Raw genomic sequence first — 57,089 nt, forward strand, 5'->3', positions numbered from 1 at the left:
CGCTTGCACCGTTATCATCTCTTGCAGCCACTCTGGCGTATCGTTATCGCCGACATTGAGCATGTCGAGGAAGTCGGAATCGTTCAGCATCGAACGGGTACCGACCAATTGGTTATGGTCGCCTTCGACGGCGCCAAAGCCTTGAACCGTTTTTTGATTACTTTGAAAATCAGTGGGCCAATTATTTCCCATGTTGATGCAGGATGCACTTTCCACAGATCCAATCCGGATCGAACCGATGATAAAGGTTGGAGACATGAATGATGACACAGTCAATCACCTCATCTTTATACTTTTGACGATTGGGGAGGGGTGTAGCGGTATCCGGTTGAGGTTCGCTCAGGACCGGAACCCTCTTGCATAGGCGATGAATGCGAGTGACCGTCTGACGCACGCTCCTGTCGAGGTTCTTTGGTGACCTGAGAACGCTGGAATGCCTTATCCACGGCCTCATCCTGCGCTTTCCCATTCGGTTTAGCACCGAAATTGTTGCCCAAGTTCAACGAACCGCTAAGCTCCTTAATGTCGAGATGATCGAGTCGAAACGTTAAGTTTTCGAGAACTGGCTGATGGACGTGCAGATTATCGATATGAATGCGCGGATGCTTGGCAGAGAGGTCGGCTAACTGTTCCTCTAATTTTCGCAGTCGCTGTTCCAATAAGTGAACGGTTTGCGTTTGTGGGCTTGGAATAGTCTCGTTTCTCATCAAAGGTTTGGGAGTGGCGTTAGAGGGTCCAGTTGGAGGCGGCGACGTTTTCTTTTTTTGAAACCACATAGGTTAGGTCAGCTCTTTCGTGTATTCGGTTTAACATCAAATGTATCATTATCCAGGACTGTGTGCTTCCCGCCCAACACCACATTGTGATCGCCTGTCAATTCACCGATCCCTTGATTCGTCTTGGCTGAATGCCGCCTTCCACTGATCCGATTGCTGCCCTTGTTAACGCTAGAATTTTCCGTTATGTCATCAATATGAATGGATTGAAATTGGATCCGAACCATGGTCATTCCCTCCAAATCCTCTAATTCAGCGTCTCCTTTCCATGTATATGGGGACAAACGCAGAATCATTTCTTTTTTTGCAAAACAAAAAGATCACCGTGGCTCCTTCATGAAAGGAAGTCGGCAATCTTTGTTCAACCGTTGTCTCAAGTAAACTGTATGGGAATAACCTTCTCGCCATCGGGTGGAGCAAGCGGAATACGGATGATAAGCAGCCCATTATGATACTGTGCTCTCATCTGATCGGTCAAAGCCCTGCCAGGTAAGCGGATCGCTCGCTCAAATGTGCCAAAATAGCGCTCAGACAGCCGCATTTGCTCATCACTTACCTGATAAGGACGAACGAGCATCCCTCTGATTAAGAGGGACTGGTCGCGGAAGGATAGCTGGATGTTCTCTTGGGATGACAACCCTGGAACCTCAGCGACCACAACGAGTTCCTGCGGCGTTTCATACATATCAACTCGGGGTCCGGTTAGCGGAATAATACTGGCAATGTCCTGCCAGAACTCGGGGCCTAGCACATCGCCGGCTTGCGCCGACAGTCCCTTCCAATCGGGTTTTGACGAACGATTGCCTGGAGGATTCATCTGCCATCATCACCTGACTTCACCATTAAAAGTAGAGCTGCAAAGCAGCTTGCTACTAGTTTATGTGGGGATGCGTCGGATTATGGCTGGCATCTAAATGCGGGACATGCTTATTGCCCAGGAGGACGTTGATTCGCCATCTGCTGCTGTGCCATGCGAACGAGTTCTCGCACCATCGCGCCGCCGATTGGACCACCTACTCTGCCGGCATCTTCTGAGCTGAGGTTCCCATTATAGCCTTGTTGCAAGGGAACACCAAGTGTACGGGCAACCTCGTATTTGACAAGATCAGGTCGTTCAGGATTTACGGCATATCCTTGATTTTGCATAACGTGGGCTTTGAGCAGCCCTAAGCCATGTTCGGATCCGGGCACCATAGCCCGGTTTCTTCTTCGTGACATCGTCAATCACCTCTTAGGTGTTAGGATGCCCTGCCTTTTTTCGAATCATGAGTACGGAAGGTGAAATATTTATGCCCGATATAATTGCCAATCGTGTACAAGCCATTCCCTATAAGTATCGCACCGTTATGGAGCCAGTTCGTGCTGGCATTAGGGAGATAGGAACTGATCGCTTCGGCAAGCAGCCAGCTGATCCCATACGAAAATCCGTAGCATATGAGTATGACAAGTGCAAATTTCCACCAACTGCTGCCAATGCTGGCTTTGGAGCGAAAGGTAAACGTACGGTTAAGCAGATAACTCACTACCGCACCGATCGTATTGCCGCCAAAGGTCGATAACCAATAATTCAGATCTAATAGGTTAAAAAGAGCAAAGCTGGCGGATAAACCCACCAACGTATTCAACACACCAACGAGTAAGAAACGTGCAAAGCTGCCTGTTAGTAAGGATTTGAGTGAAGTGGAGGTCATCCAATTACCGCCTTGCAGATGCAGGTTGGCTCGCCTGCGAAGTGACGGTTGCCTGCTCCTGAGCTTGCTCGGTTAATTCCTTTTCGATAACGAAAAGCGGGCGCTGCTTCACTTCTTTATAAATTTTACCTATGTATTCGCCGATCAAACCAATCGCAAGAAGCTGCACACCGCCGATGAACCAGACAGAGAGAATAAGTGAAGTCCACCCCGTAACGTTCTCGCCAAGTAATTTGCCTACAATCGCATAAATAGCAGCAACTACACTAAGTGCGAAGAGCAGAAAGCCCATCACCGTAACCAAACGAATGGGAGTTACACTGAAGGATGTGATGCCATCGAAGGCAAAAGCGAGCATTTTGCGCAGCGGATATTTGGATTCACCAGCAAATCGTTCCTTCCGGTCATAATAGACCTGTGTAGAGGGAAATCCTAGCAGAGGGACTAAGCCGCGGAGGAATAAATTAACCTCTTGAAACTTCTCCAAATTATCGAGAGTACGCTTGCTCATTAAGCGGAAATCCGCATGATTGTATTGAATTTTAACACCAAGTGAGGTCATGAGTTTATAAAAGCCTTGCGCAGTAGCTCGCTTGAAAAAGGTATCAGATGAACGATCCTGACGGATCCCGTAGACAATATCGTAGCCTTCATGGAATTTCACTAGAAATTCACGAATGACAGAAGTATCATCCTGCAGGTCCGCATCGATGGAAACGACACAGTCGGAATACGCTTTCGCTTTCAGGAGTCCGGCGAGTAAAGCGCTTTGATGACCGGCATTTTTGGCCAGCTTAAGCCCAGTAATGAATGGATTGGAAAGGTGGAATCGCTCGATTAGCGACCATGTTGCATCTTTACTGCCATCATCTACAAATAATACCGTACTACCCAGGGCAATCAATTGCTCTGTAATGAGAGAATCTAATACTTCACTGAGTTGAAAGACAGTTTCGGGGAGGACTTCTTCTTCGTTATAACAAGGGACCACAATGGTCAAAATCGGTTTAGACACAGTACCTCGACTCCGTCCTAAGTAGGGAATAGATGAAATTCATGCTTAAGTTTTTATTATAGCTAAAAGGACTAGAAAAAGTAAGCGGCTGGAACGGAATCACCGTCCCAGCCGCTGTCTTACAATTTATATTACCAGCCAAACCCGAACGTACTAAGAACGATAACCAAGAGGACGTATAGAACGAGGACTACTGCAGTGCTTGAATAACCTACGCCGCCAGTTCCGCAACCACAACTCATGTCAATCCCTCCCTTCACAAAATTACTATATGTCATCTGACTAGAAGGTGTATGGATGAATGACCCGCATGCGGAATAAATAATTGGGCAACGTGTCCATTTTGTGGGACTGGTAGGGGATGAGTACTCAAAGTTGGAAGAAGAGATACAAGGACAGTTGAGCAGGAATAGGGAAGGGAATAACGAATGAAGGTGAGGCAACGAACAGTAAAGGGATGAGGGGACATATAGGAGAAAGGAGGTAAGGAGACAGATGCGTTATGAGGAACGTCAGCCAGATGAGACATTGCAGCGATATATTAAATGTTATTGGTATTTGGAGCGGGATTACAGCGCGGCGGAAGAGTGGGAAACCCTGTGGCCAGATGGCTGCCAAGAGTTGATTTTTCATTATGGAGCCGATTATTCAATCGGTGGGCAAGTTCTGCCAAGGGCATTTTTTATCGGAACACTTTCACGCTATTATCCACTTACCGCAGAAGGTCCTATTCGTTTATTCGGCGTGCGATTGCTGCCATGGGGGTTGCGTGCCTTCAAAGAGATGGACCATCGTGCATTGATTGATAAGTTTCTTCCGCTCGCTGATTTATTTCCCGAGCATGAACTTGCCGAGCTCGTTCCGCAGCTAGCAGAGGCAGATTTGGAAGAAGGGATCGCTTTGCTGACGGATTATCTCTATCGTCATTTTCAACCAGAAACCAAGCATGCCGCGATGATTAATATATTATCCAAACTATATCGCACACCGATGGAGCAGGATGTTCCTATCAGCGTCGTCGAGAGTGGATACTCTCAGCGGCATTTTGAACGGATTTGTTCAGAGCTCGCAGGGATGTCACCTAAGCGATTAAATTCTGTGTCTCGTTTTAACTTGGCTCGACTCCAGATTTTCTTCAACCCAACGATGGATATCACGAGCTGTATGGGCCAGTTCGGCTATCATGATTATGCGCACTTTTCCAAGGAATTTAAGAGATGTCTTGGAATTACACCGACGGCATATAAGAAGTGGTTGTTGGGGCTTGGGGTGGTGCGTTGATGGTTAACTAGTTGATCAACAGATACCGACACAGCGGACACTAGCGAAACAGCTTCGGAACAACTGTACAAATGGCCGCAACCGCCAGAATTGAGCAAACCGAAACCCCGCCCCCCTCGATCTATCTGACTTTGCAGAAACACTTGCCTACAGGTAGCTCTTTAGGAAAACAGCTGGATTTTCTCCATTTAATTGAGGAGCATTTGGGCAAATTTGTGAAATAACTGTATTTTCTCCAGTTAATATTGGCCATTTCCTTCTTCAGGAGAGAAATAGGCAAAATTAACTGGAGTTTTTCCATTTAAATACCAAATACGTGGAATAGTGTCAAAAATAGCTGGAGTTTTTACAGTTAAAGTTGCAGGGGGGTGAGTGGAGGGGGAACAGTATGTTACGAATTAAGATAAAGTTTCCCACTTCGCCCACATTTCCCTAGGGTTCAACTCGTAAACCTCATTTTCCCGAAACATAAACTGGTGCATAATCAACTCGCGGCGCAAGGTTGCGAAATCAGGATGATAGTTTTTGAGGTAGAGGTTAAGCTCTTTTTCGGCGTAGGATCGGCCTTTTTCTAGTTCAGCAACTAGATGCTCCAGGACAATCAGCTTTTTCTTGAGCTGGGCTGGAATATGTTTGAGCTTACCATCAAACGTGAAAAAGTTCCGTAAAACAGACTTCTGAAGATTAGAATTTTTGTCTTCCGTTTCCATGGATGCGGGAGCCTCCTTTTTGTTTTTGAAAATCAAGTCAGCTGTCGTCTGACCGTAGCTGCGAATGGAAGCGTCATTCAAGGTGAAATAAATGGTGTTTTTGTCTCGACGCTCATGAATTAAGTTGGCTTCGCGAAGTTTTGAGGCATGGTGGGTAACGGTCGCGGGAGTTACGCTCAGCTTCTCAGCGAGAGTTTGCCCATTGGATTCCCCGTTCGCTAACAAAATAAGCATACGAATACGCGTAGCATCCGACATGGCTTTGTGATAGGTGATGATTTTATCTAATTGCATAGACGCGAACAACTCCTAACAATCTAATTAGACATTAATCTAATTAGATGATAATTAAATTAGTTTGGCATGTCAAGCGTGAAAGTTTCCTTCTGGACAGGTGTCATGTAAAATACGAGTATAGAAGTCAAAGCTTAAAGGGGAAGAACGATGCGAATACTCGTCATGACAGCAGTCGCTCCTGAACGAGATGCCATACAACGTGGGCTAGGTCAGGATAGCAGATTTGAATATGCTTTAGCAGGTGTAGGGCTTGCTGCTGCTGCAGTGAATGGAGCCCTTGAGCTTGCCAAAGCCGATTATGACCTATTGCTTATCGCCGGTATTGCAGGCGGTTTCGTGGGTCAAGCGGAAATTGGCTCGCTTGTTATTGCGAGCGAAATCATCGCCGCCGATCTTGGCGTTGAGCTGCTGGACGGCTTCAGCAGCTTGGATGAGCTGGGCTTCGGCACTACGCGCATCAGCGCGAATGCCGAACTGGCCCAGCGTGTGACGGCGGCGCTGCAAGCCGCAGGCCTACAAGCGCAAGTGGCGCCGGTGTTGACGGTGGCAACAGCCACCGGAACAGCGGCAACCGCCGCTGCGTTGGCTGCGCGCGTGCCTGGCGCTGCCGCCGAAGCCATGGAAGGCTTCGGCATAGCGACGGCTGCGCAGCAGCGCGGGGTGCCCATGCTGGAGATCCGCGCGATCTCCAACGCGGTCGGACCGCGAGACCGAGATGCCTGGCGGATCGGTGATGCCTTGAAAGCTTTAGAAGCAGCAGGTTCAGTCTTAGCGGAGGTGCTTTAATTATGAAAATAGCGTTCTCACCTTGTCCAAACGATACTTTTGTTTTCCACGCTTGGGCGCATGGCTTAATCCCAGGCGCACCAGAGCTCGATGTCCTCTACGCGGACATCGATATTACGAACCGTCTGGCCGCCGAAGGCACCGGCCCAGACGTGCTTAAAATCTCTTACGCAGCACTCCCGTGGGTGCTGCAGGATTACGCCCTGCTGCCCTGCGGCGGCGCCTTGGGCAGAGGCTGCGGCCCGCTTGTGCTGACGCAGCCAAGCGAAGGAGCGGCTGACCCGGCTGCCCTTAGCGGCCGCCGAGTTGCCGTGCCAAGCGAGCGCTCGACGGCTTACTTACTGTTCCGCCTATGGGCGGAACAGAACGTGCCTGGCGGCGTTGGCGAAATCGTGGTCATGCCGTTTCACGAGATCATGCCCGCCGTGCGGGACGGCCTTATCGATGCCGGCCTCGTCATTCATGAAGCGCGGTTCACTTACCCGTCGTACGGGTTAGCGCTTCTAACAGATTTGGGCAGCTGGTGGGAGTCCGACACCGGGCTGCCAATCCCTCTGGGCGCCATCATCGCTCGGCGCACCATGGATTTGCAGGCGCTCGCGGGTTGGGCTCGCGCCTCCGTTGAGTACGCGTGGGCGCATCCGGAAGCTTCGCGCGACTACGTCATGCAGCACGCGCAGGAGATGGATCCGCAGGTCGCGCAGCAGCATATCGACCTGTACGTCAACGAATTCACCGCTGATCTCGGCGATAGCGGCTATGGCGCTGTCTTAACCTTGCTCCAGCGTGCAGCGGAGACAGGTCTTGTGCCGCAGATGGATTATGCGGCTTTACTGAAATAGCACTGGAGTGTAATCCCCAATAATTACAAAAAAGGCTGTCTTCCCGTAGACCAAATCTACTTGGAAAGACAGCCTTTTTGTGATCTTTTATTTATCATCTGTGAGCGTCCCCGCTTTAGTGATGAAAAACATCACTATGGAGCCAGAAAATCTTAAAATCATTGAGTTCGCCGTCTTTAGTGATGAAAAACATCACTACGGAGCCGGAAAATCTTAAAATCATTGAGCTTCCCCGCTTTAGTGATGAAAAACATCACTATGGAGCCGGAAAATCTTAAAATCATTGAGTTCGCCGTCTTTAGTGATGAAAAACATCACTACGGAGCTGGAAAATCTTAAAATCATTGAGTTCTCTGTCTTTAGTGATGAAAAACATCATTATTTCGGGTTGGGTGAGAGGTTTGATTATCAAGCTAGCCCAACCCTACCCCAACCCTACCCGATCACATTTACCGGCCGACCCGCTACAAAACTCCGCGCATTACTGCTCGCAACAGCCATCAACCTAGCTCTAGCTTCCTTCGTTGCCCATGCGATATGCGGTGTAATAATTACATTCTGAGCATGCAGCAAGGGGTTATCTGGCTTTGGCGGTTCGACCGTCAGAACGTCAAGCCCTGCACCAGCGAGGCGACCATCATTCAAAGCTTGCGCGACATCCGTCTCGTTAAGCAATCCACCTCTGGCGGTATTAATCAGAATTGCTGTCGGTTTCATCCTAGCAATCCGTTCTGCATTGATCAGTCCATTCGTTGCAGGTGTCAGCGGACAATGCAGACTAATCACATCGGCACGCTGCAGCAACTCCTCAAGTGAGACCCATTCAATGCCTTCCACGGGTTGCGGCACAGTGCGGCCACTACCTGTCGCAATGACCTTCATGCCCATCGCCCCAGCAATGAGCGCCGTTTGTTTGCCAATTTGGCCAAGACCGATCAGTCCCATCGTTTGGCCACTTAACTCTATGAGAGGGGAGACACTGTAGAAGAAATCAGCCGATCCAGCCCAATCCCCCTGAAGCACGCTGTCGCTATGGCGCTGCACCCGGTGGCAGAACTCCAATACGAGTGCAAAAACCAACTGAGCAACCGAATGCGTGCTGTACGCTGGCACATTTGTAACAATAATCCCCTGAACCTTGGCTGCTTGGACATCCACAATATTGTAACCAGTCGCCAAAACACCGACATATCTCAGTTTCGGCAGCTGCTTCAGTGTTTGTGCGGTGAGTGGCGTTTTGTTCGTCAGCACCATGTCTGCCTGAGCGGCGCGTTCTACAATCTCGGACTCAGATGTACGTTCATAGACCGTCAACTCGCCTAGCGTTTGTAAACCACTCCAGTCCAGATCGCCTGGATTTAACGTATAACCATCAAGTACAACAATGTTCATCAAGCTACTCCTTTAATTGGTTTACTAATCGTTCGAACAATTTACTTCTTCACACCAGGCTCTTTAAAAGGGTTCAAAAACACCTTCGGTATATGCGTCTCGAAACGCATTAACTTACCTGTCGTCGGGTGCAAAAAGGCGAGCACACGCGCATGCAGACCAAGTCGATTGATCTCCTTCGATTTGGACCCATACTTTTTATCCCCAGCAACGGGGTGCCCGATATCCTGCATATGAACGCGAATCTGGTTTTTGCGGCCGGTCTCCAAGTTCACCTCAAGCAGGGAGAAGCTCTTGTTCGCTTGCAGCGTTTTGTAATGCGTGACCGCATGCTGTCCGTCGTTCGGGTACGGTGTGGAGAACATCTTGAGCGATTTCGCGTGTTCCTTGAGCCAGGAAGAAATCGTTCCTTCAGGCTTGCGCACCATACCTTCCACTAACGCCACATACGTCCGCTCTTTGACGCTCTCTTGCCACGTGTTCTGTAGGTGCTGCTGCGCCTGTTCGTTTTTGGCAAACATCATCACACCCGATGTATCCCGATCTAGGCGATGAACGACAAAAATCCGCGCCTTCGGATCATGATTCCGCACATGCGCCGTAAGTTGGCGGTAGGCTGTAATTTGATTTTCCTGTGTATCCGTTGCGATGGATAGAAGGCCAGCATCCTTTTGAATGACAATAACATCGTGATCTTCATGTAAAATCGTCATGCCGGCTAGCGGGATATCTTCCACAACTTTATCTTTGTTGATCGTGACCGTCATTTCCGGCTGCAAGGGGTGATTATATGCCGTTACTGCTTTGCCATTCACTGCGACTTGTCCACGAGCGAGGATAGCTTTGACCGCATTTCGACCTAGGCTCGATAGCTTTTCCAACAAAAAGGGTAGAAGCTCAGTAGGTTCCTTCACTGTATACTGGCGAGTACTCGACTCCTGACCACCTTTGGCTGCTCCTGCTTGCAATGACTGGATTTGTGCTTTATTCGTTCCGAATTTAGGTTTATGGCTGACACTTCCTTTTGGACGTGAACCTTGTTTCTTTTGCATGTTAAAATACCTCCTATTACGATGGCTTACCTTCCGGTCAGATCATTCGACCTCCAATATACCACGTTCATAAAAGCAAATGAAATGATCGTCTCGTTAAAATTAACCCTGCAACTTCTGTATCGTACTCCCTGTGAAAAAATCCCCCTGCAGCCGCACATGCTCAAAAGGTAAATGCGGATTCGCAATCCGCCATAGCATGCGATCCGCTGCGCGGTAGCCGGCCTCTCGAATCGGCAGCTGAGGGCGAGAGCAGAGCGGCAGCGTATCGCTTTGCTCATTCAAAAGCGCAACCAGCGAGCATTGCTGAGGCACTTTAACCCCTAATCGACGAAGGGTGTGATACACAGGTGCAGCTTCTTCATCAATGCCGCAAATGACTGCTGTTGGCTGGCGTAGCTGATATTTCTGCTGGAAATCCACCAACCACCCCTCTGAACCATCTCGCTCTATCGCGTGCTCACCAGGATCAACCGCCACCCCAGCCTCTTTCATCGCCTCGGCAAAAGCCTGCCACCGGATAACGAATCCGCGTTGATCCTTCGTATCGCCTACATAAAGGATATTCCTGTGGCCCATACGCACGAGCCTTCGCACCGCCTGATAAACAGCCTCGTACACATCCCAAATGACACTATCGACCTTGGACTCCGGTGGCGGAAAATTCAACAGAATCCGCGGGAGCTGCAGCTCTAATAGTTTTTGCTCCAAGAGATCCCAATTCATCCTTGGTGCGATAAACACCCCCTCCGCATATAACAAACCTTCTTCCTCGGCCCAGTCGTCAAATTGTGAGGGCTTTAAATTAGGCGGAATGAGAAGTGGCTGAACCGTGTGGCCAAACTCCATAAAGCGTTCATGTAAGCCTTGCAGCAACAAGCGGTTAAAGTTCAAGGATTGCTTGTTCTGGACGAGTACGAACCTGCGTTGTACAACGGGATACGGTGAGATGAGATCTTGCTGAAGTGTTTGTTTCTGATCTTTGGTCATGTAGCCAAGCTCGCGCGCGAGCTTGAAAATTTCACTTCGTGTCTGCTCTGACATACCAGGCAGTCCGCGCAGCGCTTTGGATACCGTTTGTATCGTTAAGCCGAGCTGAGCGGCTAAATCGTGGAGTGTAATTCTTTTTCGCATAGGTCTGAGATGCCCCTTTTCTGACTGCCTTCTGTACCTATAATTTTAAACTAAATTTAAACTAAAAAGAAGGTTAATTTTAAACTACACTAAGAGAGAAGCAAGCAACTGAGAGGCAAGTGACTTACCAACAATTAAGCTAAGGGAGCGAAGTCAGATGATCAAACAGATAGAAGCAGATGTGGTTGTAGTAGGGGGAGGACCAGCGGGTGTCAATGCGGCGATTGCAGCAGGGAGAAGTGGGGCCAAAACCGTTTTGATAGAGAAATACGGCTTTATTGGAGGGATGTCGACGGCTGCGTTGGTCTATCCTTGGATGACGTTTCATACAACGGATGGCAAACAAGTTATTGCAGGGCTCGCGCAAGAAATTATCGACCGCCTTATGGCGATGAACGCATCCCCGGGACATCTTCGGGATACGGTTGGTTTCGTGAATACAATCACACCTTATCACCCAGAAATATATAAAGTTCTTGCCGTCGATATGCTCAAAGAAGCGGGTGTTAAGCTGCTTTTCCATAGCTTTGTCGATCATGTGGAGACCGTGGACAATCGCATACAATCGGTGCAGTTGACGTCCAAATCCGGCCGAATTGATGTAAGTGGCAAAGTGTTTATCGATACAACAGGTGACGCTGATCTTGCGTATCTGTCTGGGGCGCCGTGCCTCAAAGGGCGTGATGGGGATAAAGCAACACAGCCAATGACGATGAAATTCAGAATGCGCGGTGTGAATCTGCCTGCCGTGAAACAATACATGATTGACCATCCAGATGAGTTTTATAAAAAGACGCCTTTCTCCGAGCTCGCTGATCTCCCTCTTTCTGGTGTACTCGGCTATTTCAAGCACTGGAAGGAAGCGAATCTTCCGATTAATCGCGATCAAGTGCTGTTCTTCACAGGTCCTGAAGATGACGAAGTACTGGTCAATACTACGCGTGTGCAGGGGCTGGATGGCACCAATGTAGAGGACTTGACAGAGGCCGAGGAGCTTGGGCGCAAACAGGTGTTGATGGTTGCTGAATTTATGCGCAATAACTTGCCTGGCTTCGAAAAAGCCTCCATTTCCAACGTTGGCGCGCAAATTGGTATCCGTGAAACGCGTCGGATCGATGGTCAATATGCGCTGCAAGTGGAGGATGTCGTGCAGGGGCGTCATTTTGACGATGTTATCGCACGCAGTGGCTACCCGATCGACATCCACGATCCGTCTGGCAAAGGCGTAACCGCAGCTTGGGTCAAAGGGGATGGCGCCTACGACATCCCGTACCGCTGCCTGCTGCCGCAAAAAATAGAAAACCTGCTCACCGCAGGTCGCTGCATCTCGACCACGCATGAAGCGCTGGCTACAACGCGACTCACGCCAAGCTGTATGGCCACGGGCCAAGCCGCAGGCTCCGCAGCTGGACTCGCTGTGAAGCACGGCGTGCTGCCAGCGGAGATTGACGTCGCCGAGCTGCAAGCTGTCCTTGAGCAGGACGGGGCTTTGTTGAAGTAAAAGCAAGCGTTGCGGGAGTGCCTCCCACCCAATTCAAATTAACGTGAAAACATACAGGTAAATTCCTGCATATTTGGCTCCATAACCACTTTAAATGGAAAACCTCCAGCTATTTTTCGGGTTCCTAGCGCATTTGCGTAAAATCCCCGAAATTAACGGGAGGTTTTCCATTTATTTCCCTTTTTCCGCTCGAAATCCCGAAATTAGCTGTAGATTTTCCAGTTAATCCTGTGTCAGGATGGGATGGAGGTTGGGCACCCGAATACGCCTCCGCAAATCAGGGAACACTAGCACGTACATATCTTACGTGTGAGAGGTGGTTTCCTATGCTTTTATACCAATTAACGCAATGGTTCGAAGAACGCAGTACTCTACAACAAGCGCTGCAACGTGAACCGGTGGAATCGGCCGGCGAAATCAGTCAGAGAATCCAAGAAGTCGAGCAGCAGCTTTACACCCACGCCGAACGCTGGAAAAACGCCATCGAAGAAGCCTCCTACCTGCAGTTTCCCTATGAAGTCCCCCATTTGGACGATGACATGGTTCTTTAATGTTTTTCGTTTTACTGTCCCGTATGGGAGGGCTTACCTTTGTATTTCCGCGGTTTTCGTGTAGAATTAGAAGGCACGATAACCCAGAATAGAACGAGGTTTTTTTCATATGAAAGTACTTGTATCCACACTGAACGCCAAATTCATTCATACTTCCTTGGCTTTGCGCTATCTGAAAGCGTTCTGCGAGAAGGATTTTGATGTTGAGATATCTGAATATACGATTAAAGATCCCGTCATGAATGTCGTCTCCGACATTTATCAGAAGGCACCGGATGTACTGGGCTTCTCCTGTTACATATGGAATATCGAAGAGACAATTCACATTATCAAAATGATCAAAAAAATCAGACCCGAAATCCTCATCGTCCTTGGTGGACCCGAGGTTTCTTACGACACGGACTACTGGATGGAGCGCATTCCAGAGGTTGATTTCATCGTCATGGGCGAAGGGGAAGAGACATTCCACCAACTGCTTACCGAGATCTCAACAACCCGCAAATACCACTTCGTCTATGGCGTTGCCTACCGCAAAGAGCAAGAAGTAATTCTGATGCCGGGCAGACCGAAGCTGAAGCTGGATGATATCCCTTCGCCGCATCGCTTCAAGGAAGATCTTCCGAGCCTAGCGAACCGTGTTGTCTACTTCGAGACGAGCCGTGGATGTCCGTTCTCCTGCCAGTTCTGCCTATCGAGTATCGAGGTGGGTGTGCGGTATTTTGACATGGAGCGGACTAAGGCAGATCTGCTGTACCTCATCGACTCTGGCGCAAAGCTGATCAAATTCGTGGATCGTACGTTTAATATTAAACGGGACTACGCAATGGAAATTTTTGAATTCCTTATCCAAAATCACCGTGGAACCGTGTTCCAATTCGAGATTACGGCGGACATTATGCGACCTGAGGTGCTTGATTATCTGGCTGAAAATGCCCCTCCAGGTACGTTCCGTTTCGAGATCGGTGTGCAATCAACGAATGACACGACGAATGACCTCGTGCAGCGGAGACAGAACTTCTTCAAGCTGAGCCGTACCGTGTCTAAAGTGAAAAACAGTCTCAAAATCGATCAGCATCTCGATCTCATCGCTGGTCTGCCAGAAGAGGATTATAACTCGTTCCGTAAGACGTTTAACGATGTTTTCGAGCTAGGACCGGAAGAACTGCAACTTGGCTTTCTCAAAATGCTGCGCGGCACAGGCATGCGTAACGATGCTCATAAATATGGCTATATTTATATGGATCACGCGCCTTATGAGATTCTCGGCAACGACATCCTGCCATTCACCGACTTGATTCGCATCAAGCGCGTGGAGGATGTGCTCGAGAAATATTGGAACGCTCACCGCATGGATCACACGGTTAAGCACTTGATCGCCAACGAATTCGCATCGGCGTTCGATTTCTTCCAAGAGTTCGGCGACTTCTGGGAAGGGCGCGGCTGGCAGAAGATCGGGCATCAACTTGAGGATCTGTTCACTCGCTTGCGCGAGTTCCTGCTTCATCGCGGAACTACTAACATGCACATCATCGAAGGCTTGATGAAGCTCGATTACTTCCTCGGCCACAAATATAAGCCGCGCAAAATCTGGTGGGACTTCACCTTGGAGAAGTCCGAACAGAATGCATACCTCAAGCTGGTTGCGGAGCAGCCTGAGCTCGTTAGCGGAGACTTCCAGAGCCTCCGCATCAACGAGAAAGACCTGCACAAGCATGCTATGCTTGAGGTGTTGCCGTTCGCTTTGCAGACGTATCTGCAAAGTGGCTACATCGACGAAAGCAGCAAGGAGCTGCTTGTCGTGCACTTCCCGCCTGACGCGCAGAAGCCGGCGTCCTACTACACGATGCCGCTGCAGCAGCTGGCAACGATTTAACCCTTCCATGCCCCTTCACGCCTAGCGTGAGGGGGATTTTTTTCGCATAAAACGATTGAACACGCGCCCATATGGGTAATCTAGGGTAGTTAAAGCAGTTTGAGACTGAGAGGAGAGCTAACTATGATCGAAACGAAAAAAACACAACTCGAAGAGCAAATCATTCAAGTGCTGAACGCTAATCAGGTATGCTCCTTTGCAACGATTGACGGTAACAAGCCGAAGGTGCGTTATATGGCTTTGTTTCACGAAGGGCTGGAGATTTATTTAACGACAAGTAAGAAGACAGATAAAGTTGAGGAACTCCAAGAAAATCCCCACGTGCATATTCTCGTGGGATATGACGGAAAGTCTACGCCGAACATTTTGCAAATCCAAGCTACGGCAAAGATCTCTGCGGATAATGCACTTCGCGAGAAGCTATGGACCGATGAAATGAAAGAATGGTTTGACGGGCCGCACGATCCTAACTATGTTGTGATGGACATTTCACCGTCGTATATTGAATATTCGAGTAAGGGTTCTGAACCCCAAATTTGGAAGAAATAACACCGTCTCGTAGCCTACTGAACATTTCCCTAAAAAATCCATTGACCACAGGCAAGGTTCAGTGATAAGATTATAAAAATTTACCTATGGATCAATCAAAGGAGAGACTTTGAGCTGCGCTCAAAGATCCCTATTTTAGGAGGAAATTGTAAAGTGGCTACGTATTATATGGAACCATCGCGTACGTTTAGTGAGTTTCTGTTGATTCCTAATCTAACGACGAAGGCTTGCACACCTGCAAATGTAAAGTTGAAGACACCTTTAGTTAAATTTAATAAGGGTGAGGAGCCAGCAATCTCACTGAATATCCCGTTTTCCTCCGCTGTTATGCAAGCCGTATCCGATGATGGAATGGCTATTGCACTGGCGCGTAGTGGCGGGATTTCGTTTATTTTCGGCTCTCAGTCGATTGAAGAGCAAGCACAGATGGTGCGTAAGGTAAAAGGGTACAAGGCTGGTTTCGTCGTAAGCCGCTCCAACCTAAAACCTGAGCAGTCACTTAGTGATGTGCTAGCTTTGAAAGAAGAGACAGGGCACTCAACCGTTGCGATCACTGATGATGGCACAGCGAACGGAAAATTGCTAGGGATCGTAACAGGCCGTGACTACCGCAAGAGCCGCGATCCGTTAGATCGTGCAATTTCGGAGTTCATGACACCTTTTGAGAAATTAATTTATGGTAAATCCGGTATTTCGCTCTCGGAAGCTAACAACCTAATCTGGGATCATAAGCTGAACTGCTTGCCGATTGTGGATGACAACGGGAATCTAGATACGCTTGTTTTCCGCAAAGATTATGATGAGCACAAAGAGAACCCGATGGAACTACTTGATAAGAATAAGAGTTACATTGTCGGAGCTGGGATCAACACGAAGGATTATACGGAGAGAGTTCCTGCGCTTGTTGAAGCGGGCGTAGACATTCTCGTAATCGATTCTTCTGACGGTTACAGCGAATGGCAGCATGAGACTGTGCAGTATGTGAAACAGAATTTTGATGTGAAAATTGGTGCGGGTAACGTTGTTGATCGCGAAGGTTTCCGCTACCTGGTTGAGTCAGGTGCTGACTTTATTAAAGTAGGGATCGGCGGCGGTTCCATCTGTATTACACGGGAACAAAAGGGTATTGGCCGCGGCCAAGCTTCCTCTGTGATGGAGGTTGTTGAAGCGAGAGATGAGTACTTCAGAGAAACGGGTACGTATATTCCGATTTGCTCCGATGGTGGTATCGTACACGACTACCACGTGACCCTTGCTTTGGCGATGGGTGCTGACTTCGTTATGTTGGGCAGATATTTTGCACGTTTCGATGAGAGCCCAACTAGAAAACTTAAAGTGGGTAACAACTTCGTGAAAGAATACTGGGGCGAAGGCTCCAATCGTGCCCGTAACTGGCAGCGTTATGACACTGGTGGCAAGAGCAAGCTCTTGTTCGAAGAAGGTGTGGATTCCTACGTTCCTTATGCGGGAAGTCTGCAAGAAAACTTGGACAAGACGCTGGGTAAAATTAAATCAACCATGTGCAACTGTGGTTCCTTGACGCTGGACGAGCTGAAAGCAAATGCGAGAATTGCTCTCGTATCCGCAACAAGCCTAGTTGAGGGCGGAGCACATGACGTAATCCTTAAAGAAAGCAGCCTTTCGGAAGAAGGTTAGCATAAATATAAAAGCTCTCTGACAGTGCCCGACAACCGCGGCTGCTATCAGAGAGCTTTTTTTATTTTTTAGATAACGAATATCTACTAAGGCAAATAACTGCGAATCACCGTCATGCTGCCCTCAAGGGAGTAGCTGCCCAAATCTGCTGGAAGCAAGAAACAGTCACCAGGCTTTGTCGCAATTTGACCGTCTGCCCATTGCAACGTCCCGTTGCCATCTGCAATCACAAGGATCACGAAGCTATCTGGTGTTGTCGTGAGTTTCCATTGCGGTCCTACCAGACCTTTTTCCACGGTGAAAAAAGGAGAGGTTGCTAGCGTCAACCATGTGCTTGCTTCCGCTAAATCTGTCTTCATACGCGTGGAGCCTGATCCTTCATACGCGATGACATTGAGGGAATCCTCGATGTGAAGCTCACGCATTTTTCCATCTAAGCCTGGACGGTTGTAATCATACAACCGGTACGTTGTATCCGAATTTTGTTGAATTTCGGCTACTAGTACACCCGCGCCAAGCGCGTGAACCGTACCAGCCGGTATGTAGAAGGAATCTCCAGCTTCAACAGGTACTTCTTGCAAACAATCCATAATGCGGTTCTCCGCAATAGCTTCTGCAAGGCTTTCCCGTGTTACGCCGTCTTTCATGCCATATATAATTTTAGCGCCTGGCTTAGCATCGAGAATATACCACATTTCTGTTTTGCCAAGTTCACCAGCCGCGAGGTTCTCGTAGTGATCATTGGGATGAACCTGAACAGATAGATCGTCTTCACAATCTAGCAATTTAATTAATAGTGGAAAACGGCCATTTTTCTCGGAAAAACCTTTGGTCCCGAATAATGTTTTGCCGTACTTTTCACGAATTTCGTCTAGACCTAAGCCAGCTAATTCGCCGTTGATGACTTTCGTTGTTCCGTTCGGGTGATCGCCGATCATCCAGCCTTCGCCAATGGCGCCTTCCGGCAGCTTAAAGCCAAATCGTTCGAGGGTTCTGCCTCCCCAAACACGTTCTTTCATTTCAGGTTGAAATTGTAACGGGTATGATTTCAAAACAATCCCTACTTTCCCCTAGTCTATTCTATCATTCTGTCATTTATACCACTCTAGCATTATATCATGTGACTATCTTTTTTCTAGAGCCAAGAGATACGGCGCAGAGGCGCTGCGATTGGCAAATTGATACCGCAGCACTTGAAACGCTGCGAGAGGCAAGCTTTCCGCCCAGCGCTCAACCGCTGCGGCTTCTTCAGACCCGCCATCGTGGCCGCTGTACAGCACGATGGTCACGATTCCGCCTTTGCGCAGCAGGCGGAGGGCAGCTTCAAGAGCAGGAATCGTCGATGCCTGCTCCGTGATTATGGCTGTATCGGCTCCTGGTAGGTAGCCGAGATTGAAAGTGACCGCGGCGACCTTGCCGTGGCGGTCTTGCGGCACTGCCGCTTCCATGAGCGCATGGCTGCATAAGCTCATGTGCACTTGGGCGTCTGGCAGCTCTTTCGCCAGACGCTGCTGCGTTTGATCTAGCGCGGCCTGCTGGACATCAAAGCCATAGACGCCGCCGCGAGCGCCTACGAGCTTCGCCATGAACAAGGCGTCCACGCCAGTGCCGAGCGTGGCATCAATAACAGTATCACCAGGCCCGACGCGCTGCCCGATTAGCTGGTGTACATAACTTAGAACTGAAACAAATCCCATGTGTTGAGTGCCTCCAATGATTGCTTGCTAACGCATTTCTCGACAATTTCCCAGGAAATATGGAACGAGAAGGACGTTATTTGTACAGAATTTGGCTTTAGCGCCAAGTTGTGGAACAGGGTTCTTCTATTCGGTTTCACGATCAATAAGATTCTTACGCTGGTTTTCACGCATGGCTAGTGGGCAGTGAAGCCTCAACGTTTTCTTTTCCCATCCAATACTTTCCTTGCCATGTATTCCGCTCCGTGAGCAATTTATCAAAAGCGTTCAACACTTCCCACTTCTTAAGACTCCACATCGGTCCAATTAGTAGATCCCGCGGGGCATCTCCCGTGAGTCGATGAACGATCATCTCTGGCGGCAATATTTCCAATGTATCCACGATCAGCTTCACATACTCATCTTTCTCCAAGAACTGTAACAAACCAGCTTCATATTGCTTCACCATTGGTGTTTTGCGCATGAGATGAAGCAAATGAATCTTGATGCCTTGCACATCCATCTGAGCGACAGCTTTCCCTGTATCCAGCATCATCTCATGGGTTTCTCCAGGTAACCCATAAATAATGTGCGCACACACACGAATATTATGTTTGCGCAATTTAGCTACAGCATCCAGATAACATTGCGTATCATGGGCACGATTGATGAGCGCGGAAGTGGATTCATGGACGGTTTGTAGACCCATTTCCACCCATAAATAAGTGCGCTGATTCAATTCAGCTAGATATTCAATGACATCATCTGGCAAGCAATCTGGCCGCGTGGCGATAGACAATCCGACAACACCAGGCTGCTTCAAAATCTCTTCATAATACTCCCGTAGCTCCTCAACCGGCGCGTAAGTATTCGTATAGGCTTGGAAATAGCCGATATAGTTGGCTTCGGGCCATTTTTGATGCTGAAGATCGCGGATCTTATTAAATTGTGTGACAAGATCGTCGCGGCGACTTCCTGCGAAATCTCCTGATCCACGTGCACTGCAGAAGGTGCATCCGCCTGTTGCAATTTTGCCATCGCGGTTCGGGCAGGTGAAGCCAGCATCAAGCATGACTTTGAAAACTTTCCCTCCGAACGCATCGCGCATTTCATAATTCCATGTATGGAAACGTTTATCGCCCCAAAGCTGAGGTGATTCCTGGATCATTGTAGACATAAGACATGTATCCTTTCTTTCTGTTGCTTCGCTTTCAAATATAGAATATATACGTTTCACCAAATAGTATCGCTATCTTTCTCCATAAACACTGTGAGAAGTCCTTGGAGGACGGCGGTTTCGTTTATTTTGTTTCAATCTATATTGTAGCGAAATCTACGCATGAAAGCGACCCCTGCCTTTCCAACAAGTTCCCCGATAAAACCCCTCAACTACGAGCATGATAACTTTGCACCACAATTACGAGCTGAGAGGGGAAATGGACTACATGAAAAAGTTTCGTACGATAACTTTAGCGGTAGCATTGACAACAGCTTTAAGTATGGGGGCAGCAGGTGTTCAGGCAACTCACATGGATACTGGAAATGCGGTCGGAACGGGATCACCAATTGGGACATTGGGGACAGGGGCAACGGGGACTACGACATCAACGGGCTATACAGGAAGTAACTACGATGCCACTTCACCAGGAGTGGGGCTTGGGACAGGCGTCAGCAATTTTAGCGGAAATGGAACGAACGGCGTCTATAATGGGAATCTAACGACCCCAAACACGTATTCTGGCTATGGAACAGCTGGGAGAGGCACTGGCGTTATGGACCATATGAATGGATATGGAACGAATCCAGTTGAAAAAGGGGCTAACGCGATTGAGCGAGGTGTCCAACGCGGAGCCAATGCGGTTGAGCGAGGTGTCGATCGCAGCGCAAACATGGTTGATAGAATGAGTACGAAAAGCCTAGCTACTGCAACACCAAGCACTAATGGTAATTCTTATCGAGCTTATGCAACAACGGATAATGACAATGATATGAACTGGGGATGGCTAGGTCTCGTTGGGCTATTGGGCCTAGCTGGTCTACGAAGCAATAATAGAAGAAAAGACGAAAGCTATAAATAAATATCTTCTAAGAGCGAAGCACCTTCCATTCCGGAGGGTGTTTTCTTTCATTCTTCCATTCATCTACTAGAGGAAAGTTTTGATTTTTTTTATAGAATCGTCTATGATTTGTATTCGAAAGCATGTACGTGTAGGAGGCAAATGAAGAATGCGTTTACGGGGCAGAAAAGGTATCAGAGAAGATATAGAACGTCAAAAAGAACTCGTTGTATTAAATGCCAAGGATTATAAGGGCAAATGGTCCGAGTTGTTCGGAAACAATAACCCGATTCATGCCGAGCTAGGAATGGGCAAAGGGCGCTTTATTAGTGAAATGAGTAGGAAATATCCGAATATCAATTTCATTGGTGTGGATATGTATGATGAATTGATCCGTAAGGCAAGTGAGAAAGCTAAGGTTGCCCATGAAATTACCGTGGAGAATGAAGAAGATGCGGTGCTTAGCATTCCAAACTTAAGGCTGATGTTGTTCAATATCGAGCATATTGAAGAAGCATTTGCTGAAGGTGAGCTAGAGCGCGTTTACTTGAATTTTAGTGATCCGTGGCCGAAGAAGAAGCATGCGCGCAGACGTCTAACTCATCCAGGTTTTGTTGCCAAATATCAACAAATTCTGAACGATAAGGGCGAAATTCATTTAAAAACCGATTCACAATCCTTATTTGAATTTTCATTGAATTCCTTTGCGGATATGGGTCTAAGAATGCGCAATATTTCGCTGAATCTTCACGTGGATGGCATTCATCCGGATCATGTGATGACGGAGTACGAAACGAAATTCGCAGGACAAGGTATGAATATTCACCGCCTTGAAGTTGTGATCGGACAAGAAGCATTGTCAACACATCAAGAACAGTTGAAGCAAGCCGCTGCATCCGCACTAGCCGCTGAATCGAAAGAATCAGCTGAATAAGCTTCTAAATAAAACAGACTAATCCGTATTGCCAACGAGCAGCCATGGATAGTCTGTTTTTTCATTTTTATCCTAACAGTTGGAGAATGACTTCTGAACCATCACCCGCAGGCAGGTGACTCTTCCTATGTTGATTAGAAACGCGCTTGGCCTGAACATCCGCATAGCGGCTAGCCAGCATGGACAACCAATGAGAGATCGTATCCGCTGACTGGATCGATTCTCCGAAGCCATGTCTAGTAAAATAATGTACGTTTTCTTCCTCTTGGCCTGGAATGGGATCATAGAATAACATGGGAATCGATTTGGCCAGTCCTTCTGAACACGTCATTCCCCCTGGCTTCGTAACGAGCAGGTCTGAAACTTCCATTAACTTGCCAATCTCTTGTGTAAATCCGAGCAGGTGAATATGGGGATGCTGATATCGCGGGTCTGCCGCTAGCTTCGAAATCGCCTTATGGTTATGTCCTAAGCAGAAAATAAACTGAATTTGGTCTCTCCATGTCAGTAAATGCTCGCTCAATGAATCGCCGCCGATAAGTCCCCAACCTCCACCCATAACCAATACAGTTGGCCTCGATGAGAGATTGAATTGCTGTCGAATTAAAGTTCGATCATGGACTTCTCTGAAACTAGGATGCACCGGGATTCCCGTAATTTCGACATGCGCGGCGGCGATGCCATGTACGATAAGTTTATGTTTCACGTCTTCGGAAGACACCATGTACTTATTCACCTCACGGCTGACCCATGTTCCATGAACATCGTAGTCAGTGATAACGGTGCATAGGGGGATATGCAGTCCTGCTCTTTTCAGCCGAGAAACAACCACGCTGGGAAAAGGATGGGTACATACGATGGCTTGTGGTGCCCAATGTCTGATCATAGCTGCCGTTTGTGCATAGAAAATGCGGTGAAGGGCGAGCTGCGTCAATGGATTAAGTGACTTTTGATATTGAGCGCGGTACAAGCGACCATACAATTTGGGTTGCACAGCAATTGTTTTCTTATAAGCACCGAGAATCCAAGGTGCCAACGTAGGATGGAGGAAGGAACCGAGCTCCACAACACGGGTTTCAATCGTTGAGCAGCGCTGTTCTAAGCTGCTGGCGAGTGCGTAAGCAGCTTGCGTATGGCCGGCACCAAAGCCTTCTGATAAGATAAGCACTCTTCTTTTTCGCGATACTTGTTCCATGTTCTACCCCCAGAATGCGATTGTCACTACGGATATCGTCGTTCCAATCAAGCAACCTACGATACAATCGGACGGATAATGAAGTCCCAAGTAAATCCGCGACATACCGACAACGAAGGCAAGAGGGATTAGTAGCAGTCCTAGCATGGGTAAAGCATATACGATAGGGACGATAACCGAGAAAATAGCCGTGGTATGTCCAGAGGGGAAGGAGTGATCCGTCAGAGGGTTTTTATGTGTAATCGTTTGAGGATGAACAAGATAAGGTCGAAGTCTAGGGTATCTCTTTTTCATAATGGCAACAGGAATATGGCTGATGGCTAAAGCCAGCAGTGCTTGAAATCCAGCTATACGCAGTGAGCCTTGCCCAAAACAGGCCAAGCATAAAGTGATCATAATGGATGCTGTGGCACCGCCCAAATGGGTGAACTTCGTAAAGAATTGATCGAGGAAATGATGCTGGATCCGTTGATTGACGAAGTGGAATAGACGTGTTTCATGATCTTGAAGCCAATGGACAACTTTGCTGCTCATGAGTAACCGCCTCCTTCTAACTTGGAATTGCTCTATCCTTATTGTACGAAGGGTTTATTAGTGGAGGATTAACTGGATGATAAATATTCATAAATTCAATTTAATGTTGCACTAATCTGGCGTTAACATTTGTATGGTAGGATGGCAATTAAACTTCGACCTGATTCAGGCAAGTTCGTAGCATCTCTTGCTAGTGTTTCCGAAATTTGGAGTAGATATCCCGCCACAGCTTAGGTTGATATGTCCTAATTGTGAACGACGGACTCTTAAGGACTTTGTTATGCGAATGTTGTTATGGTGGTTAGAGCTATCCATTAACAGGGTATTTAAGCAAAAGTTGTCAGCGAATAGCTGAGTAATTTATAATAAGGACGTCACCACATAGAAAAGCTAGTGTTCGTCTAAATGGTGAACTTTTGGTACACAATATATGAAAAACGATGAAAACAAGACATTTTCGACCCGATTTCAAGCGCATGCTCTATTCGGCGTGTGCGAACCTCCCAAATATCAAAGAACTGACGCTTTTTCGAAGTTTGCAGACTTTGACAAACAGGGAGAAAGAGAGGAAAATCAGAAACGATTGTTTCACCGTTAGTCTGTTAACATGAATGACCTGTACATAAAAGCACTAGGCATACAAAAAGAGATAGCTGACGTGCACAAAAAAAGGGGGACTTTGCTTCATGCTAGACAAGATTATGCTTGCCGTTCAAGTATTCTTGGCTTTGATCGGCGCGTATCAGTTGTTTTTAACGTTTTTTGGTTGGTATCGTCCCAAAAACAAAAAGATGTTTGCTCCACAGAAATCGTTTGCTGTATTGGTTGCCGCTCATAATGAGGAACAAGTTGTCGGTGCTTTGATTGAGAACCTGAAGACCTTAGATTATCCGAAAGAGCTCTATGACATCTTCGTGATTTGTGACAACTGTACGGATAACACGGCTGACATTGCCCGTCACCACGGGGTGTACGCGATGGAACGCCATAACCCGAACCTTAGAGGAAAAGGGTATGCGATTGAATGGATGCTCAAAGAGTTATGGAAACGTGAGCGTCAGTACGACGGTATCGTGATGTTCGATGCGGATAACCTGGTTAGCCCAGATTATTTGATTCACATGAATAACGATCTGTGTTCAGGCTCACGCGTGATTCAAGCTTACCTAGATACGAAAAATCCGAATGATTCATGGATTACTGGGTCTTTCGCTATCTCTTACTTCTACGCGAATCGTTTTGTTCAAACCCCAAGATCCAACCTGGGACTAGCCAATTACCTTGGCGGTACGGGCATGTGCTTCGATTCCAATCTGTTAAAGCAAATTGGCTGGCGCGCAACGAGCTTAGTTGAGGATCTTGAGTTCTCGATGAGATGTATTCAAATGGGGATCAAGCCTACGTTCAACTACGATACAAGGGTTTACGATGAAAAACCGCTATCCTTCAACGCTTCTGCTAAGCAGCGGCTACGTTGGATGCAAGGTCACTTTGAAGTCGCCAAACGTTTCTTCTTCCCATTGCTATGGCAAGGGATTAAGACGGGAAGCTGGATGAAAATTGACGCGGCGATCTATTCCGCGAATGTATACAATTTCTTCTTTGGTGCCATTCTAACAGTTATGCTATGGATTCAATCCATGACATCACACGGGACAGCTGATTCGGCTTTGGTTCATGTCAATCCGGCTGTTATCAATTCACTCAGCTTGGCCATCTACGTGTTGCTTCCGATGTCTATGCTAATTGAGAAGGCTCATAAGAAGACGTACAAATATTTATTGCTTTACCCGATTTTCATGCTGTCTTGGTGGCCAATTACGTTCTATGCGTTCTTCACGCAAAACAACAAACAATGGAGTCACACAGAGCATACGCGTGTAATCCGGTTGGATGAAATGAAAAGTAAACAAGTGAGTTGACTTTTCTAGAATGAGATGATAATATGTTTCAAGTAAAGCAGAAGCGCCCGCTTCTCACCTGACTAACACAACGTTGGCTGGTTTGAATGAATCATCATGTACATTCAATAGGTTTGTCTTAAACCTGTTATTGATGAAGATGTGGGCCCACTGTGCCCGCATCTTTTTTATATTTGGAAGAGAGTTACATACTTTATGGAGGTGGAACACGATTAGCAAAGACCATATGATTAATGACGAGATTCGTGTGAAGGAAGTACGCCTTATTGGGGCGGACGGAGAACAACTTGGTATAACACCAATTCGCGAAGCTCTTCAAATTGCACTTGACGCGAACCTTGATTTAGTAAACGTTGCACCGACGGCGAAGCCGCCTGTCTGCCGCATTATGGATTACGGCAAGTTCCGTTATGAAACACAGAAGAAAGAAAAAGAAGCACGTAAGAATCAGAAGATTGTGGATATCAAAGAAATTCGCCTGAGTGCGACGATCGATGAACATGACTTCCAAACGAAGCTTCGCAACGCAGTTAAGTTTCTTGGTGAAGGCGATAAAGTCAAAGCTAGCGTTCGTTTCCGTGGTCGTGAAATTGCGCACTCGGAGATTGGTCGCAAAGTGCTTGAGCGCCTTGCTACAGAAACTGCTGAAATCTCCTCACAGGAGCGTGCTCCTAAGCTTGAAGGAAGAAGCATGATCATGATCTTAACGCCAAAAGCGACAACTTAGGCGAGTATACTAAATTAGGAGGAACAACAACATGCCGAAAATGAAAACACACAGCAGCCTGAAAGGCCGTTTCAAAATCACTGGCACAGGCAAAGTGATGAGATACAAACAAGGTAAGAACCACTTGCTTTCTGGTAAATCATCCAAGCAAAAACGCGTATTGTCCACGAACCCAACAATGGCTCCTGGCGATGTACGTCGTTTGCAACAACAACTGTCCCTTATCAAAGGTTAATTGTAACGTAGCATAAAATTCGAACATCATTTATATATCCCAGGAGGTAGTTCACAATGGCAAGAGTCAAGGGCGGATTTATTCGCGCTCACCGTCGTAAGAAAATTTTGAAATTAGCAAAAGGTTATTTCGGTTCCAAACACCGTTTATTTAAAACAGCTAAAGAGCAAGTAATGAAGTCATTGGTATATGCATACCGTGACCGTCGTCAAACAAAACGTAACTTCCGTAGACTTTGGATTACTCGTATCAATGCAGGCGCTCGTCAAAACGGCTTGAGCTACAGCAAATTGATGCACGGCCTTAAATTGGCTGGTATCGAAGTTAACCGTAAAATCTTGGCTGACCTAGCTGTGAATGATTCCAAAGCGTTCAACGATTTGGCAACAGCTGCAAAAGCGAAAGTAAACGCGTAAGCTTAGCTTCGCGCCTAAGAGCTTGTCCCATCAGGGGGCAGGCTCTTTTTTCATCTTATGGAGAGTTACGGCAGAACTCAGATGTCTGATGTGGCCTGTGGAGCTGGAAGCTTCCGAAAGCGGATGACGATAAACATGAGTAGGGGAATGATCACCTGAAATAGCGGGTAAAGCTTCACACTAAACTTAAGTCCTAGCCAAACGTGTACCGTATAGTTGGGTTCAAGAAATGAAGTGATGAAGATAAGGCTGCCGACGATAACAAGCCAAGTAGCTTTCCGTAAGGAAGGAAAGATGTGCGCGAAGGCATAAACAGCTCCCCAGAAGAAGGTTGTCATTTTGACAAACAGGCCAAGAAAGAGCAGTAACGTGACGAGAACATCGAGGCGTTCAAATATATCGCCAACCTCAATGAGCTGGACAGCTTGCAGGAAGGGTAAGGTGCTGTTGGCAGCCAATGTAGTGCCGAGTACGGCGATGTTTATGCTATTCATCAAGATCAAGAAGAGGGAGACGATGGTATAAGCCGTAAGACTTAGCTTCTTCACCTTCTTTTGTTCGGGCAGCATATGCCAAACCATGAAGAAGATGATGGTTTGCCCGAAAGGGAAGGAGACCATGTCCGGGAAGGCTGCTCGAAGGACGGGTTTAAAGCCATCTTCTAGGGTGGGCAATAAATTATCGAAATGAATTAAACGAGCGATGCTAATGAGAAAAATAAGCAAGCCGTAACTGATTGCGACGATAGGAAGCAGAGTTTCTGTTACCCGAAATAGGGTATCTACCCCCATCATAATGGCGTATGAGGCTAACAATAGGATAATGAACATGGTGATATATTTGGGTGTAGTGTTCAGTAACGTTAAATTCGAGATTTCTCCGAAGTCACGGACATTTCTCATGGACTCATAAGCAAAATAGATCGCAAAGGAAACTCCGAGGACACTGCCGGCGACTTTGCCGAAACAGATTCGAAGGAGTCCGATAATATCCTGCTCAGGAGCTCGTCGTTGAATGGATACAAACATTAACAATAAGAAGAATCCGGCTGCTGCAGCAGCCAACATGGCAAGCCAAGAGTCCTGCTTCGCACTGCTCCCTAGTGCGAATAACGGAGTGCTCCCGATTTCGAATAGGATGATCATAACAACGAGTTGATAGTTCGTAATGCGTTCTTCCAAGACCCTCTACCTCATCCCACTGTGAACTAGAACAGATCACTCACCTGTTTCTTTGGACATTTCCATAAAAGCTTTACCGCTCATACCGATTCTTGTAATCTTCACTTTTACGTTAGTTGCTAATTCAAGTTTGGCGAAATGCTCATCCCAATCGGGTTTAACCTGTTTCCAAATATTAGGGTGGTGCTTATGTATCACATCCGCGAAATGAAAGATATCTAGATTGTTCTTAACAGCGACTTGAAAGGCATTGGTCATGAGTCGTGTGATTTCGGCACTTGCGATTCGTTCCATGGTATGCAAATCCTTAGGCTGCGTAGGGTCATTTGGACAGCCATTCTCATTCAGGGTACCACTTGTATCCACGTCAACATGCATAACCAAATGGCCATCTTCGGAGAAGATAGGCTTCAATTTGCTGTTGCTCTGATCGATACGCAGTGCTGCTTTAATATCTTTGCTTCCTTCTGTACAACCAAAGAACAAAGTCGTGTGATGAATGGTATTCCGAATCCAACTGATACCATATTCTTGTTCTGCTGTAAACCAGTCAATTAGTTTATCCTTTTTGAACACAGCCATTCTACCAAGCTTAAGCTTATTGGTGAAGGATGTTTTCTTCAGAGTGGCAATTGTCGTATTCTCACCTTCACCAGAGATCACAATTTCGGGGACAAGTGTGAAAGGGGCGTCGCTAGCAATTCCCATCATCATTTGATAAATGGAAACTTGTTGGAAATTAGATCCATTCTTAGCCTCGTTGTGAATCATGTTTTTAATGGCAGCTCCAGGCACTTTCTCCAGTGGAACAATTTGTTCCAGAATCTTGCGCCCTTCGCCACTTGTCACTAAAATGCCTACCGTTTCGCGTGAATCTGAATTGCGCAGGTAGACGTCCAGTAACTGGGAAATGCCCTCTTTAGCTGCTTTTTCACCGATGACAATCACACGATTATGTGCAAAAAAAAGAGATCTTGGCATCTCTAAACTCGATTGCTGTACAGCCCCTCGGATTGAACCGCCGCTTGTAGAGAAAACCATGACAGGTGCTTGCTGCCCAGGGCTTCCCCCTGTATTCGGGTTGGCGATAGATTGTGGAATAACCACCTGATAAGATACGGTCCACACTTTCCCGTCCCAATCGACGGCGGTCGCTGAGGTGATAGCAAGTTGGTTCAGTTCTTTGCGATCCCAACAGCCTGTTAGCAGTAAACAGCATAAACTGAGGATCATCAGACACACGTAACGGTTGAGCTTCTGATTCATGTCGATATCCTCCCAGAGCATGTCTTAGAAGCGATTTTTTCTAGGTGGAGAAGGCTTATCATAGGGCTTATTTCTTGTTGTGTTAGACCGGTTAAAGGGACGTAAACCTAATAACCAACGTGGCACTCGTAACAATGTGTCCTTGAATGAACTCACAGTGAGTGGTGCGACAGGCGTTAAATAGGGAACACCGAAAGAACGCAGCGAAGCCAGATGAATTAAGATAGCCATACAACCTGTCAAAATGCCGAATAAACCAAATGAGCCTGCCAACAACATCAGCCCGAAGCGAATTAGTCTGGCGGCAACAGCCATATTCAGTGCGGGTGTCACGAAGTTCGAAATCGCTGTAAAGGAAACGATGATAACCATGGCGGCAGAAACTAATCCTGCTTGAACAGATGCCTGCCCAAGGACAAGCGCTCCTACGATCGAAATAGCGGATCCGATGACGCGTGGCATACGTACACCAGCTTCGCGAAGTACCTCGAAGGTGACTTCCATGAGAAGCGCTTCGAGTAAGGCTGGGAAGGGAACGCCTTCGCGTTGTGCAGCCAAGGAGATGAGCAAGGTCGTTGGCAGCATTTCCTGATGAAACGTCGTAATAGCGATATAGAGGGACGGAAGCAGCATGGAGACGAAAAAGGAAATGTAGCGAATAGCTCGTATGAACGTTGCAATGTCGAAACGCTGATAGTAATCCTCACTCGATTTCAAGAAGCTGAAAAAGGTAACGGGTGCTTGTAAAACGAAAGGCGTGCCATCGACAAGGATCGCAATCTGACCTTCGAGAATACCTGCGGCTATCGCATCAGGTCGTTCAGAATTCATGATTGTAGGAAACGGGGAGTAAGTGACATCCTCGATATATTCCTCAATAAATCCGCTTTCTAGAATACTGTCCGTATCAATTCTCTCTAATCGTGATGTGGCTTCTGTGACTACCCGTTCATCGGCAATACCCTCTAAGTAGCAAATGATAACCTCGGTTTGGGTATACCGACCAATCCGCAAGGAGATAAATCGAAGATCAGGAGATCTAATTTTTCTCCGTATTAAAGAGGTGTTCGTGCGAATATCCTCCGTAAAGCTTTCCTTTGGGCCACGGACTACAGTTTGCGTTTGCGGTTCTTCAATAGCTCTCTTGTCCCACCCTGAGGTACCAGCGATGATAACCTCGTCATAGCCATCCGCAATAAGGATGGTATTTCCACCTAGGAGGGCAGCGAGGACAGCGGTTCCTTCCTTACTCAAGGTTAGTTCGCTGATCGTGATCGCCTGGCACAACAAATCGTGGAAGCAAATATCCTGCTGCCAATAGGATACATTCTCATGAGCGGTGAGGAGAGGCTTTGACACGTGTTCATTCAAAATATCATTTTGGACAAGTCCATCGATGTAAAATAAAGCCACACTATTCGTTTCTGGATATACGCCAATTTCTAATTGTCGATAGTACACGTCGGAGCTCTTGCCTAATTGAGCTTGAAGCCATTTGACGTTGTCTTGCAGCGATGTGGTCATGGGGAAAGGGACTTGCAGAGACGTTTTCATTGTAGGCCTCCTCAGAACTTTCCATAGAATTGGTATTATCTTCTCTCACTTTCCAATGTTTTATTCGATCTACCTATTGACTATTGGCTTTCAGATGCATATAATAATCTTTAATCATATTTGATATGGTGAAGCATACGAATGAATCGCTATGAAGAGGAAGAAGTAATAAGGGCACTTATGCGCAGAGAGCGTTGGACTTGCTGAAACCATCGCCTTAATCCCTTAAGTACGAAGTCACCTCGGAGCTGTTTTCCTGAAACATGTGGATTACCCGCACGTAGTAGGGAGAACCGGAAGAGCACACGTTATCGTGCTGAAGGTAATGTTCGTTCATGAACATTCCTGCTAAGGTTATGTGCTGTGAGGCATATAGCAAATTTGGGTGGTACCACGGAAGCTTAAACCCCTTTCGTCCCGTTGAACACGTTTTGTGCGTGTCCGGGATGATAGGGGTTTTTCTTATTTTCATGGCATGGTAGACGATAACACGAATTGACTTTTCGAGAGGAGGATCACAATGAATGTTCAAACTGAACCAAAACGCTCTAAAGAAGAACTAATTGAGAAGCTGACGCAGCCAGACCTGATTACAGGCTCCGAGATTTTGCTAAGAAGCTTATTGCTGGAGGGTGTGGACTGCGTCTTTGGATATCCAGGCGGCGCTGTATTGTACATCTATGATGCGATGCATGGTTTTGATGATTTCAATCACTTGTTGACTAGACATGAGCAAGGCGCGATTCACGCAGCTGACGGCTACGCTCGTTCAACTGGCAAAGTTGGCGTATGTATCGCAACTTCCGGACCGGGGGCTACGAATCTAGTCACAGGTATTGCTACAGCATATATGGATTCTGTTCCTCTAGTTGTTATCACAGGTAACGTGGCAACGAACTTCATCGGTACGGATGCTTTCCAAGAGGCTGACATTACAGGTATTACAATGCCGATTACGAAGCACAGCTACTTGGTAAGAGACGTTAATGACCTGCCGCGTATCATTCACGAAGCATTCCATATTGCGAACTCAGGACGTAAGGGCCCGGTTCTCATTGACATACCAAAGGATGTCTCCGCTCATAAAACGATATTTAAGCCTGCAAAGGATGTAAGCATTCGTGGTTACAACCCTACGGTGCAACCGAATAAGCTGCAAGTTGATAAGCTGATCAAAGCCATCGAAGAGGCTGAACGTCCGGTCATCATTGCAGGGGGCGGCGTTGTTTATGCGGATGCTTCCAATGAATTGATCGAGTTTGTTAATAAAACACAGATCCCAGTAGCCACGACTTTGCTTGGATTAAGCGGCTTCCCAAGTGCACACGAGCTATGGCTCGGTATGCCAGGGATGCACGGAACGTATACAGCGAATACAGCGATCCAGAATGCAGATCTATTGATTTCTATCGGTTCCCGTTTCGATGATCGGGTGACGATGAATTTGAATGGTTTCGCACCAAAGGTAAAAGTGATCGCTCATATCGACGTAGATCCAGCTGAAATCGGCAAGAACGTGAAAACGGATATCCCATGCGTTGGTGATGTGAAGGCCGTTCTGGAGTATGCGAATACGAAAGCGAAGCCTGCGAATAACGCAGCATGGATCGCTGAGCTGCAAGAAAGCAAAGAGAAGTTCCCGTTGAAATACGGTGAAACTGAAACTGAGCTTAAACCGCAGTACGTTATTGAAATGATCAGCGAAACAACGAAAGGTGAAGCGATCATTACAACGGACGTTGGTCAGCATCAAATGTGGGCTGCGCAGTTCTATAAATTCAAAAACCCTCGTTCCCTAGTAACATCAGGTGGACTTGGAACGATGGGCTTCGGATTCCCTTCGGCGATCGGCGCTCAAATGGGGAACCCGGATAAACTAGTTGTTTCCATCAATGGAGACGGCGGCGTTCAGATGTGTGCGCAAGAGCTTGCGATCTGTGCGATCAACAACATTCCGGTTAAAGTTGTTATTATCAACAACCAAGTGCTTGGAATGGTTCGCCAATGGCAAGAGATCATTTATGAAAATCGCTATAGTCACATTGACTTGGCAGGAAGCCCTGATTTCGTGAAGCTTGCAGAAGCTTACGGCGTAAAAGGCTTGCGCGCAACGACGAAAGAAGAAGCAAGAAGAGCATGGCAGGAAGCCCTCGATACACCGGGGCCTGTCGTTATTGATTTCGTCGTACCGAAGGGTGAGAACGTGTTCCCAATGGTCAAAGCCGGCGATACAATTAGTGACATGTTAATGGGGGATTCGGAATGACAACTAAACATACAGTTTCCGTACTCGTAAACAATCAGCCTGGTGTCCTGCAACGTGTTTCTGGTTTGTTCGGACGCCGCGGCTTTAATATCGAAAGCATCACCGTAGGAGAGTCCGAGGAAAACGGACTTTCCCGGATGGTTATCGTAACCACAGGTGACGACAACACGTTGGAGCAAATTTCCAAACAATTGTACAAGTTGATTGACGTTATCAAAGTTATTGATTTGAGCTCCAATCCAATGGTAGCTAGAGAACTCGCACTTATTAAAGTAAATGCTGAACCGATTATGCGTCCTGAAATTCTAGGAATTGTTGAAACGTTCCGCGCGGCAGTTGTCGATATCGGTCCTGCTTCATTGATCGTGCAAGTTGTTGGAGATTCAGATAAAATAGATGCTATGGTCGAATTGCTTCGTCCTTATGGCATTCGTGAGCTTTCCCGTACGGGCGTTACTGCGATGATTCGCGGTTCGGTTAAATAAATTTTTACTAAGAAAAACCAAGTGTTCTACCAGCAAGAACTTCTCCTTGAGTGGGGGTTTCAGCGAAGTACCACGGTAAATCGTTGAAACACCCACTCAAGGGGTAGACAAAACGGATTCATTATATCAAAGGAGGATTTATTCGAATGGCAGTTACTACTTACTATGAAAAAGATGCAGACTTAGCGGTACTTAAAGGTAAAACGATTGCGGTTGTTGGTTATGGTTCCCAAGGGCACGCACAAGCACAAAACTTGCGTGACAGTGGGTTGAACGTTATTATCGGACTTCGTGAAGGCCGTTCATGGAACGCAGCTAAAAACGATGGTTTCGAAGTTGTATCTGTAGAAGAAGCAGCACGTCGCGCTGATGTTATCCAAATTCTTATGCCGGATGAAACACAAGCTCGCGTTTACCGTGAGTCCATTCAACCGAACATGAAAAAAGGCGCAGCTATCATGTTCTCCCACGGATTTAACATCCATTTCGGACAAATCGTTGCTCCTGAAGGTACAGATGTATTCTTGGTAGCTCCTAAATCCCCTGGTCACATGGTACGTCGTACGTACGTTGAAGGCTTTGGTGTACCTGGCTTGATCGCAATCGAGAAAGATGCGACTGGCAATGCAAAAGCAATCGGTCTTGCTTATGCAAAAGGTATCGGCTGTACGCGTGCAGGCGTTATCGAAACTTCTTTCCGTGAAGAAACAGAAACTGATTTGTTCGGTGAGCAAGCTGTTCTATGTGGCGGTGCTTCTGAGCTAGTTAAAGCTGGTTTCGAAACATTGGTTGAAGCTGGTTATGCACCAGAAATGGCTTACTTCGAGTGCTTACACGAATTGAAATTGATTGTTGATATGATGTACGAAGGTGGACTTGCTTCCATGCGTAGTTCCATCTCCAACACAGCTGAGTACGGTGACTATGTAACAGGTCCTCGTATCATCACAGCTGAAACGAAAAAAGCGATGAAAGAAGTTCTTTCCGACATCCAACAAGGTAAATTCGCTCGCGACTTCATCTTGGAAAACCAATCCAACTTCGCATTCATGAACGCAACGCGTCGTAACGAAGCTCAACACCCAATCGAGGTTGTTGGCGGACAATTGCGCGAAATGATGCACTGGATCAAAAAATAATCTTTGGTATTATTGAATCTTATAGGCTGTACATTCCACAGGGAGTGATTGAGGAGAATTTCCCAATTGCTCCCTGTGAATACTATAACGACTTGAAAAAAATAGCTTAACAAATGCTTACGAAGCAAGTTTTCTGTCGAAAACTTTTAGGAGGTGACATGGTGCGTAAAATTTACATTTTTGATACAACCCTTCGTGATGGTGAGCAGTCACCAGGTGTGAACTTGAACACTCAGGAGAAGGTTGAGATCGCCTTGCAGCTAGAGAAGCTTGGTGTGGATCGTATGGAGGCTGGTTTTCCTGCGGCATCCCCAGGGGACTTGGCTGGTGTGAATGCGGTCGCTAGAGCGATTAAGAACGCTTCTGTTATCGGCTTGTCCCGTGCAAGAGAGAATGATATCGAGGCTGTGCGTGAAGCCCTTCAAGGTGCACAAGATCCATGCATTCATCTATTCCTTGCTACGTCTCCAATTCACCGTCAGCATAAGCTGCGGATGGAGAAGCACCAAGTGCTGGAAACAGCTGAAGCAGCGATTAAATATGCGAAGAAGTATTTCAGCAAAATCGAGTTCTCACTCGAAGATGCTGGACGTACGGAGCTGGACTTTATCGCTGAAGTAACAAGTATGGCGATTCGCGCTGGCGCTTCTGTCGTGAATATTCCAGATACAGTCGGTTATATGACACCGTATGACTACGGGAATATTTTCAAAATGCTGAAAGAGACAGTCCCAGGCATTGAAAAAATTCAATTGAGCGCGCATTGCCATGACGACTTAGGCATGGCAACTGCGAACGCGCTCGCTGCTGTTCTGAATGGTGCCGATCAAATCGAAGGCACCATCAATGGCATTGGCGAGCGCGCAGGGAACACCTCGATCGAAGAGGTCGTCATGGCGCTGGAAACACGCCAAGACTTCTACCAAGCGAAGACTTCGCTTGTGCTGAACGAGATCTACCGCACCAGCCGTCTAGTTAGCAAGCTGACTGGCATGGTGGTTCCTGGCAACAAGGCGATCGTTGGCGCTAACGCCTTCGCGCATGAGTCAGGCATCCATCAAGATGGCATGCTCAAAGAGAAAACAACGTACGAGATTATGTCTCCGGAAACGATCGGCGTGAAGGAAAGTAAGCTCGTGATGGGCAAACACTCCGGACGTCACGCGTTCCGTGAGAAGCTTATTGACCTTGGCTACGAGCTCAGCGACGAGCAAGTGAATGTGGCTTTTGCCAAGTTTAAGGATTTGGCAGATCGCAAGAAACAGGTAGAAGATGAAGATATTCGTGCTTTGATCGAAGAAAAATTGATCGAGACACCGGAAATTTTCGCACTTGGCACGCTTCAAGTTGCCTACGGCAACCAAATGACGCCAACGGCTACGGTTCATGTTCGCTTCCAAGATGGCAGCGAAGTGGCTGAAAGCGCGGTAGGAAACGGTTCGGTTGACGCGATTTATAACGCAATTGATAAAGCAACGAAGGAAAACGTTGAGCTTGACGACTATTCCATCAAATCCGTTTCCCACGGGAAAGATGCGCTTGGTGAAGTTCATGTTGTTCTGAAACAGGACACAATTTCCGTTCAAGGGCGCGGTATTTCTACGGACATTCTGGAAGCAAGCGCGAAGGCATACCTAGACGCTGTGAATAGACTGATTGAGAAACGCAAAAACCCAACAAGTAACAGAAGCAATGTTACGTTAATATAATAATCTCTTAGCTTTCATGGCAACCCGGATAAGCACCTCACCTCCAAGATTCGAGGAGGGGTGCTTTCTACAAATGCGAAAGGATGCGTCCCTGTATGAAATATCGATTTTCTAAATCGTTGGAAGGCTTCTCATCGTCAGCAGTAAGAGAAATTCTTAAGTTGACTCAAGGGAGCTCGATTATTTCCTTTGCTGGCGGATTGCCTGCTGAAGAGTTTTTCCCATTAGACGCGGTTAGCGAAGCGTTCACAAGAGTTGTTGGCGGCGGTAAGTCTGCGCTGCAGTACGGGTTAACAGAGGGCTACAAGCCTTTGCGCGAATCCTTATGTAAGCGGATGGCAGCGAAGAACATGCTGGTTACACCAGACGAGATGCTGTTGACGACAGGTTCGCAGCAAGCGATTGACCTTTTGACACGCGTATATATTGATGAAGGCGATGTCATTCTCGTTGAAAGTCCAACGTATTTGGCCGCGATCCAAGTGTTCCAAGCCAAAGGCGCAAAGATCTACTCCGTTGACAGCGATAGCGATGGCATGATTCTTGATGATTTGGCAGCCAAAATTGCGAAGCATAATCCCAAAATGGTCTACGTCATTCCAACCTTCTCGAACCCTGCGGGTCGTGCATGGAGCTTGGAACGTCGTCAAGGCTTGCTGGATATTTGCCGCGGCGCGGATGTACTCATTCTGGAAGATGACCCATACGGGGAAATCCAGTTTGACGAGAGCGAAAGTTATCCGACTGTCTACTCATTAGGTGGAAAAGCTGAGGGTGGAAACGTTGTTTATACGAGCACCTTCTCCAAAACCGTTGCTCCTGCTTTCCGTACAGGTTGGGTGATGGGCGACGAGTCGCTAATTCGTCAAGTTGCACGCTTCAAGCAATCCGCAGATCTGCACTCCAGTACAATTGATCAACAAACGCTGTATCACTTGCTTGAGCATTTTGATCTGGACGCGCACATTTCCTTAATCCGTGAACAGTATCTGGATCGGATGAAGTTCATGTCAGGACTTCTCAAGGAGCTGAACTGGCCTGGTCTGAAATGGGAAGAGCCAAAGGGCGGCATGTTCATTTGGGTGGAGCTTCCTGAGCAAATTAACGCAGCGGATTTGTTGAAAATCGCCGTCAAAGAAGGCGTTGCCTTTGTACCCGGTGCTACGTTCTACGCGGAGAATCCACAGTACAATACGATGCGCCTGAACTACACGCATACAGATAAAGAAACTACCGTTCTGGGCATGAAAAAGCTCGCAAAAGCGATGGAATCGTATTTGCAAAACGCATAAAAGAGATGCAGCACCCAAGGCCGTTGGCTTTGGGTGCTTTTTTGTGGCGCAGCGTGGCGGCTGCGCCGGGAGTGAAAGGAGGCAATAGCGGCCCTTTTGGGCGCTATTGCAGTGATCGCGGCGCCGGAGGGCGCAGATAAGGCCCGAAAAGGGCCTTAAAGCGCAGCGCGGAGGCTGCGCCAGGTTCCGTCACTCCTCACCGAACCATCTGGGCAGCAACTGACGGGTGCAAGCGATAGTATCTTATCCGTTGCTGCCCTTCAACCGCGTGGACGAGAAGCTGCTTCTCTTGCATCTGGTGGAGGATGTTTCTTGATTTCTTAATTCCGAATTGAAAATGTTCAGATGCATGACGAGGAGTGATCGCTTTTCCATGCGAGAGGGCTAGTCGGCAAATCGTTTGCTCAATGATACGCAATTCCCCATATTGTTCTTGCTCCCCATGATGTTCGCTGAAATACTTCCCAATAAATTACAGGATAATTTGCTCACACATTCGAGGACGATTCTTCACATCATCATAGGAAAAACGCAATACTTTCCATCCATCGATCATCAGATGATTTTGACGTATGAGTCCATCAGAAAATTGAGTGCGACTGATCTCACTGACATGTGTGGCGTACCCATCAATTTCGATAGCAAGTTTCAGGCTTGTCGTATGAAGGTAAAATCAATATAACGAGTCCCATCGCGGAAATCCTTGACCTCAAACTCTGGCTGCAAATATTGAAACTCACCTAACGCTCGCCACCGCACTTGTTTCAGAAATAATCGCTCAGCATGACCATGCCCATCTACTAATCTTCGCAATCGTTCGCCTTTGCGTTTCCTAGCGTGCTCCTGCATGAATGCCTCATAAGATGTATCGAATACTGACAAATCCAATCTCGCCCCTTTTTAAGAAAATAAAAAAGCCGCTCTCTAGCATCAGCAAAGGCTGAACTTGAGAAGCGGCGTGTACTTCACTACCATTTTTTAACACTTTACCACAGGTGTGATGGAGTGATCAAGCTAGGAGACGGTTTTGGGACCGTTGACTTGGGATTATTTTGAAATTAAGATAGGGGAGAGGATATGAGAAAGGGGATTTTTACCGTATGAGTAAACCCTTAAAACCGATCCACCGAAGTCGTACAAGGATTTATCTAGGGATCAAAGCATATCGTTTGAAACGATATTTGGCCTGGTTATTCGATGACAAAAAGTACGCCACTCATAAACAGAGCGCCATCCTCCCTCAACTAGCGTTTACGCACAGTACCCCTCTTCTAAGACAGTTGAAGGATGTAGATATGTGGCTTCAGCACAATAAAGTAATCAATTTGAAAATTGCTGCGAAGCAGTTGAATGGTGTGATCATCCAGCCTGGTGAGACCTTTTCCTATTGGCGCTTAATTGGCAGCACACCTCGTAGGAAGGGGTATGTCGATGGCATGGTGCTCTTTCACGGAAAGGTGAAGACAGGTGTTGGCGGCGGTTTATGCCAGCTTTCGAATTTGATCTATTGGATGACGCTGCATACGCCGCTTACGGTAACGGAAAGGTATCGTCACAGCTATGATGTATTTCCAGATGCGGGGAGATCTCAGCCTTTTGGGAGCGGGGCAACGTGTTATTATAATTACTTGGATTTGCAAATTCGGAACGAGACACAAGAACCGTATCAGCTGACGATCCATGTTTCGGATACCCATTTAGTTGGTGAATGGCGCGCACTTAGTCCCAATCTTCATAGCTACGAAATTTATGAGAAGAGCCACAGAATTACAAGAGAATACTGGGGTGGATATGTCCGGCATAATCAAATTCACCGGAAGGTGATGAATCGAGAAGGGCAGCTCGTTAGGGATGAATGGGTGACGGATAACCATGCCATTATGATGTACGAACCTTTGCTGACAGCTGGAGATGGCGATAATAATTGATGAAATTTTAATCGGGTATATGGTAAAAATATACACTAATGGTGTCGGCACACATAGAAAATTCTCTCTCCAGATTGTATGTTATAAACTGTGTTGTTTATATATTACAAATCGTGAGGTGAATTTGGCATGAAGGTTCTTGTACTTATTCATGTGTTGTCTGCCATTATCGGGGTTGGTCCAACGTTTTTTGCCCATGTGTTGCTAAGAAAAAAACAAACGCTAGAAGAATTGCGGATGTCCTTGAGCGTCGGAAGTCGGTTAGAGATCTTTCCGAAAATCGGAGGTACGCTTGCCGTGCTAACTGGATTGTTGTTGATTTGGTTAGGCGACTACGGATCTATCATGCAAATTTGGTTGATCGGCTCGCTTGTGGCTTATGTAATCATTCAAGTTCTTGCCATCGGCTTTGCAACGCCCAATCAAAAAAAACTCGGAGGCTGGGTGCTGGATCCTTCGAACCAGAAGGCGACTACACTCCCTGGTGAGCAGCTGCTGCTATGGACCAAGGCACGTAACTATTTCTATGCGGCATCTACCGTAGGTGTCATTTTGTTCATTTTCATGATCATCAAACCAAGCTAAGTTCAAGCGATGGGCATTTAGTTTGAAGAATCTCGCGAAGGCGATGGAATCGCATTTGCAAAACGAATTAAGATTGGTAACCAACACTCAGAGGCATGGCTCTGGGTGTTTTTTCATGATCAAATTTGGAATGAATCACCAACTGGGGAATAATTTTACCTAAAAGTGGGAAAATATGCTGTACATGTTATAGAGGAATGGTGGTGCAAAGATGGTATCGATTCGGAGATGGTTAAAAGGAATGAATTCAGATCCAAGTAAGCAATCATCCGTTCCTCTACATCAAACGATTACAGGAGTCATTGAAAATGACCTTACTACCTTGCAAACATTTTTTACATTTGCTCCAGATCTTGTTACACGTCGGTTTCAATTAAGAACGGGGGACAATGCCGTTCTTGTCTATTTGGAAGGGCTCATTGATAAATCAGCGATCAATAATAACGTCTTATATCCGCTTATGTATGAACTCGAGTCGATTGACGATATTTGGAACTCTTCCATTACGATTGCAAAAACAGAAATGATCACCTTATGGGCAGATGGTGAAAGCGCGATTTTTGAAGGTAAAAGCGTCCTAATTATTGAGGGGCAGAAGCGTTCACTTATTTTACATACACAAGGCTGGCCTCAAAGAGCAATTAAAGAGCCGCAAATCGAATCGACACTAAAGGGATCGCATCAAGGGTTTGTCGAGACTTCAGGGCAGAATATTGCTATGATCAGGCGCTATCTTCCTAATCGCGAACTTAAAATAAAAGAATATAGCATCGGTTCTCGTGGGAATACGAAAGTGTCTATCATGTATCTCGAAGATGTAACACAACCTAATATTGTGAAGGAAATGGAAGATCGATTATCACAAATTAATGTGGATGCCATTTTGAATACGGGAGAATTAGCGGAGTATATTGAAGATCATCCAATAAGTTTGTTTCCGCAGTTAATTATGACGGAACGTCCCGATGCGGCTGCAGCCCATATTTTGCAAGGAAGAATAGTTCTCGTTGTCGACCACTCCCCCAGCGTAATCGTGGCTCCTGTAACCTTTTCGGCGTTCTTTCAAAGTGTTGATGATTACAGCAATCGTTGGCTCATAGCCACTTTCCTGCGTTTATTGCGCTTTCTAGCCTTAATTACAACAATCTCTTTATCGGCGATATATATAGCCATCGTTTCGTTTCATTATGAAGTACTTCCTTTAGCCCTGTTGATATCGATTGGGGAATCCAGAGCAAAGGTACCTTTTCCTCCAATTGTTGAAGCGTTTCTTATGGAACTGGCCTTAGAGATGTTAAGGGAAGCAGGTTTGCGTCTACCGGGCCCTATCGGACAAACAATAGGTGTTGTCGGGGGTATTGTCATCGGTCAGGCGGCCGTGCAAGCGGGAATTGTGAGTAATATTATGGTTATCATTGTTGCTATCACGGCAATTTCCTCCTTTATTATTCCTGATTATGATATGTCTTCCTCGCTGCGGTTGCTTCGTTTTCCAATGATGCTTCTGGCCGCTGTGTTCGGTATGGTGGGAATTGTAATTGGATTGATGATTATAGGTGCTCTACTTATTTCAATGGAATCGTTTGGTATCTCCTATGGAAGTCCAATTGCTCCGATCCGACTGTCTGATTGGAAAGACGTATGGATTCGACTCCCGATGTGGAAAATGAAAAAACGCCCAGTCTCGACCAATCCAACTCAACTTATAAGACAGGGGGCAAACAGAGAAGGTGAAGATCAAGTATGAAATATGCGTTTAATCAAATTTCTTTGTACCAATACATTTTAATCATATTTGAAACTCAAGTTGGGATCGGTGTCCTGTCTCTTCCTCGCGATTTGGCCAAAACCGGGGGTTCGGATGGGTGGATATCCATTGTACTGGGGTGGATTTTATCCATCCTAGTAAGTTTAGTTGTCATTCAAGTCATGAATAAGAACCCCGAATCCACCATATTTGAACTTTTAACTCAATACTTTGGCAAGTGGGTGGGGAAAGGTTTATCTGTTTTTTGGATTCTGTATGCGGCCTATGCGGCAAGCGTGGTCATGTTTTCAACAGTCTATCTCGTAAAGTTATGGATCGTACCTGGTATGCGGGAAGTTATCTTGATGCTTCTGTTTATCATTCCCATCTATATCATCACGAAGCATGGAATTAGGGTGATCGGACTCTTTGCTGAATTCGTTCTCCTTATCTCCTTGTGGATGCCTTTTTTATTGTTGTATGCCTTAAAAGATACTCATTGGTTGTTTCTTCTTCCAATCGGTAAAGATGGCCTGTACCCCATTCTCTCCACCGTAAAATCAACAATTCTTTCTTTCCTTGGTTTTGAAATGGCTTTTATCCTATACCCGTTTCTAAAAGATAAAAAATCCGCGTCCAAAGGAATAGTGATTGCGAACTCTTTATCCATGATGATATTCGTTATGGTAACCGTAATCAGTTTTGTTAGATTTTCTCCAGATGAGATCAATGATTACGTCTATCCTACGCTCAATTTACTGAAGCTCATTCAACTGCCATTTTTAGAGAGGTTGGAAATCATCTTTCTTTGCGTTTATTTATTTACGCTGTTTATGACGATCATTCCCTACTTGTATGCAGCTGTTCTTGGTGCAAGTCAATTATTCGGTAAGCAGGATCATCGAACTATGTTACGAGTTGTCATGTGCCTCTGGTTCATCTTACCCTTCTTCTTTCTTCCTTCTGGTTCCCAAATAAATGATATGGGCAAATCGTGGGGGATGGCAGGTACTTATTTCGCTTATGTGCTTCCCATTATACTGTGGATCTATGGATGGCTGTTTCATCCCGCTAGAAAGGAACAAAAGCAATGAAGACACGGTGGGGCATTCTTGTAACGTGGGCAGCCTTATTATGTTGTTTAACAGGGTGTGGTAAGGAAGTATATATCGAAAATCAACGGTTTATGGTTGCTGAGGGTATCGATTTTGATGAAGATAAGAAATTGGTCATCTACACAGCCAGTCCTGTCTTCAGTAGAGAAGCAAAGGATAGATATAAAATCACTTCGACAACTGCGGATACGATGCGTATTGGTAAGAAACAACTCGAGTCGCAAATAAACGGCAGTTTTGGGCCTGGCAAGTTGCAAAGTATGCTTATAGGAAAAAACCTGCTGCAGCAAACCAATGTATTACCCTACTTAGATGTCTTCTTTCGCGATCCTAAAAATGAAATTAATGCCAATATGATTGTGGTTGATGGGCCTGTTAAGGAGGTTATGTATGCAGATATGCGTGATAAAGGCCAATTGGGTAGCGTGATCAAACTAATGATTGAAAGTACATATAAAGGCAGAATTTCAGTACTGACAACCCTTCAGAAATTCCATCAACAACTGATGGATAATACAATAACGCCAAGTATAACTGAAATGAGAGTAGAGAAGGATGATCTTGTTATTTCAGGGACCACCCTTTTACATAAAGATGGTACCTATGCAACTTCTTTGAATATTCAAGAAAGTTCGTTATTGCTATTATTGCAGCGAAATACGAATAATCCCATACCGCTAACTTTTCACCTTCCTCCTGAAATATTTCATTCGGAAGAAGAAATGTCTTATGTGAGTTTCAATATTAACAAAGTAAAGGTTAACTTTAAGTCAAAATTTGAAGAAAATCATCTTACAATCGATATCCGGATGAAGGTTCAGATTGATTTAATGGAACGCATGTTTACTGTAGACATGGAGAAACAGAGCAAACAGCTGGAACAAGCGGTTGAAGATGAACTAAAAAAAGAGTGCCAGGCTGTAATCAAAAAAGCTCAAAAGCATGAAGTGGACCCCTTTGGTTTTGGGATTTATGTGAGAGCGCACGATTATAAAAACTGGAAGAAGGTAGAGGATAATTGGGTAGAAACACTATCTGATGCAACTGTTAATGTTTCTCCTAAAGTTTCCATCAAAAGTACCGGTGTTTCCGAATAAAGAAAAGCCAACGAAAAGGAGAAGATTAACCATGAACAAATATTCGTTCAATCAAATCTCCTTGATCCAATATATCCTTATTATTTTTGAAGCCCAAGTCGGGATTGGGGTCCTATCCCTGCCAAGCGATTTAGCTAAGAGGGCAGGTACCGACGGATGGATATCAATTATATTAGGCTGGATGGTGTCTACGCTGCTAAGCTTAGTCGTCATTCGAATTATGAAGAAGAATCCCGAGCATACCCTATTCGAAATTTTAACTACATACTTTGGTAAGTGGGTGGGTAAAGGCTTAACGGTAGTATGGATTCTGGTTGTCGTAGGTGGAGTAAGTAACGTTATGTTTTCAACGATTCATATCATGAAAATATGGATTGTTCAGGATACACGGAACGTCATCTTAATGATCCTTTTTACCATACCCATCTATATCATTACGAAGCATGGGATAAGGATGATTGGACTCTTCGCTGAGCTTGTTTTATTTATCACTTTGTGGTTACCTTTCTTATTGCTATTTGCACTAAAAGATATCCAATGGATGTACCTTTTTCCAATAGGGAAAGTTGGCGTGTATCCCATTCTGTCTGCCGTAAAATCAACTATTTATTCTTTCCTTGGATTTGAACTTGCTTTCATTCTTTATCCTTTTCTTAAGGACAAGAAATCAGCTTCCAAAGGAATTGTGATTGCCAACTCATTAACAATGATTGTGTATCTAGTAACGACAATCGTCTGTTTTATTAGATTCTCTCAGACTGAGGTCGCAGATTACGTTTACCCCATGCTTAATTTATTGAAGGTGATCCAATTGCCTTTTATAGAACGGCTGGAGATCATCTGCCTGAGCTTTTATTTGTTTATGATATTTATGACGATAATTCCGTATCTCTACGCGGCCACTCTCGGAATTAGTCAATTATTAGGTAAGCAAGATCATCGAAATGGCTTACGCATACTCCTATTCCTATGGGTCTTATCGTCATTCTTCTTTATCCCAACTTCTTCCCAAATCACTCAAATGGGCCAAGCCTGGGGGATAATAGGGATATATAGTGCTTACGTATTACCAATTTTTCTTTGGATGTATGGGTGGATTTTCCATTACTTCATGAGAAAGGAAGCGAAATCATGAAGAAATTCAAACCTATTTCGTTGACATTGGTCGTTTTAATGATAGTATCTGGGTGCGGTAAAGCCGTCTATATAGAGAATCAACAGTTTGTTCTTACAGAGGCAATTGATTTTGATGAGAATAATAAGCTTGTCGTGTACACGTCAACTCCTGTTTTCACGAAAGAAGCCAAGGATCGATATAAAATCACATTCGCAAGGTCTAATACGATGCGCAAATCAAAAGGGCAAATTAACAGTAAGACCAGCGGCATCCTGGCTTACGGAAAATCTCAAAATGTTCTCATAGGAAAAAAACTGCTGCAGCAAAGAAACCCATATCCCTATTTAGATGTTCTCTTCCGTGATTCTCGCAATGAGATTAATGCGAATGTGATTGTGGTTGAAGGGACAGTTAAAGATGTGATGTATACGAACATGAGTGATAAAGGCCGAATTGCCACCGTGATCAAAGATCTTGTAGTAAGCACTTATAAGAGCAGAGTCACCGTGCAAACCTCACTACAACAATTTCATCAACAAATAAAGGATAAAGGAATGACGCCTGCTTTAACTGAAATGAAACCTGTGAAAAATGAACTCATCATATCAGGTACTGTTCTTTTACATAAAGACGGTACTTTCGCGACCTCTTTGAATCATCAAGAGAGTTCTCTGCTTATTTTATTGCAGGGTAATACGAAAAATAGCATTCCGTTAACGTTTCAACTTTCTCCTGAATTGTTCCATACGAACAAAGAAATGTCCTATGTGAGCTTTAATATCAAAAAAGGAAAGCCTAAGATCAAGGCGAAATTCGAAGATGATCATTTGACGATAGATATTGAGATGAAGGTAAAGATCGATTTGACGGAGAGGCTGTTTGAACTAGACGTAGAGGAGAAGAAAAAACAGTTAGAACAAGCCATTGAAAAAAAGTTGAAAGAAGAATGCGCGGCTCTAATCAAGAAAGCTCAAAAATATCAAACAGATCCCTTTCAATTTGGCGTCCATGTACGTGCATATCACTATAAAAACTGGAAGAAGGTAGAGGATAATTGGGGAAAAGCGTTATCTGAAGCAACAGTAAATGTTTCACCTGAAGTGAGCATCAAAAGTATTGGGGTATTAGAATAGTAATTGAACTATGTTAATAGGTGAAACCTATAAATGCGATAGCTTTTATATCTAAAGAGGAGAGTCTGCTTATGGTACAATGAGGTCAGGATATAACGATAGGAAACTAACGAACTAGGTTTGCTAAAATAAGGAGTGAATGATTGTCATGGCTGATGTGAAAAAAATTGCTGTAATCGCTGGGGACGGTATTGGTCCAGAAGTCGTTGCAGAAGCAGAAAAAGTATTGAAACGTACGGAAGAATTATTCGGATATCAATTTGAAACAGAGCACGCGCTTTTCGGCGGTATTGCAATCGATGAGAAAGGTACACCACTTCCGGAAGAAACATTGAAAGTTTGTCAATCCGCAGATGCTGTACTTCTTGGAGCAGTTGGTGGTCCGAAATGGGACAACAATTCCAAAGAGCTTCGTCCTGAAACAGGTCTTCTAGGTATTCGTAAAGCGCTTGGCTTGTTCTCTAACATCCGTCCTGCGTTCATCTTCGACTGCTTGAAAGAAGCTTCCACATTGAAACCAGAAGTTCTTGAAGGTACAGATTTGATCGTTGTTCGTGAGTTGACTGGTGGTATTTACTTCGGTGAGAAATTCCGTCGTGAAACAGCTAACGGGCAAGAAGCGGTTGATACTTGTGCATATAACGTAACTGAAATCGAGCGTATCGCGCGTCAAGCGTTTGAAATTGCGCAAACGCGTCGTAAGAAGCTTGCTTCCGTTGACAAGGCGAACGTTCTCGAAACATCCCGCCTATGGCGTGAAACGGTTAACCGTATCGCGGTTGATTATCCAGATGTTGAACTTGAGCACGTATTGGTTGATAACTGTGCGATGCAATTGCTTCGCCGTCCGTCCAGCTTCGATGTTATCGTAACAGAGAACATGTTCGGCGACATCTTGAGCGACGAAGCAGCGATGCTTACAGGCTCCATCGGTATGCTAGCATCCGCTTCCCTAGGTGAAGGTGCATTCGGCTTGTACGAGCCGGTACACGGTTCTGCACCTGATATCGCAGGTCAAGGTATCTCCAACCCAATCGCAACAATCCTTTCCGTTGCATTGATGTTCCGATTGACTTTCGGTTACCACGAAGCTGCGGATTCCATCGAGCGCGCTGTGAAAGAAGTCTTAGACGCTGGTCACCGCACAGGCGACATCGCAGTGGATAAGAGCACAGCGATCGGTACGCTGGCAATGGGTCAATTGATTGTTGACGCAATGCGCAAATAATTATACAAATAAGCTCGCACTTTCGAAGCAAATCTGCTTCGGGAATGCGGGCTTTTTTTATATCAGGCTGAGGTGCCGGATCAACTAACCATTCTTGAGAAGCTTATCCGCTAGGGATGGGGAGATCCGCTGGATCAAGTGCAGCAGCTTTATTTTGCCAATCAGAATCTCATAACGATCTCGCTCAAAGCCTCGTACGAATTCGTTAACGAGCTGATCAGTTGAAATTTTCCCTTTACCCCGACCTGCGGTCATCTCCGTGCTGACGAGTGGCGGGATGATTTCGAATACCTTAACCTTCGTTGCTTCTAGTTGGTAACGCAGCGCCTTCGTGAAGAGATGGACGGCAGCTTTGGTTGCACAGTATACGGGGGCGGATTTCTTAGGAACAAGCCCAAGTCCAGAGGACACATTTACGATAGCGGCATTGGGCTTCGCGGTAAGATGTGCTAAAAAATTGCTGCTTAACTGAATCATAGACGTAAGATTGATCTGGATTTCACGATGGATTTTGCTCGAGGGATCGGGTTCTTGAAGGAAATCATAGTTGAGTTGGATGCCAGCATTGTTGATGAGGATATTCAGTTCGGGGTGATCATTCGCAACTTTCTGTGTGAAGTTATCGATATCTGCTGGATTCTCCAGATTACACGGATAGGCAATGAGTGCGGGACAAGCTCGAATGGCTTGGTCTAAACGATTGACGTTGCTGCTGGCAATAATTACTTTATTGCCCTTCTCCACGAGGCGTTTGGCGAGCGAGAAGCCGATGCCTGCAGAGCCTCCTGTAATGAGTATACACTGACCGCTTAGTTTCATTTAAGCTACGTCCTTTCGAATGAGGATATCATTCAGCATAAAGGAGTCAGCATCGAATCTCATTAACTTAGGTTAATCGAATCAGATTCTGGTTGTACATTCCGCCATTGTGCGCGTATCCGACTCAGAGCGACCGGGGTGATGCCTAGATAGGAAGCGATATAGTACTGGGGAATCTCTTTGTCTAGTGTGCCAAACTCCTCTAAGAAGCAGCGATATCGATCCTCTGCGGATAAGGTGAGCAGCTGCATCTCGCGTCTTTCCTTTTTCATGTACAAGCCTTCAACCATCCTTCTCGTCAAACGTTCCCAAATCGGATCTTCAGCGGTTAGAGCCAATAGATCAGGGTAGGAGAGGCACAACAGCTTGGCGGGTTGTAGCGCTTGAATAGAGAACTGGGAAGGTTTGCCTGTCAGCAAAGCAGTATAAGAAGTGATGAAGTCATTAGCGGCACAAAAAGACTTAATACGTTCCTTGCCATCATAGGTGCTGTAATAAAGGCGAAAACAGCCTGATAAGCAGAAATATAAATAAGAAAGTGAATCGCCAGCTCGAAGCAAATGGTCACCTTTAGTCAACGTTGTGGTTGTAATTAAGCTCGAGAAACGCTTCTTTTGGTTCTCTGTGAGAGGGAGCAAACTATCCAAAAACGTATGCAAAGGAATGAATGCGTTCACAACGGTTAAGCCTCCATGGATTAAAATAATTATTATCTAGTATACAATCTAATTATTGACTTTCAAGAAGGGGGATGATACCATTTTATACGGATAATATAGAATTTAGATAGATTTTGAGGAGGAATTATACCCATGGCAGAACGTTTAGTTGGTAAACAAGCTCCTGATTTTACAATGGAGACAGCTACAGGTGACGGTACAGCATTTGGTAAAGCATCTTTGTCCGATTACAAAGGAAAATGGTTAGTTCTTTTCTTCTACCCATTGGACTTCACATTCGTATGTCCGACTGAAATCACAGCACTTAGCTATGCTGCTGATCAATTCAAAGCTTTGGACACTGAAATTCTTGGTGTTTCCATCGACAGCATCCACACACACAAAGCGTGGATCAACACACCGGTTAACGATAATGGTCTTGGCAAATTGGCATTCCCACTTGCTGCTGACATTACGAAATCCGTAGCACGTGACTATGGCGTTCTAATCGAAGAAGAAGGTATCGCACTTCGCGGTCTATTCATCATCGATCCAGAAGGCGAATTGAAATACGAAGTTGTTAACCACAACGACGTAGGCCGCAGCGTAGAAGAAACACTTCGTGTGCTTCAAGCGCTTCAATCCGGCGGATTGTGCCCAATGAACTGGAAACCAGGCGACAAAAACTTGGTTGTTAAATAAGTTTTAACTACATAGGAAGGCCCCTCGGTTAGCATGCGAATGCGGGCAGAGGGGTCTTTCTTTCTAAGGAGATCGTGTCATGGATGTTATAACAGAAGAGTTGTTTTGGATACGTCAAGAAGGCAATGAGGCGGTAATCGGGCTTACCGAGCATGCATTAGAAAAATGGGGCATGATTCTGTACATCGAGCTGCCAGAAAAAGGTGTGCAATTAACGAAAGGTGCGTTTATGAGTTCCCTAGAAACAGCAGTAGACGAACACGATTTATTTTCTCCTGTAACGGGTGAAGTGATCGCTGTGAACATACTGATCGAGCGGGCAACGGGAATGCTTTATGAGTCGCCGTATGAGAAAGGCTGGTTATTCCGAGTAGTATTGGGTGACTGATTAATCGCCGCCCCCACCTCCATCACCACCGCCAGAATCTCCCCCACCGCTATCCCCGCTGCTATCGTGGGAATTACCGTGACTACCATGGTCACTATGCCCACCGTGATGGTGATGATTATGGTGATGACTCTTGTGAGAAGAGAAATCCATGGAATCATAGGTGGCAAAGCCACTAGAGTCATTAGTATCACGTCGGCCTTTTGGGCGATTTTTGTTGCGAGAATTAGGAAGTATACCAATAACAAGGAACAGAATAACAGGAGCAAATACGATAAGCGTGATGATACTACCCATGAATATACCTCCTATAGAAGATAATTGTAACTATACCACTATCTACAAGCTATCGTACCACACAATATTCCAATAAGAATAGACAGTCCCCAATGAAAAAACCGTCCTCGAGGAGGACGGCTTGACTTGCCTTATTTCGCGAGTTGCTTATATTTGTTGAGATATTTGACCACAGTCAGCACATAGGTCGCATGCGACCAAGTAAGTGGAGCAACAGATACCGGCTCGCCAGAGAAAGGATCCAATTGCTCAGACAACACACCACTTTCCATGGCATGTTTGACGACCCACTCGAGCGTTTTGCGCGGAGCCTCGAGGTCAGCAACCGTTTTGGCATACTCGATTTCCCATTCTGCGATCCAGAGGGTACAAATGATCCAAGGATTGCCCGGCACTTTCTCAATATCGGTGGAGCGTTGGAAGTAATAATCATGATGATAACGGGCGGATCCACCGACTTCGGTTTTGATCATGAGACCTTCTTTGTTAGCTAACATCGTGCTTACGACACGTGGATCATCAGCTGGCAGAACGCCAAATTCAAAGATACCGTACACGGAGCTTTCCAACGTCATATCCTTCACCCACTGGCCGTCTTCCATATACAAGCCGCGAACGAATCGTTGTTCACCTTCGTCCCACAAATGCTTCAGGATACCGGATTTAATTTTCTCCGCGGTATGCTTGTAGCGATTGCTGCGCTCCTCATCTCCAAACAAGTTGCTGAAGTTCGAAGCTGCGATTAATCCCCCGTACACAGCAGATGCCGTGAAGGTATAGATTCCGTAGCGTTCTTCCCACAGATCGTAGCTCGGCTTCGGTAGATTCAGTTCTTGATCAATGTAAGTGGACATGAATCTCGCCGCTCTGCGAATGAGATTGCGATACAAAGATTGAGCAAATTCCAAACTTCCATTTTTCTGGAAATCCTGCCACAAAGCAAATAATACAAGTGCTGTCTCATCTTCCTGAATCGGAAGCTGTACACGACCGGAATGAATATAAGGATGCCAGCTGGATCCTACGGTACCGTCTGGATTGTATTTGTGATGCAAGTAACCTTCTGGTGACAGTACATTCGCACAGAAGTTAAAGAACGGAATAATCATGCCTTGGTAGCCAGCCATGGACATCGAATAAGCGATTAACGCACCATCGCGCGGCCACATGTAGCTGTAATGATCACGGTTGCTCTGCATGATGTCAGAATCGTTCGCGGCAATAATAGCTCCGTTCACATCGGTTTGCGTGCGGACGAGCAACAAGCTTTGTTTGAAGAGGCGTTGCACTTCAGGTGTGAGATCGAAGTAGTCGCGATCGATTTTGTTCGCCCAGCGCTGCCAATACACCGTCACACGGTCAAGCAGCTTGCCTGGGTGGCTGTCTTTGACGTAAGAGTCGAGTTTCTTAACTTCTTCGAGATTCTTGCCTGCACCCATCCAATAGTAGAGCGTTTGATTTCCGTTAGGTGGGACGAACAGTCGGAAAGAGATCGTACTATCGACCGACCCCTGTGCAATAGCATTGCCCATGAGATGGCCGTCTTCCGCATCGCGCCATGTGCCTTCAGCGTTATAGAACCTTTTGACACCGGTAGAATATTGGAATATTCCTTCTGTGCCAGTACTTCCGTTAAACATGAAGTAACGATCCTTTTTATAATGAAAGACGGTATTCGTAGAAGGGTAGTAAGCGGCTGTATCGCCAACCTCTGTCTCATTAATAAGCAGATCTTGGTTGAAGAACATACGTACTTCACGAACCGTATTTGTATGATTGGTAATAAGAATTCGTTTCAAATAAATATCCTCACGCTGGTGAACACCGTCATTCATAAGCAGAGTAACACCGAGGCCGGGATGTGTAGCTGTCACTTCTGTGACGAGGGAATCCTCCACATACGCAAGCTTGAATTGCCACTCAGGGGCATTCAGCCATGCGAAGTCGCCATCTACCCATACACCAACACGGCACTGATAACCGCCAATATGGTTAAGCTGGCCTACGAAAGGATAGTACAGATCTCGCATGTAGGAATGCTGATCGAGGTTAATAAGGAATTTTCCATTTCCGATGACCAGATGTCTTGGCAATACAATCACTTCCCCACTCTTTTGTTTGATCGCGCATTCAGATCAGGCCAGGAGGACTGAACGATGGAGCACAAGTCTTGCCAATAGGTTACCTAATTCTGACAAAGGAATCAATGATTCTTTGAAAAAATTCTGAAAATTCTTGCTGGTCACGCTTTCATTTGGTACGGATATCCAAATTACTTGATTATTTCCTTTTGATGCGGGGAATGACTGGTTGAAGCTGCCAGATTCGAAATCACTGCCTCGTAAACGTGAGTTGTCAAAGATCCAATTTTCTTCCAGTTATATTCACTATGAACAGTACGTAAGGCAGTAGCAGCAAGCTTAGATGCATACTGCGGTTGGTCCAAAAGCTGAATGATTTGGGCGGCTAACGCATCCTTGTCACCTGGCGGACATGTACATCCGTTAACCCCGTGGCTGACGATCTCCGCCAGGCCTCCTGTATCTGAAACGATGAGTGGCGTTCCGCTGGCCATCGCTTCCAATGCGACTAAGCCGAAGGGTTCGTAGAGGCTTGGGAAAATACAAATTTCTGCCCTTTGTAAAAGCAAGCTTTTGTCAGCCTCATCGAGAAAACCAGTGAAGCTTACTCGGTCTCCAAGGGTAAGAGCGAGTTCCTCTAATGCATCTCGCTCGGGACCGATGCCAGCGATGACGAGTTTGGCTTCTGGATATTGAACGAGTACTTGCGGCATCGCGGCCAAAAGGGTGTGTACGCCTTTTTCATGCACAAGACGGCCTAGAAAAGCAAGAACGCGCTGCGGCATCTCGCTAGGGGAAATGGCGTTAGCAAGCAGTGGATTCCTAGTAAATATCGTTGGATCTGGTGTAAGCAAGGGAGAAACACTGTTTGGAATTACGGTTATTTGGTGAATAGGAATATGAAAGAGCGCCTTCATTTCCTGCTGCATGGATAGACTGCAAACGATGAGATGATCGGCCGCTTCTGTTAATTTTCCTTCTATGGTATGAATCCGCTTTTGAAGCGGTGACTCGAGTTTTCCAAGATTACGTCCTGTTTCCGTAGCGTGAATCGTTGCTAGAAGCGGGAGGCCAACTTGATGCTTGGCGACATGTGCTGTGTAGTAAACTAGCCAGTCATGCGCATGCACCAGATCGAATACGAGGCCCTGTCGTAAAATGCCCAACATGAGATCCGTGAACGCCATATTCATTTGGAATACGCGATCTAGGAAGTGTAAGGAGTCTGTTGTAGGGATAACTTCCGCTCTATGAATATGGACCCCCTCAGAAACTTCATAAGGCAGACACTCTGGAGACTGACAGGTGATGACATGAACGGAATGTCCATCGGCAGCAAGCCCTCTGGATAAATCGCAAACCGCTCTTGCCAGTCCGCCAATGACATGTGGCGGGTATTCCCAAGCGAGCATGAGAATACGTAGCTTGGACGGATGGCTCTGTTGGGTCGCCTCTTTGTTCGAGGCAACGGCAACTTCGTTTAAAAGTATTACAGTATCTACACGGGATTGGGCGTGTAGAAGAGTAGGTTCAAAGGAAGGTGGCTGAAAAAGTCGATAATGAAGCTCAGGTAAGAAAGGTGTCTTTCGTTCCAAAGCATGCACCAGCGTGGCTAGCTCTTTGTCAGATCCGACATTGTCTAATGTATTCATAAGGTTATGGAATTGGGATAAATGCGTTTCGATGCGCTTCGTCGCATAGGAGGTTACCGTATCCGCATCCAGAATAAACGTCCAGTCGCTGCTCTGCGCGAGCATCAGCTCCCGCGCCGCTTGGTTCAGCGCCCGCAGCTGCAGGCTGCTGAGCGCTGCTGGATCCTGGTGCTTCTGCGCAGCCAACACCATGCGGTCCTCCGCCGCGTGCAGCCGCGGCGTAACCCACTGGCTGCGCGGCTGCAGCCAGACCTCGGCATAGCCGCCGCGGCCCCAGCTCGACACCGGAAGCGTAGCTTCGGTGGTCGGCGCATGGGCGGCGGCGTAGCCGCCGAGCGTAGTCGTCTGCACGACTACGCTTTCATCGCTGCGCGCGGCAAGGCCGCGCAGCACGGCTTCGAGCCACTGGTGGCCTTCGTACCACCAGTGCCCAAGCAGTTCGGCATCGTAGGGGCATACGATGACATAGGGCTCTTCAGGCGTAGACGCAGCCTCTGCGCCTAACGCCAGGCGCCGCTCCGCGAGGCGGCGCACCTGCGCCACCCGGCTAGCGATGAAATGCTCAGCATGCTGCTGAGTTTTCTGAGCGGCACGCGCCGGGTTGTAGGGCACTTTGGCGTCACCATCGCCGGTGACGCTGTAGTACTTGAAGCCCGTGTTGATGCGTGCGCCGTCCGGCAGCACATAGGGCTTCAAGTACGCCCACTCGGCTCCGCCTTCGCGGCCGAGGTCATGCCCGATATCGCGATAATATTCGCGATAATCGGGGTCGCCGGGGTACCCGACCTCGGCGCTCCAGACTTGGGCGCCGGCCTCGGGATCCCGGGCGAACGCACAGGCGCCGCCAGGCGTGCGCAGGGGCAGACCTGCGATGTCCTTGTCAGGGTCGCCGTCGCGGCGGGCTAAAGTGTGCGCATGCGTATCTACGATGAAGTAACGTAGATCTAACGCTTGCAGGTGTGGCTCAAGCGCAGGCGAATAGCCGCACTCTGGCAGCCAGATGCCTGCAGGCGCGACCCCGAAATGCCGGCGGAATTCCTGTACCGCCGACTCAAGTTGCGCACGCAGCGTACTATCGTTCTTTACCAAGGGTAAAAACGCATGCGTCGCGGCGCAGGTAATTAATTCTAAGCATCCTGTGCTGCTAAGGCTGCGGAACTTGGCAATGAGATCGCCGTGGAGCCGATCGTACAGGAGGCTGAGCCGGTGATATCGATCCGCGTACAGCTTAGCCAGCGGGCCGAAGGCTTCATCCCCCCATAAGCGAATGACTTCACGCTGTCCCAACTCGCAAAGCGAGGAGAGGTGCTTGCGAAGCCGCAGATGCATGCGGGAATCTTCTAGCATGGCAAGCAGAGGTGGAGACAATGACAAGGTAAGTCGGAATGGCACTTCATCTTCTATAAGCTTTTCCATCATGTCTATAAGAGGTAAGTACGTATCGACAACCGCTTCGAAAAACCAGCGTTCTTCTAACGTAATGTCAGATGCATGATGGCGAACATAAGGGATATGGGCATGCAAGAGCAAAGCAACATAGCCTTGTACGTTAGTGCTCAATCAGTATCGCCTCCAGATTCCATATCTACAAGGTAAGTGTTCTTCGGGACATACACCGAATAGGCCGAGAAATACGCATGTTCATCAGGCGTTACTTGCGGTAATAGAAGAGACGTTAGCTGGTAAATAAAAGGATGATCAGTTTCGACTGGATGATGATCGCTAGGCAGGCTTGCCGCTGGGATTTGAATGATATTAGAATGCAGAAGCGGAAGGAAATATCCTTGCTCATTCCGGATACCTAGTCTTGCACAATACGATTGACCGGAGGCTAACCCGCTGAGAAAACAGGAATCTCCAGGGGGAAGCATAAGCTCTGAGACCCGATCTACGGGTTGCTGCAGCTTGCTGAAGGACGTGGGAGATGGATCAACGACTTCGTGAAACCGTAGTGTAGGAGATAAAGAGCGCCAGTCCTTCTGGAAATGTTCTTGCAGTAACATCTGCTTACTGGAAGAAAGCTGCCAATAAATAAACTGGACAGATGGGGATTGTACCAGTAAATAAAGGGTATCGCGATCAAAGGCAAAGGGGCGTGCTTGAATAGAGATCAGACTCACCTTTTCTGCTTGCTTATGTTGTAAGAAGGAACAATTGTGTTAATCCTATGTTTTATTGTAGCATATGCGCCATATAAACCAAAAATCTCCACCCCATAAGAAAGGGGGGAGATTGCTTGTGTACCACTTGCGGTTGCTCATCATGATTGGCCGAGGGTAAAGGGGATCCTGTGACTTACTTGGTAGAAATGTTTTCTTCCATGTACCTACTCTCCGTAAGTCTCATGAGAGAATCATATCGATTTGCCGACGTGAAAATCAAGAGATACTCATCTTGTTTTACATTGGTGTAGGAGGCTCTGAATCCGGTATGATACTGGACTGTCATGCTGGAGGATTGATCGTCATACTGCACAAAGGCTATCTGTCTGGAAACACTCGGAATCATGTTCACGCCGCTCTCCCCTTCATCTTAAGAATTCGGAAAACACGTAATGGATCGATCATTACTATAATTATGCTTATTCAAACACATTTAGAATGATTTGACATAAGCTAGCTCACTTATGAAAAAGGAATTTCACACATTTGTAACGAATATATTAAATTAATCCGGGTTCGACGATTAGGAGGGAATTCCCATGAGTTTTTGCTGTGGAGCCAGTATGATTGGAACAAAAGGTACTTTGAAGCACATACGTACACAAATTCACAATGTGCCCATCCTCTTCTGCCCGGTATGTCACCATATTGAGGTTCACTATCTGGTGGAGAATGAATATGAAAT

The 57,089-nt window shown here is 46.4% G+C and carries 60 protein-coding genes, 1 pseudogene and 1 other annotated feature (2 of these 62 only partly in view); of the genes and pseudogenes, 30 read left to right on the forward strand and 31 right to left on the reverse strand.

Features of this window, described 5'->3' with window-relative positions:
• The 8 genes from ACSQ8O_RS07855 to ACSQ8O_RS07890 form a co-directional block, all read right to left on the reverse strand.
• Positions 1-258, reverse strand: partial view of a hypothetical protein gene (locus ACSQ8O_RS07855; protein WP_063795458.1) — the 5' portion only. The gene continues 81 nt to the left of window position 1, outside the view; only the first 258 of its 339 coding nucleotides appear in the window; it begins with the start codon at positions 256-258; the stop codon falls past the left edge of the window.
• 29 nt (positions 259-287) lie between these two features.
• Positions 288-776 (reverse strand): hypothetical protein, encoded by a 489-nt coding sequence (locus ACSQ8O_RS07860; protein ID WP_056609046.1) that lies wholly within the window; start codon positions 774-776, stop codon positions 288-290.
• A gap of 8 nt (positions 777-784) precedes the next feature.
• Entirely contained in the window at positions 785-1,072 is a 288-nt protein-coding gene (locus ACSQ8O_RS07865; protein WP_436241113.1) for a hypothetical protein, read from the reverse strand.
• Positions 1,073-1,149: 77 nt separating this feature from the next.
• Positions 1,150-1,593, reverse strand: coding sequence for an Hsp20/alpha crystallin family protein (locus ACSQ8O_RS07870; protein ID WP_056609049.1), 444 nt, complete (start codon positions 1,591-1,593; stop codon positions 1,150-1,152).
• Between the two features lie 110 nt (positions 1,594-1,703).
• A complete protein-coding gene (locus ACSQ8O_RS07875; protein WP_436241114.1) occupies positions 1,704-1,994 on the reverse strand; it encodes a small, acid-soluble spore protein, alpha/beta type in 291 nt (96 codons plus the stop codon).
• A 20-nt stretch (positions 1,995-2,014) separates the two neighbouring features.
• On the reverse strand, positions 2,015-2,467 hold the full coding sequence (locus tag ACSQ8O_RS07880) for a GtrA family protein (RefSeq protein WP_436241115.1): 453 nt from the start codon (positions 2,465-2,467) through the stop codon (positions 2,015-2,017).
• 4 nt (positions 2,468-2,471) lie between these two features.
• The gene (locus tag ACSQ8O_RS07885; protein WP_436241116.1) at positions 2,472-3,482 is read right to left on the reverse strand and encodes a glycosyltransferase family 2 protein; all 1,011 of its coding nucleotides are present in this window, start codon (positions 3,480-3,482) and stop codon (positions 2,472-2,474) included.
• Between the two features lie 131 nt (positions 3,483-3,613).
• On the reverse strand, positions 3,614-3,724 hold the full coding sequence (locus tag ACSQ8O_RS07890) for an MYXO-CTERM sorting domain-containing protein (RefSeq protein ID WP_200962405.1): 111 nt from the start codon (positions 3,722-3,724) through the stop codon (positions 3,614-3,616).
• 253 nt (positions 3,725-3,977) lie between these two features.
• Between ACSQ8O_RS07890 and ACSQ8O_RS07895 the strand changes: the two genes are divergently transcribed.
• Positions 3,978-4,763: an AraC family transcriptional regulator gene (locus ACSQ8O_RS07895; protein WP_436241117.1), complete on the forward strand. Its 786-nt coding sequence runs from the start codon at positions 3,978-3,980 to the stop codon at positions 4,761-4,763.
• Positions 4,764-5,161: 398 nt separating this feature from the next.
• Here ACSQ8O_RS07895 and ACSQ8O_RS07900 read toward each other — a convergent pair whose 3' ends face one another.
• Positions 5,162-5,767, reverse strand: a complete 606-nt coding sequence (locus tag ACSQ8O_RS07900) for a metalloregulator ArsR/SmtB family transcription factor (RefSeq protein ID WP_436241118.1) — start codon at positions 5,765-5,767, stop codon at positions 5,162-5,164.
• Positions 5,768-5,917: 150 nt separating this feature from the next.
• Here ACSQ8O_RS07900 and ACSQ8O_RS07905 point away from each other — a divergent pair, with 150 nt between their 5' ends.
• Together ACSQ8O_RS07905 and ACSQ8O_RS07910 are read left to right on the forward strand one after the other, a co-directional pair.
• The gene (locus ACSQ8O_RS07905) at positions 5,918-6,556 is read left to right on the forward strand and encodes a futalosine hydrolase (RefSeq protein WP_436241119.1); all 639 of its coding nucleotides are present in this window, start codon (positions 5,918-5,920) and stop codon (positions 6,554-6,556) included.
• 2 nt (positions 6,557-6,558) lie between these two features.
• Positions 6,559-7,398: a 1,4-dihydroxy-6-naphthoate synthase gene (locus ACSQ8O_RS07910; RefSeq protein WP_236288290.1), complete on the forward strand. Its 840-nt coding sequence runs from the start codon at positions 6,559-6,561 to the stop codon at positions 7,396-7,398.
• A 435-nt stretch (positions 7,399-7,833) separates the two neighbouring features.
• Here ACSQ8O_RS07910 and ACSQ8O_RS07915 read toward each other — a convergent pair whose 3' ends face one another.
• From ACSQ8O_RS07915 to ACSQ8O_RS07925, 3 genes are all read right to left on the reverse strand, one after another.
• Positions 7,834-8,790 (reverse strand): D-2-hydroxyacid dehydrogenase, encoded by a 957-nt coding sequence (locus ACSQ8O_RS07915; RefSeq protein ID WP_436241120.1) that lies wholly within the window; start codon positions 8,788-8,790, stop codon positions 7,834-7,836.
• Between the two features lie 41 nt (positions 8,791-8,831).
• Entirely contained in the window at positions 8,832-9,842 is a 1,011-nt protein-coding gene (locus ACSQ8O_RS07920; RefSeq protein ID WP_436241121.1) for an RluA family pseudouridine synthase, read from the reverse strand.
• A 102-nt stretch (positions 9,843-9,944) separates the two neighbouring features.
• Positions 9,945-10,976 carry a LacI family DNA-binding transcriptional regulator gene (locus ACSQ8O_RS07925; RefSeq protein ID WP_436241122.1) on the reverse strand — a complete coding sequence of 344 codons (1,032 nt, stop codon included), beginning with the start codon at positions 10,974-10,976 and terminating at the stop codon, positions 9,945-9,947.
• Between the two features lie 157 nt (positions 10,977-11,133).
• Between ACSQ8O_RS07925 and ACSQ8O_RS07930 the strand changes: the two genes are divergently transcribed.
• The 5 genes from ACSQ8O_RS07930 to ACSQ8O_RS07950 all read left to right on the forward strand — a co-directional run bounded on the left by ACSQ8O_RS07930 (position 11,134) and on the right by ACSQ8O_RS07950 (position 17,106).
• The gene (locus tag ACSQ8O_RS07930) at positions 11,134-12,477 is read left to right on the forward strand and encodes an FAD-dependent oxidoreductase (protein ID WP_436241123.1); all 1,344 of its coding nucleotides are present in this window, start codon (positions 11,134-11,136) and stop codon (positions 12,475-12,477) included.
• A gap of 326 nt (positions 12,478-12,803) precedes the next feature.
• Positions 12,804-13,028: a hypothetical protein gene (locus ACSQ8O_RS07935; protein WP_436241124.1), complete on the forward strand. Its 225-nt coding sequence runs from the start codon at positions 12,804-12,806 to the stop codon at positions 13,026-13,028.
• Between the two features lie 109 nt (positions 13,029-13,137).
• Positions 13,138-14,901 (forward strand): B12-binding domain-containing radical SAM protein, encoded by a 1,764-nt coding sequence (locus ACSQ8O_RS07940; RefSeq protein ID WP_436241125.1) that lies wholly within the window; start codon positions 13,138-13,140, stop codon positions 14,899-14,901.
• A gap of 123 nt (positions 14,902-15,024) precedes the next feature.
• Positions 15,025-15,450 (forward strand): pyridoxamine 5'-phosphate oxidase family protein, encoded by a 426-nt coding sequence (locus ACSQ8O_RS07945; protein WP_436241126.1) that lies wholly within the window; start codon positions 15,025-15,027, stop codon positions 15,448-15,450.
• Between the two features lie 153 nt (positions 15,451-15,603).
• Positions 15,604-17,106, forward strand: a complete 1,503-nt coding sequence (locus ACSQ8O_RS07950; protein WP_056609087.1) for an IMP dehydrogenase — start codon at positions 15,604-15,606, stop codon at positions 17,104-17,106.
• An 86-nt stretch (positions 17,107-17,192) separates the two neighbouring features.
• On the opposite strand, the gene ACSQ8O_RS07955 is transcribed toward ACSQ8O_RS07950, so the two are convergent.
• From ACSQ8O_RS07955 to ACSQ8O_RS07965, 3 genes are all read right to left on the reverse strand, one after another.
• Complete coding sequence (locus ACSQ8O_RS07955) at positions 17,193-18,158, reverse strand: type I phosphomannose isomerase catalytic subunit (protein WP_436241127.1); 966 nt, start codon at positions 18,156-18,158, stop codon at positions 17,193-17,195.
• Between the two features lie 72 nt (positions 18,159-18,230).
• Positions 18,231-18,803 carry a class I SAM-dependent methyltransferase gene (locus ACSQ8O_RS07960; protein WP_436241128.1) on the reverse strand — a complete coding sequence of 191 codons (573 nt, stop codon included), beginning with the start codon at positions 18,801-18,803 and terminating at the stop codon, positions 18,231-18,233.
• A gap of 166 nt (positions 18,804-18,969) precedes the next feature.
• Positions 18,970-19,959: a TIGR01212 family radical SAM protein gene (locus ACSQ8O_RS07965; RefSeq protein ID WP_436241129.1), complete on the reverse strand. Its 990-nt coding sequence runs from the start codon at positions 19,957-19,959 to the stop codon at positions 18,970-18,972.
• Positions 19,960-20,227: 268 nt separating this feature from the next.
• Between ACSQ8O_RS07965 and ACSQ8O_RS07970 the strand changes: the two genes are divergently transcribed.
• Together ACSQ8O_RS07970 and trmB are read left to right on the forward strand one after the other, a co-directional pair.
• A complete protein-coding gene (locus tag ACSQ8O_RS07970; protein ID WP_436241130.1) occupies positions 20,228-20,860 on the forward strand; it encodes a WGxxGxxG family protein in 633 nt (210 codons plus the stop codon).
• Positions 20,861-21,008: 148 nt separating this feature from the next.
• On the forward strand, positions 21,009-21,773 hold the full coding sequence (gene trmB / locus ACSQ8O_RS07975; protein WP_436241131.1) for a tRNA (guanosine(46)-N7)-methyltransferase TrmB: 765 nt from the start codon (positions 21,009-21,011) through the stop codon (positions 21,771-21,773).
• Positions 21,774-21,840: 67 nt separating this feature from the next.
• Here the strand turns inward: trmB and ACSQ8O_RS07980 are convergent, their stop codons facing one another.
• Both ACSQ8O_RS07980 and ACSQ8O_RS07985 read right to left on the reverse strand, forming a co-directional pair.
• A complete protein-coding gene (locus tag ACSQ8O_RS07980; protein WP_436241132.1) occupies positions 21,841-22,968 on the reverse strand; it encodes an MGDG synthase family glycosyltransferase in 1,128 nt (375 codons plus the stop codon).
• A gap of 3 nt (positions 22,969-22,971) precedes the next feature.
• On the reverse strand, positions 22,972-23,502 hold the full coding sequence (locus ACSQ8O_RS07985) for a phosphatase PAP2 family protein (RefSeq protein WP_436241133.1): 531 nt from the start codon (positions 23,500-23,502) through the stop codon (positions 22,972-22,974).
• Between the two features lie 686 nt (positions 23,503-24,188).
• On the opposite strand from ACSQ8O_RS07985, the gene ACSQ8O_RS07990 reads away from it, so the two are divergent.
• From ACSQ8O_RS07990 to rplT, 4 genes are all read left to right on the forward strand, one after another.
• Positions 24,189-25,424, forward strand: coding sequence for a glycosyltransferase family 2 protein (locus ACSQ8O_RS07990; RefSeq protein WP_436241134.1), 1,236 nt, complete (start codon positions 24,189-24,191; stop codon positions 25,422-25,424).
• A gap of 29 nt (positions 25,425-25,453) precedes the next feature.
• Positions 25,454-25,598: a sequence feature (ribosomal protein L20 leader region), on the forward strand.
• Between the two features lie 52 nt (positions 25,599-25,650).
• Entirely contained in the window at positions 25,651-26,151 is a 501-nt protein-coding gene (gene infC / locus ACSQ8O_RS07995) for a translation initiation factor IF-3 (RefSeq protein ID WP_056609101.1), read from the forward strand.
• A gap of 31 nt (positions 26,152-26,182) precedes the next feature.
• On the forward strand, positions 26,183-26,386 hold the full coding sequence (gene rpmI, locus ACSQ8O_RS08000) for a 50S ribosomal protein L35 (protein ID WP_028553997.1): 204 nt from the start codon (positions 26,183-26,185) through the stop codon (positions 26,384-26,386).
• A gap of 56 nt (positions 26,387-26,442) precedes the next feature.
• On the forward strand, positions 26,443-26,802 hold the full coding sequence (gene rplT / locus ACSQ8O_RS08005) for a 50S ribosomal protein L20 (protein ID WP_028553998.1): 360 nt from the start codon (positions 26,443-26,445) through the stop codon (positions 26,800-26,802).
• A gap of 77 nt (positions 26,803-26,879) precedes the next feature.
• Here the strand turns inward: rplT and ACSQ8O_RS08010 are convergent, their stop codons facing one another.
• The 3 genes from ACSQ8O_RS08010 to ACSQ8O_RS08020 are packed head-to-tail and all read right to left on the reverse strand — an operon-like array spanning position 26,880 to position 30,803.
• Complete coding sequence (locus ACSQ8O_RS08010) at positions 26,880-27,983, reverse strand: GerAB/ArcD/ProY family transporter (RefSeq protein ID WP_436241135.1); 1,104 nt, start codon at positions 27,981-27,983, stop codon at positions 26,880-26,882.
• Between the two features lie 36 nt (positions 27,984-28,019).
• Positions 28,020-29,249, reverse strand: coding sequence for a Ger(x)C family spore germination protein (locus ACSQ8O_RS08015; RefSeq protein ID WP_436241136.1), 1,230 nt, complete (start codon positions 29,247-29,249; stop codon positions 28,020-28,022).
• Between the two features lie 24 nt (positions 29,250-29,273).
• Positions 29,274-30,803, reverse strand: a complete 1,530-nt coding sequence (locus ACSQ8O_RS08020; RefSeq protein ID WP_436241137.1) for a spore germination protein — start codon at positions 30,801-30,803, stop codon at positions 29,274-29,276.
• Between the two features lie 520 nt (positions 30,804-31,323).
• Between ACSQ8O_RS08020 and ilvB the strand changes: the two genes are divergently transcribed.
• The 5 genes from ilvB to ACSQ8O_RS08045 all read left to right on the forward strand — a co-directional run bounded on the left by ilvB (position 31,324) and on the right by ACSQ8O_RS08045 (position 37,694).
• Positions 31,324-33,069 (forward strand): biosynthetic-type acetolactate synthase large subunit, encoded by a 1,746-nt coding sequence (gene ilvB, locus ACSQ8O_RS08025; protein WP_236291907.1) that lies wholly within the window; start codon positions 31,324-31,326, stop codon positions 33,067-33,069.
• Positions 33,066-33,554, forward strand: coding sequence for an acetolactate synthase small subunit (ilvN, locus tag ACSQ8O_RS08030; RefSeq protein WP_173110574.1), 489 nt, complete (start codon positions 33,066-33,068; stop codon positions 33,552-33,554). The genes ilvB and ilvN overlap by 4 nt, the downstream gene beginning before the upstream one ends.
• A gap of 146 nt (positions 33,555-33,700) precedes the next feature.
• Positions 33,701-34,693: a ketol-acid reductoisomerase gene (gene ilvC / locus ACSQ8O_RS08035; RefSeq protein WP_056609110.1), complete on the forward strand. Its 993-nt coding sequence runs from the start codon at positions 33,701-33,703 to the stop codon at positions 34,691-34,693.
• A 161-nt stretch (positions 34,694-34,854) separates the two neighbouring features.
• On the forward strand, positions 34,855-36,402 hold the full coding sequence (locus ACSQ8O_RS08040; RefSeq protein WP_056609112.1) for a 2-isopropylmalate synthase: 1,548 nt from the start codon (positions 34,855-34,857) through the stop codon (positions 36,400-36,402).
• Between the two features lie 95 nt (positions 36,403-36,497).
• Positions 36,498-37,694 (forward strand): PLP-dependent aminotransferase family protein, encoded by a 1,197-nt coding sequence (locus ACSQ8O_RS08045; protein WP_056609114.1) that lies wholly within the window; start codon positions 36,498-36,500, stop codon positions 37,692-37,694.
• 196 nt (positions 37,695-37,890) lie between these two features.
• Here ACSQ8O_RS08045 and ACSQ8O_RS08050 read toward each other — a convergent pair whose 3' ends face one another.
• From ACSQ8O_RS08050 to ACSQ8O_RS08060, 3 genes are read right to left on the reverse strand one after another with little or no spacing between them, the layout of a single operon-like run.
• Positions 37,891-38,112, reverse strand: a complete 222-nt coding sequence (locus ACSQ8O_RS08050) for a hypothetical protein (RefSeq protein ID WP_436241138.1) — start codon at positions 38,110-38,112, stop codon at positions 37,891-37,893.
• Positions 38,113-38,166: 54 nt separating this feature from the next.
• Positions 38,167-38,346: a DUF559 domain-containing protein gene (locus ACSQ8O_RS08055; RefSeq protein WP_436241973.1), complete on the reverse strand. Its 180-nt coding sequence runs from the start codon at positions 38,344-38,346 to the stop codon at positions 38,167-38,169.
• On the reverse strand, positions 38,343-38,576 hold the full coding sequence (locus tag ACSQ8O_RS08060; RefSeq protein WP_436241139.1) for a hypothetical protein: 234 nt from the start codon (positions 38,574-38,576) through the stop codon (positions 38,343-38,345). Before ACSQ8O_RS08060 ends, ACSQ8O_RS08055 begins: the two co-directional genes overlap by 4 nt.
• 218 nt (positions 38,577-38,794) lie before the next feature.
• On the opposite strand from ACSQ8O_RS08060, the gene ACSQ8O_RS08065 reads away from it, so the two are divergent.
• The 8 genes from ACSQ8O_RS08065 (at position 38,795) to leuB (ending at position 47,644) form a co-directional block, all read left to right on the forward strand.
• Positions 38,795-39,622, forward strand: a complete 828-nt coding sequence (locus ACSQ8O_RS08065; protein ID WP_436241140.1) for a VanW family protein — start codon at positions 38,795-38,797, stop codon at positions 39,620-39,622.
• Positions 39,623-39,751: 129 nt separating this feature from the next.
• Positions 39,752-40,207 (forward strand): DUF2269 family protein, encoded by a 456-nt coding sequence (locus tag ACSQ8O_RS08070; RefSeq protein WP_436241141.1) that lies wholly within the window; start codon positions 39,752-39,754, stop codon positions 40,205-40,207.
• Positions 40,208-40,418: 211 nt separating this feature from the next.
• Positions 40,419-41,954: a spore germination protein gene (locus tag ACSQ8O_RS08075; protein ID WP_436241142.1), complete on the forward strand. Its 1,536-nt coding sequence runs from the start codon at positions 40,419-40,421 to the stop codon at positions 41,952-41,954.
• Complete coding sequence (locus tag ACSQ8O_RS08080) at positions 41,951-43,048, forward strand: GerAB/ArcD/ProY family transporter (protein ID WP_436241143.1); 1,098 nt, start codon at positions 41,951-41,953, stop codon at positions 43,046-43,048. The genes ACSQ8O_RS08075 and ACSQ8O_RS08080 overlap by 4 nt, the downstream gene beginning before the upstream one ends.
• Complete coding sequence (locus ACSQ8O_RS08085) at positions 43,045-44,166, forward strand: Ger(x)C family spore germination protein (protein ID WP_436241144.1); 1,122 nt, start codon at positions 43,045-43,047, stop codon at positions 44,164-44,166. The genes ACSQ8O_RS08080 and ACSQ8O_RS08085 overlap by 4 nt, the downstream gene beginning before the upstream one ends.
• A gap of 31 nt (positions 44,167-44,197) precedes the next feature.
• Positions 44,198-45,301: a GerAB/ArcD/ProY family transporter gene (locus ACSQ8O_RS08090; RefSeq protein ID WP_436241145.1), complete on the forward strand. Its 1,104-nt coding sequence runs from the start codon at positions 44,198-44,200 to the stop codon at positions 45,299-45,301.
• Complete coding sequence (locus ACSQ8O_RS08095) at positions 45,298-46,416, forward strand: Ger(x)C family spore germination protein (protein WP_436241146.1); 1,119 nt, start codon at positions 45,298-45,300, stop codon at positions 46,414-46,416. Before ACSQ8O_RS08090 ends, ACSQ8O_RS08095 begins: the two co-directional genes overlap by 4 nt.
• Positions 46,417-46,564: 148 nt before the next feature.
• Positions 46,565-47,644, forward strand: a complete 1,080-nt coding sequence (gene leuB / locus ACSQ8O_RS08100) for a 3-isopropylmalate dehydrogenase (RefSeq protein ID WP_056609132.1) — start codon at positions 46,565-46,567, stop codon at positions 47,642-47,644.
• 84 nt (positions 47,645-47,728) lie between these two features.
• Here the strand turns inward: leuB and ACSQ8O_RS08105 are convergent, their stop codons facing one another.
• Both ACSQ8O_RS08105 and ACSQ8O_RS08110 read right to left on the reverse strand, forming a co-directional pair.
• Entirely contained in the window at positions 47,729-48,463 is a 735-nt protein-coding gene (locus tag ACSQ8O_RS08105) for an SDR family oxidoreductase (RefSeq protein WP_436241147.1), read from the reverse strand.
• A gap of 62 nt (positions 48,464-48,525) precedes the next feature.
• Complete coding sequence (locus ACSQ8O_RS08110) at positions 48,526-49,140, reverse strand: Crp/Fnr family transcriptional regulator (protein ID WP_436241148.1); 615 nt, start codon at positions 49,138-49,140, stop codon at positions 48,526-48,528.
• A 135-nt stretch (positions 49,141-49,275) separates the two neighbouring features.
• Between ACSQ8O_RS08110 and ACSQ8O_RS08115 the strand changes: the two genes are divergently transcribed.
• The gene (locus ACSQ8O_RS08115) at positions 49,276-49,824 is read left to right on the forward strand and encodes a peroxiredoxin (RefSeq protein WP_028554012.1); all 549 of its coding nucleotides are present in this window, start codon (positions 49,276-49,278) and stop codon (positions 49,822-49,824) included.
• 79 nt (positions 49,825-49,903) lie between these two features.
• Positions 49,904-50,212 (forward strand): glycine cleavage system protein H, encoded by a 309-nt coding sequence (locus tag ACSQ8O_RS08120; protein WP_436241149.1) that lies wholly within the window; start codon positions 49,904-49,906, stop codon positions 50,210-50,212.
• On the opposite strand, the gene ACSQ8O_RS08125 is transcribed toward ACSQ8O_RS08120, so the two are convergent.
• The 6 genes and pseudogenes from ACSQ8O_RS08125 to ACSQ8O_RS08150 form a co-directional block, all read right to left on the reverse strand.
• Positions 50,213-50,509: a hypothetical protein gene (locus ACSQ8O_RS08125; RefSeq protein ID WP_436241150.1), complete on the reverse strand. Its 297-nt coding sequence runs from the start codon at positions 50,507-50,509 to the stop codon at positions 50,213-50,215.
• Between the two features lie 131 nt (positions 50,510-50,640).
• Positions 50,641-52,602, reverse strand: coding sequence for a glycoside hydrolase family 15 protein (locus ACSQ8O_RS08130; protein WP_436241151.1), 1,962 nt, complete (start codon positions 52,600-52,602; stop codon positions 50,641-50,643).
• A gap of 179 nt (positions 52,603-52,781) precedes the next feature.
• Entirely contained in the window at positions 52,782-54,938 is a 2,157-nt protein-coding gene (locus ACSQ8O_RS08135; RefSeq protein WP_436241974.1) for a 1,4-alpha-glucan branching protein domain-containing protein, read from the reverse strand.
• A 114-nt stretch (positions 54,939-55,052) separates the two neighbouring features.
• Positions 55,053-55,802 (reverse strand): annotated as a pseudogene (locus ACSQ8O_RS08140) (1,4-alpha-glucan branching protein domain-containing protein); the annotation flags it as partial.
• Positions 55,799-56,362, reverse strand: a complete 564-nt coding sequence (locus ACSQ8O_RS08145) for a DUF4912 domain-containing protein (protein WP_436241152.1) — start codon at positions 56,360-56,362, stop codon at positions 55,799-55,801. The pseudogene ACSQ8O_RS08140 and the gene ACSQ8O_RS08145, both read right to left, overlap by 4 nt.
• 175 nt (positions 56,363-56,537) lie before the next feature.
• Positions 56,538-56,750, reverse strand: coding sequence for a KTSC domain-containing protein (locus ACSQ8O_RS08150; protein WP_056609144.1), 213 nt, complete (start codon positions 56,748-56,750; stop codon positions 56,538-56,540).
• Positions 56,751-56,943: 193 nt separating this feature from the next.
• Between ACSQ8O_RS08150 and ACSQ8O_RS08155 the strand changes: the two genes are divergently transcribed.
• Positions 56,944-57,089, forward strand: the 5' portion of a protein-coding gene (locus tag ACSQ8O_RS08155) for a hypothetical protein (RefSeq protein WP_056609146.1). It continues 277 nt past the right edge of the window; the window shows 146 of its 423 coding nt (coding positions 1-146); the start codon lies at positions 56,944-56,946; its stop codon lies beyond the right edge, outside the window.

Origin of the sequence: Paenibacillus sp. LjRoot56 (assembly GCF_964253335.1) — a bacterium.
In the GTDB taxonomy this organism is placed as follows: Bacteria; Bacillota; Bacilli; order Paenibacillales; family NBRC-103111; genus Paenibacillus_E; species Paenibacillus_E allorhizoplanae.

Bases quoted from the DNA above. Each gene is read 5' to 3' on its own strand.
- ACSQ8O_RS07860 (WP_056609046.1), bottom strand. From the start codon at position 776: ATGTGGTTTCAAAAAAAGAAAACGTCGCCGCCTCCAACTGGACCCTCT.
- ACSQ8O_RS07865 (WP_436241113.1), bottom strand. From the start codon at position 1,072: ATGATTCTGCGTTTGTCCCCATATACATGGAAAGGAGACGCTGAATTA.
- ACSQ8O_RS07870 (WP_056609049.1), bottom strand. From the start codon at position 1,593: ATGAATCCTCCAGGCAATCGTTCGTCAAAACCCGATTGGAAGGGACTG.
- ACSQ8O_RS07875 (WP_436241114.1), bottom strand. From the start codon at position 1,994: ATGTCACGAAGAAGAAACCGGGCTATGGTGCCCGGATCCGAACATGGC.
- ACSQ8O_RS07880 (WP_436241115.1), bottom strand. From the start codon at position 2,467: ATGACCTCCACTTCACTCAAATCCTTACTAACAGGCAGCTTTGCACGT.
- ACSQ8O_RS07890 (WP_200962405.1), bottom strand. From the start codon at position 3,724: ATGAGTTGTGGTTGCGGAACTGGCGGCGTAGGTTATTCAAGCACTGCA.
- ACSQ8O_RS07895 (WP_436241117.1), top strand. From the start codon at position 3,978: ATGCGTTATGAGGAACGTCAGCCAGATGAGACATTGCAGCGATATATT.
- ACSQ8O_RS07900 (WP_436241118.1), bottom strand. From the start codon at position 5,767: ATGCAATTAGATAAAATCATCACCTATCACAAAGCCATGTCGGATGCT.
- ACSQ8O_RS07905 (WP_436241119.1), top strand. From the start codon at position 5,918: ATGCGAATACTCGTCATGACAGCAGTCGCTCCTGAACGAGATGCCATA.
- ACSQ8O_RS07910 (WP_236288290.1), top strand. From the start codon at position 6,559: ATGAAAATAGCGTTCTCACCTTGTCCAAACGATACTTTTGTTTTCCAC.
- ACSQ8O_RS07915 (WP_436241120.1), bottom strand. From the start codon at position 8,790: ATGAACATTGTTGTACTTGATGGTTATACGTTAAATCCAGGCGATCTG.
- ACSQ8O_RS07920 (WP_436241121.1), bottom strand. From the start codon at position 9,842: ATGCAAAAGAAACAAGGTTCACGTCCAAAAGGAAGTGTCAGCCATAAA.
- ACSQ8O_RS07925 (WP_436241122.1), bottom strand. From the start codon at position 10,976: ATGCGAAAAAGAATTACACTCCACGATTTAGCCGCTCAGCTCGGCTTA.
- ACSQ8O_RS07930 (WP_436241123.1), top strand. From the start codon at position 11,134: ATGATCAAACAGATAGAAGCAGATGTGGTTGTAGTAGGGGGAGGACCA.
- ACSQ8O_RS07935 (WP_436241124.1), top strand. From the start codon at position 12,804: ATGCTTTTATACCAATTAACGCAATGGTTCGAAGAACGCAGTACTCTA.
- ACSQ8O_RS07940 (WP_436241125.1), top strand. From the start codon at position 13,138: ATGAAAGTACTTGTATCCACACTGAACGCCAAATTCATTCATACTTCC.
- ACSQ8O_RS07945 (WP_436241126.1), top strand. From the start codon at position 15,025: ATGATCGAAACGAAAAAAACACAACTCGAAGAGCAAATCATTCAAGTG.
- ACSQ8O_RS07960 (WP_436241128.1), bottom strand. From the start codon at position 18,803: ATGGGATTTGTTTCAGTTCTAAGTTATGTACACCAGCTAATCGGGCAG.
- ACSQ8O_RS07965 (WP_436241129.1), bottom strand. From the start codon at position 19,959: ATGTCTACAATGATCCAGGAATCACCTCAGCTTTGGGGCGATAAACGT.
- ACSQ8O_RS07970 (WP_436241130.1), top strand. From the start codon at position 20,228: ATGAAAAAGTTTCGTACGATAACTTTAGCGGTAGCATTGACAACAGCT.
- trmB (WP_436241131.1), top strand. From the start codon at position 21,009: ATGCGTTTACGGGGCAGAAAAGGTATCAGAGAAGATATAGAACGTCAA.
- ACSQ8O_RS07980 (WP_436241132.1), bottom strand. From the start codon at position 22,968: ATGGAACAAGTATCGCGAAAAAGAAGAGTGCTTATCTTATCAGAAGGC.
- ACSQ8O_RS07985 (WP_436241133.1), bottom strand. From the start codon at position 23,502: ATGAGCAGCAAAGTTGTCCATTGGCTTCAAGATCATGAAACACGTCTA.
- ACSQ8O_RS07990 (WP_436241134.1), top strand. From the start codon at position 24,189: ATGCTAGACAAGATTATGCTTGCCGTTCAAGTATTCTTGGCTTTGATC.
- infC (WP_056609101.1), top strand. From the start codon at position 25,651: ATGATTAATGACGAGATTCGTGTGAAGGAAGTACGCCTTATTGGGGCG.
- rpmI (WP_028553997.1), top strand. From the start codon at position 26,183: ATGCCGAAAATGAAAACACACAGCAGCCTGAAAGGCCGTTTCAAAATC.
- rplT (WP_028553998.1), top strand. From the start codon at position 26,443: ATGGCAAGAGTCAAGGGCGGATTTATTCGCGCTCACCGTCGTAAGAAA.
- ACSQ8O_RS08015 (WP_436241136.1), bottom strand. From the start codon at position 29,249: ATGAATCAGAAGCTCAACCGTTACGTGTGTCTGATGATCCTCAGTTTA.
- ACSQ8O_RS08020 (WP_436241137.1), bottom strand. From the start codon at position 30,803: ATGAAAACGTCTCTGCAAGTCCCTTTCCCCATGACCACATCGCTGCAA.
- ilvB (WP_236291907.1), top strand. From the start codon at position 31,324: ATGAATGTTCAAACTGAACCAAAACGCTCTAAAGAAGAACTAATTGAG.
- ilvN (WP_173110574.1), top strand. From the start codon at position 33,066: ATGACAACTAAACATACAGTTTCCGTACTCGTAAACAATCAGCCTGGT.
- ilvC (WP_056609110.1), top strand. From the start codon at position 33,701: ATGGCAGTTACTACTTACTATGAAAAAGATGCAGACTTAGCGGTACTT.
- ACSQ8O_RS08045 (WP_056609114.1), top strand. From the start codon at position 36,498: ATGAAATATCGATTTTCTAAATCGTTGGAAGGCTTCTCATCGTCAGCA.
- ACSQ8O_RS08065 (WP_436241140.1), top strand. From the start codon at position 38,795: ATGAGTAAACCCTTAAAACCGATCCACCGAAGTCGTACAAGGATTTAT.
- ACSQ8O_RS08070 (WP_436241141.1), top strand. From the start codon at position 39,752: ATGAAGGTTCTTGTACTTATTCATGTGTTGTCTGCCATTATCGGGGTT.
- ACSQ8O_RS08075 (WP_436241142.1), top strand. From the start codon at position 40,419: ATGGTATCGATTCGGAGATGGTTAAAAGGAATGAATTCAGATCCAAGT.
- ACSQ8O_RS08080 (WP_436241143.1), top strand. From the start codon at position 41,951: ATGAAATATGCGTTTAATCAAATTTCTTTGTACCAATACATTTTAATC.
- ACSQ8O_RS08085 (WP_436241144.1), top strand. From the start codon at position 43,045: ATGAAGACACGGTGGGGCATTCTTGTAACGTGGGCAGCCTTATTATGT.
- ACSQ8O_RS08090 (WP_436241145.1), top strand. From the start codon at position 44,198: ATGAACAAATATTCGTTCAATCAAATCTCCTTGATCCAATATATCCTT.
- ACSQ8O_RS08095 (WP_436241146.1), top strand. From the start codon at position 45,298: ATGAAGAAATTCAAACCTATTTCGTTGACATTGGTCGTTTTAATGATA.
- leuB (WP_056609132.1), top strand. From the start codon at position 46,565: ATGGCTGATGTGAAAAAAATTGCTGTAATCGCTGGGGACGGTATTGGT.
- ACSQ8O_RS08105 (WP_436241147.1), bottom strand. From the start codon at position 48,463: ATGAAACTAAGCGGTCAGTGTATACTCATTACAGGAGGCTCTGCAGGC.
- ACSQ8O_RS08115 (WP_028554012.1), top strand. From the start codon at position 49,276: ATGGCAGAACGTTTAGTTGGTAAACAAGCTCCTGATTTTACAATGGAG.
- ACSQ8O_RS08120 (WP_436241149.1), top strand. From the start codon at position 49,904: ATGGATGTTATAACAGAAGAGTTGTTTTGGATACGTCAAGAAGGCAAT.
- ACSQ8O_RS08125 (WP_436241150.1), bottom strand. From the start codon at position 50,509: ATGGGTAGTATCATCACGCTTATCGTATTTGCTCCTGTTATTCTGTTC.
- ACSQ8O_RS08150 (WP_056609144.1), bottom strand. From the start codon at position 56,750: ATGATTCCGAGTGTTTCCAGACAGATAGCCTTTGTGCAGTATGACGAT.